The following is a 54750-nucleotide window of genomic DNA, read 5'->3' on the forward strand; positions in this document are numbered from 1 at the left end:
CGGGCTTCGACTGGATCGCCGCGGCGACGGACACGGGCCTGCTCGCCCTGGGCGTCGAGGCCCTGCACGGACAGGCGCGGACGGCCCGGCAGGATCAGCCGGACCAGGACGCCTTCAGCGCCGGGAACGCCTCCTCGTAACCCGCGAGCACGCGGGTGGCGGCATGGAAGGAGTCCACGAGGGGATGCCCTGCGAAGGCGCGCAGGGCGGCATCGCGGTCCCGGTCGACGGCGGCGCGGATCGTGTCCTGTTCGACGGCCTTCACCGCGGCCATGAGCCCCAGCTGGTGGGGTGCCAACGGCGCCGCCGGCAGGGGACGGGCGCCGCCGGCGTCCACCACGGACGGCACCTCGACGACGGCATCCGGGGGCAGCTCCCCGAAGGTCGCACCGTTGGGGACGTTGAGGATCAGCTCCGCGCGGCGTCCGGTGAGCAGCGCGCGCATGACCTGGAGGGCGACGCGCTCGTAGCCGCCGCCGGCGAGGTCCGCCTCGTCGCGCTCCTCCTCCGCCGTCCGGGCCTCGGCCAGGTAGCCGGACTCCCGCTCGCGCCGCGCGGCCTCCCAGACCGCGAGCGGATCCCCGGACGCCAGGAGTCGGGGGAAGAGGTCCGCCTGCTGGTCGCGGAGCGTCTCGCCGCGCGTCCTGTCGGCGGCGCGGATGGAGCGCAGGGCCTCACGATGGAAGTAGTAGTAGAACAGGTACTCGTTGGGCAGCGCGCCCAGGACCCGGAGCAGATCCGGGCCGAAGAGTCGTCCCTCCTCGAAGCCCGCCAGGCGCGAGGCGTCGGCGAGCAGCCCCGGGAGGCGGTCGGCGCCGCCGTCGTCGAGCCGGCGCAGCCAGCCCAGGTGGTTGAGGCCCACGTAGTCCACCCCGGCCAGGGACCCGCGCAGATCCACGCCGGCGGCGCGGGCCGCCCGGGTGACGAGGCCCGACGCCGAGTCGCAGATGCCGATCACGCGGTGGCCCAGGACCGCGGAGAGCGCCTCGGTGACCATGCCGGCCGGGTTGGTGAAGTTGATGAGCCAGGCGTCGGGGGCGAGGTGACGCATCAGCGTGGCCACGCGCATCATGTCGGGAATGGACCGGAGGGCGTACGAGATGCCGCCGGCTCCCACGGTCTCCTGGCCGAGCAGCCCGGAGGCCAGGGCCACGCGTTCGTCGAGGATCCGGCCCTCCGCCCCGCCGCTGCGCACGGCGGCGAACACGAGGTCGGCGCCGGGCAGTGCGTCCTCCAGCCGGTCTGCCACGCGGACCGACGGCGCAGGTGACGCGCCCGACGGCAGTGCGCCGAGCACCCGGGCGATGGCGTGGGCGCGGTCCGGCGAGCTGTCCACCGAGACTACGTGGGACACCAGTCCCGTGAACGGTGCCTGGGACAGTGCCCGGTACACGAGGGGCACGCGGAAACCCCCACCCCCCACGACGACGAGGGTGGCGCCGGCGCTCATCGGCCGCCGCGGAACAGGGCGCGGCGCAGGGCATACACCTGCGCTCCCGCGAGGGCCAGGCCGATGAGCACACAGACCAGGACCGGCACCGACGTGGTGTACGCGAGCACGAAGGCGAGCGAGAGGGCGAAGACCACGGCCGCCACGCCGATCAGGATGCGGGCACCCAGGGGCAGCAGCGGTGACGGCTCCCCCGGATACCGGTCGGTGCCCGTGTCCCTGCCGCTGTCCCTGTCCGGGGTCATGGTGTCCCTGCCATGCCTCCAGCCTACGGAAGAAGCACCGGATCCTCGCCCCTCGGGGTGATTCCACAAGACGAGCACTCCTGCGGGCCGCCGACCTCCCGCCGGACCAGTAAGGTGCCGTACATGGCCCAACAGCACCGCTTCGATCCCCTGGCAGCCACGCGGGGCCCGGACGGGCCCGAGTTCGACCTGCTCCTCACCGGGCAGGTCTTCTTCGACATCGTGTTCACGGGGCTGGAGCGGCTTCCGGCGCCGGGCACCGAGGTGTGGACCGACGGCATGGGCTCCGGCCCGGGAGGGATCGCGAACCAGGCGATCGCCGCGAGCCGCCTCGGTCTGCGCACCACGCTCGCCGCGGCGTTCGGCGACGACGGCTACGGGCAGTTCAACTGGGACGTGCTGCAGGACCAGGAACACGTGGACCTGTCCCGCTCGCGCGTCTTCGGGCAGTGGCACTCTCCGGTCACGGTCTCCCTCTCCGTGCACCAGGACCGGTCGATGGTGACGCACGGCCACGCCGCGCCGCTGCGCGCCACCGAGCTCATCGGAGCGCCGCCGCCGTCGTGCCGTGCCGCCGTCGTCAGCGTGGAGCAGGAGATCGAGCCATGGGCGGAGGCGGCAGCGGCCCGCGGCACGAAACTCTTCGGCGATGTGGGGTGGGACCCGGACGGTGCGTGGGCGCCCGAGACGCTCGCCTCACTCGATCATTTCTACTCGTTCATGCCGAACGCCGTCGAAGCCATGGCATACACCCGCATGGACGATCCGTGGGCTGCGCTGTACTCGCTGGCGGACCGGGTTCCGGTCGCGGTCGTCACCGTCGGCCAGCACGGCGCGATCGCCATCGACTCGCTCACGGGGGAGGAGGAGTGGGTGCCCGCCCTTCCCGTGTCCGCCCACGACCCCACGGGCGCCGGGGACTGCTTCAGCGCGGCCTTCGTCATGGCCGACCTGGCGGGCTTCCCGCTCGCCGAACGCCTGGGTTTCGCGAATCTCTGCGCCTCGCTGTCCGTCCAGCACGTCGGCGGTTCGCTGGCAGCTCCCGGGTGGGGTGACATCGCGGACTGGTGGCACCGGGTCAGCGCGGGACGCGACGCGGTGCAGAAGCAGTTGCGGCGCCGCTACGCCTTCCTGGAGGACCTCGTGTCCGACGTTCCGGGCCAGGCATCGCGCAGGGCGGCGGCGACGATCGCGCGGCATTCCGATGCCTCACCGTCGGTCCGTCCCTGCGAGGGTGGCCCGGACGCACCGGGCGTCCGGTGACCTGACCTCACACGCTGCCCGCCGTCGCCAGGACCGGCGCCGTCCGGGGCGGCGCCTCCTCCCCGGACCGCGTCGCGCGTGCTGCGAGCCAGATGGCCAGGGCGCCGAGGATTGCGCCGGCGGCGACGTCGACGACGTAGTGCCAGCCGAAATAGACGGTGGCGAGGGCGGTGAGCAGCATGTAGACCCAGAGCGCCGCCTTGATCACGCGCGGCAGGTTGAGCAGGTGCGCCATGACGGCGGCGGTGAAGACGACGGAGACGTGCAGGGAGGCGAAGGCAGCGATGCCGTGGACCGACTGGGTCGCGTGGGGGTCACCCAGGACCCGTACCCGGTTCCGGTAGAGGGACTCCTGCAGCGCGGTGACGGCGGTGTCCGGCAGGTCCGCGAAGTGCTTCGGTTCGACGTAGATCGGGCCCAGGGAGGGCAGGGCGTAGTAGCTGAGCGCTCCGAGGATCCAGTTGAAGGACAGCGCGGTGACGTACCAGGCGCCGTGCGAGAGCCGGCGTGACCAGACGAGCGCCGCAGCCACGGAGACGGGCACGAAGACGAGGTAGGACACGTAGACGGCGGACAGGACGTGCGCGCTCGCTCCCGTGCCGAGGACCTGCTGGAGCACGTCGCCGGGGTGGTCGCCGGCGGCGAGCCAGCGGTCGCTCGCCTGCAGGAGCGGATCCGTCACCCGGTCGCGGACGAACGGCAGGAAGCTCTTCATGTTGCGGTACGAGACGTACGCCAGGTAGAAGGTCAGTAGACCCGCCGAGGTCGCCACCAGCCGCGGTGCCGGCCAGCGCCTGCGGAGTTCGACGGCCGCCGCGCGCAGCACGTCCCCCCGGGCGCGCCGACTGCGCAGCATGGAGGTGATCACGTCGACGAGGATCAGCGCCGCCAGGAGCAGGGGCAGCCGGACGTAGCTGGGGCCGAGGAAGCCGTCGGGATCGCGCAGGGGCAGGCCGAAGACCACGGCCACGAGGGCGGTGAGCACGGCGAAGGCAGCCGCCACCGCGAAGGCTGTGCGGAAGAGTTTGTAAGGGGCATGCCCCGTCATCAAGGGCGCGGACTTCATCGAACAGTTCTAATTCATTAAGGTGCCCTTCATCCACCCGGCACCCCGTTCATCCGGTGTTTGCTTCTCAGGGCGGGCTCGTTCAGCCCCGTAACGCCGCCGCCTCGCCCAGCCAGCGGGCGTACAGCGCCCACGGGTCCTCGACCCCCGCGGCGAGGTCGCGGACGTGCTCCTCGAGGTCCTGCGACGCCGCGAACCACTCCGAGCGGCCGAGGCGTGAGGCGGCGAACTCCTGGTGGCGACGGTGCTCCACCAGCCGGTCCCCCTTCTCGAACGCCAGTACCTCGTCATGCCACAGGCGGGCGAGCCGCTGCCGCGGATTCGCCGTCGTGCCGATCTTGATGCGGCTCTCGAACCGGAGGTAGTACACGATGTCCACGCGCGGCGGCGGCAGGCCGTCGTCGAGGACGTCGCCGACCCGCCACTCGCAGGCGGCGCACACCCAGGCGGAGGGATACCGGACACCGAGGCGCGAGCCGCAGGCCCGGCACGCGCCGGGCAGGACGTCGGTCACGCCGTACTCGTCGGCGACCCACTCGCCGATCACCGCGGCGTGGGCCCGACAGACCGGAACGGGGGCGCCGCCCACGGCCCCGCCGCAGGCCCGCCCGTCCTCGCGGCGGAGCTCGCAGGTGCGGCCGTCCTGCTCCGGATCGAACATGTCTTCGATCCTTCCCCGCGGTGTGGCCGGGCGCAACCCCACGGCCCGTGCACCCACCGGACGGCGGACGGGCGGGCCGAACTGGCAGAATGGGCCGGGTGACTTTCCCCGAACGCGCCGCCGAGATCGACCTCGATGCGCTGCGGCACAACATCCGGCACCTCCGCGACGTGGCGCACCCGGCGCGTGTGATGGCCGTCGTGAAGGCCGACGCCTACGGCCATGGGGCGCTCCCGGTGGCACGTGCCGCGCTCGAGGCGGGAGCCGCGTGGCTCGGCGTGGCCCACGTCAGCGAGGGCGTCGCCCTGAGGAAGGCCGGCATCGAGGCGCCCATCCTCGCCTGGCTGCACACGTCGCGCACCGAGTTCACCGCGGGCGTGGAGCACGGACTGGACCTGGGGATCTCCGGGTGGGAGCTGGAGCACGTGGTCGCCGCCGCGCGCGAGCTGGAGCGCCCCGCCATCGTGCACCTGAAGATCGACACCGGGCTGGGCCGCAACGGCTGCCCGCCGGAGCAGTGGGAGGCCCTGCTCGGCCGCGCCGTCGCCCACCAGGAGGAGGGCCTCATCCGCGTCGTCGGGGTCTTCTCCCACCTGGCCGTCGCCGATGAGCCCGCCCGGCCGGAGACCGACCTGCAGGTGCAGGCGTTCCGCGACGCCGTCGCCGCCGCCGAGAAGGCCGGGATCGACGTCGAGGTGCGGCACCTCGCGAACACCCCCGCGACCCTCTCCCGGCCCGACTGCCACTTCGACCTGGTGCGGGTGGGCCTGGGGATCTACGGGCTCTCGCCCTTCGCCGACCAGGGATCCGAGGACCTGGGGCTGCGGCCCGTCATGACGTTCAGCACCACGGTCGCGAACTGCAAGGAGGTGCCCGCGGGCCAGGGCGTCTCCTACGGCTACGCGTACCGCACCCGGAAGCCCACCACGCTGGGTCTCATCCCCGTCGGCTATGCGGACGGGGTCCCCCGCATCGCCACCGGGGCGCCGGTCCAGGTGGGCGGGCGCGTGTACCCCGTGGTCGGGCGGATCGCGATGGACCAGTTCGTCATAGACCTCGGCGCCACCGGTCTGGTGGACACCCCGGCGAGCCCGCTGGGTGAGCGCGCCGTCCTGTTCGGCGGCCGGGACGCGCCGCCCGTCGAGGACTGGGCCGCCGCCGCGCAGACGATCAACTACGAAGTGGTCACCCGCATCAGCGACCGGGTGGAACGGGTCTACCTCGACGCACCCCGGGAGGGCGGCGATGGCACCGGCTCCTGAGTGGTCGGCGTCGTACGACGTCGGTTCGGCCGCCGCGCTCCAGGCGCTCGCCGCCGGCCTCGCACGGCACCTGCGGGCGGGGGACCTGCTGGTCCTCTCGGGAGAACTGGGCGCGGGCAAGACCACCTTCACCCAGGGGCTCGGGCGCGGCCTCGCCGTCGAGGACCGCATCATCTCGCCCACCTTCGTGCTCGTCCGCCAGCACCGCTCCCGCGACGGCCGCCCGGGCCTCGTCCACGTGGACGCCTACCGCCTCGAGAGCGCGTCGGCCGTCGACGACCTCGACCTCGAGGCCACCCTCGATGCCAACGTCACGGTCATCGAGTGGGGTGCCGGGCGCGTGGAGCACCTGGCCGACAGCTGGCTCCGGGTGGACATCACGCGGCCGCTGGGCGGCACCGGTCCGGGTGGGCCGCGCGGCCTCGTCACGGATTTCGACGACGACGGCGAGGACGAGGTGCGCACCGTCACGCTCTCCGGCGCCGGCCCACGCTGGCGCGGAGGGGTGCCGGCGCTGCCGCTCGACTAGGCTTGTCGGGTGCTTCTCCTCGCCCTCGACACCTCCGCCGCGGCCACCGTGGCGCTCCTGCACGACGACGCCGTCGTCGGCCGGTTCGCCAGTGCCGACACGCGCTCGCACGCGGAGGTCCTCGCACCCGCGGTGCACCGGATCCTGTCCGACGCCGGGGTGGCGGGGACCGAGCTCGACGCCGTCGTCGCCGGCGTCGGCCCGGGCCCGTTCACCGGCCTGCGCGCCGGTCTCGTCACCGCCCGGACGCTCGGCTTCGTGTGGGGCGTGCCCCTGTACGGCGTCATGAGCCTCGACGCCCTGGCCTTCGACGCCGCAGCGGGTGGCGCGGTGCCGGCCGGCAGCGCGTTCCTCGCGGGGACGGATGCGCGCCGCGGTGAGGTGTACTGGGCGGCGTACCGGGCGCCGTCGCAGCCCGGGGCTCTGCCCGAACTCCTCGACGGCCCGCACGTGGGCTCCGCGTCCGCGCTCCCCGGCGGACAGCCGCTCGTCGGCCGGGCCGCGAGCCTGTACCCGGACGACGTCGACGGCGTGCCGTCCTTCGCGGCGTCGGACCCGCACGCCGCGTCCCTCGCCCGCGTGGCCCGCCTGCGACTGCTCGCCGGCGCGCCCCTGCGGGACACCTCGCCGCTCTACCTGCGGGAATCGGACGCGCAGGTGCCCGGGCCGAGGAAGCGGGCGACGGCGTGAGCTTCCTCCTGCGGGACCTCGCCTTCGAGGACATCGAGACGATCGGCCGGCTCGAGAACGAACTGTTCCCCATCGACGCCTGGCCGCTCGAGATGTTCTACACGGAGTTCTTCCAGCCGGACACCCGGCGCTACCTCGTGGCCGAGGTGGACGGCGAGGCCGTCGGGTACGCAGGCCTCATGGTGATCGACACGACGGCGGACATCCAGACCATCGGCGTCCTCCCGCGCTTCGAGGGCCGGGGCATCGGACGGGCCCTGCTCACCGAGCTGCTCGAGGAGGCCCGCCGGCGCGGCGCCGACAACGTCATGCTGGAGGTCCGCGCCGACAACCCCCGCGCCCAGGCCCTGTACGTCCGGTTCGGGTTCCGGAAGATCCACACCCGGAGGAAGTACTACCGGGACGGGGTGGATGCCTGGGTGATGCGGCTCGTCCTGGCGGACGGCACCGCGGACCACCACACCACGGACGGGGGAGGAACACCGTGACCACCGACCGACCCCTGGTCCTCGGCATCGAATCCTCCTGCGACGAGACCGGCATCGGGATCGTCCGCGGGACCGAGCTGCTGACCAACACCGTGTCCTCCTCGATGGACGAGCACGTCCGCTTCGGCGGCGTCATCCCCGAGATCGCCTCGCGGGCGCACCTGGAGGCCTTCGTCCCGACCCTCCGGGCCGCGCTCGACGACGCCGGCGTCACGCTCGACGAGCTCGATGCGATCGCCGTCACCGCCGGTCCCGGGCTCTCCGGCGCCCTCATGGTCGGCGTCTCCGCGGCGAAGGCGCTCTCCGTCGCCACCGGCAAGCCGCTCTACGCGATCAACCACCTCGTGGCGCACGTCGGCGTCGGCATGGTGGGCGGTACGTTCCGCGACGGCCTGCCGCCGAACCTCGGCGCACTGCTCGTCTCCGGGGGGCACACCGAGATCCTCCGCGTGGTCAACATCGCGAACGACGTCGAACTGCTCGGATCCACGATCGACGACGCCGCGGGCGAGGCCTACGACAAGACGGCCCGGATCCTGGGCCTCGGCTATCCCGGCGGTCCGGCCATCGACCGGCTGGCACGGCAGGGCGATCCGAAGGCCATCCGCTTCCCGCGCGGCCTGTCGCAGCCCAAGTACATGGGCAGCGCGGAGGAGCCCGGCCCGCACCGCTACGACTGGTCCTTCAGCGGTCTCAAGACCGCCGTCGCCCGCTCGGTGGAGCAGTACGAGGCGGCAGGGCTGGAGGTGCCGGTGGCGGACATCGCGGCGTCCTTCCAGGAGGCCGTCGTGGACATCATCACGGCGAAGGCCGTCCTCGCCTGCCGCGAGCACGGGATCACCAACCTGCTGCTGGGTGGGGGAGTGGCCGCCAACCGGCGGCTCCGCGAGCTGACCGGCGAGAGGTGCGCTGCCGCCGGCATCACCCTGACGATTCCCGCGCCCTCGCTCTGCACGGACAACGGCGCCATGGTGGCCGCTCTCGGAGCGCAGATCGTGCTGGACGGGGGTAGCCCGAGCGGCATCGCGTTCGGGACCGATCCGTCCCTCCCCGTGACGAGCGTCATGCTCGCCGAGGCCTAGCCGTCCGACCGGACCCGTGATGGTGAGCATGCTTATTACTAGATAAACTAGCTTTACATCGTCCTAGCCGGCGGCTAGGTTAGGGGAAGGTCAAGAAAACGGCCTGCTCCTTTCTGACCTGAAGGTCAATGCCATGACACCCGTAGCCCGGACTTCTTCCACCACCGCTCGCCTCGATGACGATGCAGCTCCCGCACTCCCCACCGATCACGACACCGCCTATGACGCGTGGCCCGGAATGGCCACCGGCCGTCTCGGAGCGGCGCAACCTCCGGTCGAACCGCTGATCCTGCCCCACGATTTCACCGGTACCACCACGCGCCAGCTCCGCCGCCTGGTCAACCAGATGTACAAGGTGCTCGACGCCGATTTCCCGCCGTACGGCGCACAGGAGGACTACGACCGCCTCGCCGATGAGCTGGACCGGCGCGCCGCCGAGGCACGTGAGGGCTCGGGCGTGGCGGAGCGTCCCGGCGCCTTCCGCGACAACCCGATGAATCATCGCTTCGAGCTCTTCCAGGACGGGATGCTCGCGGGCTATCTCACCTATTCCCTGCGGGCGGGCACCCTGCGGCTGCACCGCACCGTGGTCGCCGCGGCCTTCGAGGGGGCCGGGCTGGAGGGCGTTCTCATCCAGAAGGTCCTGCTCGATGCGCACAAGCGTCGCCTGGCTGCCCTGCCGTACTGCGACCAGGTCCAGGCGTTCCTGGCGGACAACCCCCAGTACCGGAGCCTCATCGCGAGCTAGGTCAGGAGTACCGCGCGCGGCGTGGACGGTCGGTCATGATGCGGCTGCCGTGTCCCTCGCGCGTGCCGTACGTGGCGCTCAGGAGGGGAGATCCCCGATGGCGGCGTATTTCCGGCGCCAGTCGGGGCCGTCCTCGCCGCCGTACAGGGTCCAGTACTCCCGGCCCGAGGTGATCACGCCGTCGGACACCGTCCAGATCGACACGACGCGGAAGATCCCGACGTCCTCCTGCGGCACCTGCACCTCGGACACCACCGCCTCGCCGGCGTCGTAGACCTCGAGCACGTCGATGCTCCACCCGTTCGGTCGCTCCGAGTTCACGGCCACCACGTTGTCCCTGCCGCGGATGACCTCCCGTGTGACGGGCCAGAACACCGTCACGTCCCGGGCGAGGGTCTGCCCGACCGCGGTCCAGTCCCTGCTCCACACCGACGACCAGTACCGCCGGACGACCTCGGTAGATTCCATGGGCCGATGCTACCGGTGGATGCCCGTCCGCAGGTGCGCGCCGACGCTCTCGTCGAAGCTCCCGATCGTCCGCGCCAGGACCTCGGCCGGCGCGGTGTCCCAGATGTCCTGGTTGAAGATCTCCACTTCGACGTCGCCCGCATAGCCGGCTGTCTGGACCGCGCCGGTGATGGCTTCGAAGTCGATCACCCCGGCTCCGGGGTAGTGGCGCGAGAGGAGGACATCCGCGGCCAGCGGCGTCCTCCAGTCGCACACCTGGTAGCTCGCGATCCGCCCTTCCGCGCCGGCCCGGACGATCTGCGCCGGGAGGTCCGGATCCCACCACACGTGGAATGTGTCGATGACGACGCCGACGGCGGCGGGCGGGAAGGGGGAGGCGAGGTCCAGTGCCTGCTTCAGCGTCGAGATGACGGCGCGGTCGGAGGCGTACATCGGATGGAGGGGTTCGAGGGCGAGGGTCACCCCTGCGGCGAGGGCCTCGGGCGCCAGCTCGGCCAGGGCGTCCTCCACTCGGGCCCGGGCCCCCGCGAGATCGTTCGAACCCTGTGGAAGGCCGCCGGCCACCATCACGAGCACCGGGACGGAGCCTGCCGCACCGGCGGCCGCGAGGGTCGCGGCCTCCTCGATGGCCCTCCGGTTGTCGTCCATGGCCGCCCGGCGGGCAGCCCCTTCCGGGACGGTGAAGAAGCCCCCGCGGCAGAGGCTCGAGAACCGCAGCCCCGACAGTGCGAGCAGCCGGGCCGCCTCGGGCAGGGACTGGGCCTGCACCGAGTCGCGCCACAGGCCGATGCTCGTGATGCCGGCGGCGGCCGTGACCTCCAGCGCCTCGGGGAGGGAGGCGTACTTCAGGGTGGCCTGGTTGACGGACAGGCGGGCGTGCGGCGTCGTCATGCCGACACCCCGCTCACCCGCAGCATCGCATGCCAGCGCTCCCGGGCGAGCTCAGGCTGCTCCAGGGCGCCGCACGCGTTGGCGAGGCGCACGATCTCCGACAGGTGTGGCAGGCTGCGGGCGGCGTGCAGCCCGCCCACCATGCCGACGCCGGGCTGGTGGCCGTTGAGCCAACTGAGGAAGGCCACGCCCGCCTTGTAGTAGTACGTGGGGGACGCGAAGACCTGCCGGGACAGGGCCTCCGTGGGACCGAGGATCCGCGCATAGGCGTCGTGGGCGCCGGCGTCGAGGGCCTGGACCGCCGCCGAGGCGTGCGGCCCGAGGGCGGCGAACGCTCCGAGCAGGGCATCCGAGTGACCCGAGGAGTCCCCGCCGATGAGGGACACGTAGTTGAAGTCGTCCCCGGTGAACATGCGGACAGGGGCCGGAAGCTGTGCGCGTACGGCCCGTTCCGCATCCGCGTCGAGCAGGCTCATCTTCACTCCCGCCACCTTGTCCGGAGCGTTGGCGATGATCTTGAGCAGGGTCGACGACGCCGACCCGGTGTCCGAGGAGCCGAAGTAGCTCCCGAGTTCCGGATCGAAGGCGCTGCCGAGCCAGTGCAGGATCACCGGGGCGCCGGCCGCGGCCAGGACCTCTGCGTACGCTCGCTCGTAGTCCTCGGCGGATCCCGCCGCCCGCGCGAGATGGCGGCTGGCCATGAGGACCACCGAGGCACCTGCGTCCTCGGCGAAGTGGAGTTGCTCCTTGTAGGCGTCGACGACCGCGCCGAGGGGGATCACGGCGTCGTCGACATGGTCCGTGGTGACGCCGACCACCAGGCCGCCGCCCACCGTTCGTGCCTCCGCCGCGCTGCGGGAGATCAGCTCGCGGGTCGCGGCGGCGTCGAGCCCCATGTTCCGCTGGGCCGTATCCATGGCGTCCGCGACCCCGAGCCCCCACGACCACAGGTGGTGGCGGAAGGCGAGCGTCGCGTCCCAATCGAGGTCCGCCGGCGCGCCGGGCACGTTCTCGGCCGTGGTCCTCGGGACCACGTGCGCGGCGGCATAGACGGTCCTGCTCGTGAGGGGACCGGCCGGCCTGACGAACACCGGCGCAGGATCCAGTTCGACGGCGGAGGTGCGTCCGGCCGCATCGACGAGGGTGATCATGCCAGCGGAACCGCTGCCTGGCGAGGTGCGGCGGTGCTGCGGACGTCCTGCAGGTCGAGGCGGCGCCCCGAGCGCGAACTCTCGAGTCCCTGCTCGGCGAGGTACATGCCGCGGGCGCCGGCCAGGAAATCGTAGGGGTGGGGGGCGTCCTCCAGGACGTGCCGGAGGAAGTCCTCCCACTGCGTCTTGAATCCGTTCTCGAACACCTCGTTGGTGGGCACCTCGATCCAGTCGGCGTCGTAGTCGTGGGTGTCCTCGAGATCGGGGTTCCAGACGGGTTTGGGCGTGGCGTTGCGTGGCTGGATCTTGCAGCCGAACAGCCCGACGACGGCGGAGCCGTGGGTGCCGTCCACCTGGAACTGCACGAGTTCGTCCCGGTCGACGCGGACCGTCCAGCTCGAGTTGAGCTGCGCGACGATGCCGCCCTCCAGCTCGAAGACGGCGTACGCGGCGTCGTCGGCGCTCGCGCGGTAACGGTGGCCCTGCTCGTCGACGCGGTCGTCGATGTGGGTGACGGCCCGCGCGTACACGGATTCGACCCTGCCGAACAGGTTCTCCAGCACATAGCTCCAGTGCGGGAACATGTCGACGACGATCCCGCCGCCGTCCTCCGCCCGGTAGTTCCAGCTGGGACGCTGGGCGTCCTGCCAGCCGCCTTCGAAGACCCAGTACCCGAACTCCCCGCGCACCGAGAGGATCCGGCCGAAGAAGCCGGAGTCGATGAGGCGCTTCAGCTTCTGCATGCCCGGCAGGTACAGCTTGTCGTGGACGACGCCGTTCTTGATCCCGGCCGCCTCCGCCAGGTCGGCGAGTTCGAGGGCGTCGGCCGCCGTCTCGGCGGTGGGCTTCTCGGTGTAGACGGCCTTGCCGGCGGCGATGGCCTTGCGGATGGCCGCCGACCGAGCCTTCGTCACGAGGAAGTCGGCGTAGATCTCCCAGGTGGGGTCGGCCAGGACGCTGTCGAGGTCGGTCGAGAAGTGCTCGATGCCGTGCCGGGCGGCGAGCTCGGCGAGTTTCGCCTCGTTCCTGCCCACGAGCATCGGCTCGACCTGGACACGGGTTCCGTCGGAGAGGAGCACGCCCCCCTGGTCGCGGATCGCGAGGATCGAGCGGACCAGGTGCTGCCGATAGCCCATGCGCCCTGAGGCGCCGTTCATGATGATCCCGATTGTCCTCGTTGACATTCCTGCTCCTTCGTGCGGCGGCACCGCCATATGGGAAAACGCTTACCGCGAGTGTAGAGGAAGAAGGAGGGAGGGGCAATGAGGGGCCGCGTGGGTCAGGACGCCCACCCCGATGACGCCCGGGACCCTCGAGCTCGGCGTGCGGCATTCCGCTCGGGCGTTACGGAGGAAGCAGGAACACCCGCCGGACGGGTCAGCCCGGGGCGCCCGAGCGGCCAGGGATCGACCGCCGCGTGCACTGGTCCGGACGCACCCATGCACTACGGGCGATGGAGAATTCCACCCACTGCGCGAGGACCGCCGAGCTGGTCCATGCCATGGCGAATCCGCGGACGGTCTGCCGTGCGCCGTTCGGATACTCGAGGTCCACCCAGAGCGCAGGTGAGGGGGAGACGGACTCCGTGATGCCCTCGGTGGGCGGCTCCACCTGAAGTGGAGGGACGAACTGGTGCGTCGTGGGCGGGAGTCCGTGCCACCCGGCAGCCCTGGTCACGCATGCCTGCCCGGCGGGGTGGAGTGCGGTGCGGCCCGGTTCATCCCTCCACTCTACGAGGATGCTGCCCGAGCAGGCAGGGGGAGGGGCAGGGGCTCGACGCAGGGTCTGGTCAGGCCGGGTGCGTCGGACGCGGCGTCAGGGTCCGGCGTCGGCAGCGCGCGGCGTCCACCCAGGCCTCGCGTGCACGGGAGTGCTCGATCCACTGCGCACGGACGGTGGTGGCCGTCCACGCCATCGCGAATCCCTTCATGGTGCGCCGGGTCCCGTCGGGATAGTCCAGCTCCACCCACAGAGCGGGGGAGCGGGCCGGCTCGGTGATGTCACCGGTCGGCGCCTCGAGCTGGAGCGGGGCGACGTACCGGTCCGCGCTGGGTGGAATGCCATGCCATCCCGGTCTTTCCGCCATGCGACGAGGGTACGCCGCGGGTCCGACAGCATGGGCCGGGAACCGGCGACGGACACAATCCATCGGAGGTCCGGCGGTCCATTCCACGCCGTGCCGTGAATGGTTAGGATGATCGCGACAATGGCACCATCACCGCACCTGCGCGCAGGACCTGCGCGGCGTGGGACGCCGGCGTCACGCCGCCCGACCACGATATGAGGTATGCACCTGCCATGACGAAGGACCATCTGCTGAGGATCCGTGTCGCTGCCGCCGATAGGGAGGACGTCCAGTTCGAGCTCGACCGCGCCGAGCTGACCCTGAAGGAAGCGGTGTCCGATGCGATCAGCCACGGGGAGGACATCGCGACCGTGGCCGAGGTCGCGGAGCTTCCCGTGGACGACGTCGCGAGGCTTGCAGCACGCGACGCCGGCCCCGGGTCCGTCCTGCCCTCCTGAGGGACCTGCCGGTGCGGGGACCTGCGCAGGGCCACCGGCACGGAATCACCGGCACGGAATCACCGGCGGGGCGTGCTCCCCCGGATGATCGTCTCCGTCCTGATGGGCGCGGGCTCCCCGGGTGCGGGCGCTGCTCCGGCGTCGTGCACGGAACCTGTCGCGAGCTGGAGGGCGCGCCGGCCCACGTCCTCGAGGGGGATGCGGACCGTGGTCAGGGCGGGCGTGATGTCCCGCACGGTCGGGATGTCGTCGTAGCCTGCCACGCCGATCCCCTGGCCGGGCACGATCCCGGCCTCCCGGAGCGCCGATACGACGCCCACCGCCATGACGTCGTTGACGGCGAACACGAGGTCGACCGAAGCGCCCGACGCCAGGAGCTCCTGGGTGCCGCGGTAGCCGCCGTCGCGCGTGAAGTCGGCGTGGATGATGCGATCCGGCGGCAGGGGGATACCGCACTCCGCCAGCCCCGCCGCGAACCCTTCGAGACGCTCCTCGGCCGTCCTGATCTCGGGCGGCCCGGTGATGACCGCGACGTCCCGGTAGCCGAGTGAGGCGAGTGCGACGGCGAGGTCACGTGCCCCGCCCCGGTTGTCGAGGAGAACCGTGGCGAAGGGGGCCGCGTCCTGACTGATGAAGGCCACCTTCCCGCCGGTGTCCTCGAAGGAGGTGAGCTCGCCGCGCAACTGATCCTCGAACGCGGAGCCAGTGGTCCTGGAGCCCGCGAGGATCATGACGCGGGGGCGCTGTCCGCGCAGCGCCCGCACGGTGTCCAGCTCCCGCTGGGCATTGCGTCCGGTGACCGCGATCGTCACGACGAGTCCCTCCTCGCTCGCGGCATCGATGACTCCGGCCGCGATGCTGGAGAAGTAGGGGTCCGCGATGTCCGCCACGAGCAACGCCACCGTGGTGGTGCTTCCCTTGGCCACCGCCTGCGCGAAGAGGTTCGTGGTGTAGCCGAGTCGCTGGGCGGCCTCGACGACTCGCTGCCGGTAGGCCTCGTTGACCTTGCGGGTGCTTCCGTTCAACGATCGCGACGCCGTGGCGAGCGAGACGCCCGCTTCCCTGGCCACGTCATGCAGCGTCGCGGGACTCTTGCTGGCCGGTGCCGACATTGCTTCCACTCCTGAGGTACGGGCGGCCGCTGCGGCCACCGCCCAGCGCGTTCCACGGAAAGGGCCATTGTTGCACGGCCGGGGGTGACGCCGAGCCCTGCTGCGCCTGATCGGTAAGCGCTTTCTCTGCTAGGGTTTCCCGAACCGTGATCCCTGTCCACCCTGGAGGAACCGTGCCCCTGACGAATCCCGCGGACAACCCCTCCGCCGAGCGACGCGCTGCCCCTGCCGACGGCACCGCCCCCCTGCTCCGCGCAGCGATCCTCGGGACCGGGGGAGTGGCGGAGCTCCACGCCACGGCCCTGCGGGACCTGCCCGGGGTGGCGCTCGTCGCGGCTGCGGATCCGTCCGCCGTGCACCTCGCCGCCTTCGCGGAGGCCCACGGGGTCCCGTTCCGCTTCTCCTCGCTCGAGGAGATGCTCGCCGCCCAGCCGGTCGACGTCCTCCATATCTGCACCCCACCCGGCGGGCACGCCGGGCAGGCGACCGGGGCCTTCGTCGCGGGAGCGCACGTCGTCGTCGAGAAGCCCGCCGCCCTGAGCCTCGCCGAGCTCGACACGATGACCCGGGCGGCGGGCACCGCGGGACGCGGCCTCGCCGTCGTCTTCCAGCAACGCTCCGGCACCGCGGCCGCCCATGTGAAGGGACTGCTCGATTCGGGCGCTCTCGGCCGCCCGCTGTCAGCACTGTGCCAGACGCACTGGTACCGGACGGCCGAGTACTTCGCCGTGCCGTGGCGCGGCACGTGGGCCACCGAGGGCGGCGGCACCACGCTCAGCCACGGGAGCCACCAGGTCGATCTGCTCGCATACCTGCTCGGCGAATGGTCCGCGGTGCGCGCCACGCTGTGGCGGCAGCAGCACGACGTCGAGACCGAGGACCTCTCCCATGCGTCCCTGGTCTTCGCCTCGGGCGCGGTGGCCTCGGTGGTCTCGACGGTCCTCGCCCCACGGCAGTCGAGCCTGCTCCGCATCGACACGGAGCGGGCGACGATCGAGCTGGAGCACCTCTACGGCCACGGGCATGCCCACTGGAGGATCACGCCTGCGCCGGGCGTCGACGAGGAGACCTCGGCGTCGTGGAGCCTGCCGGATCGGGAGATCCCGAGCGGCCACGACGCCCTGTTCGGGGAGATCTATCCTTCGCTCATCGCGGGTCGGGGCATGCCCGGCGTCGTCGGCCATCCTGCCCGCGCGCTCGAGATCGTCACCGGCATGTACGTGTCGGCCCGGGAGGACCGCTGGGTCTCCCGGGAGGATCTCGCGGATCCGTCCCTGCGGGGATCCCTGACGGCGCCGGTCATCGACGGGCGCCCCGGGGCGTCCGCCGGAGCCCCCGCGGCATGAGCGCGGGGGACGCCCTCTCCACGCGCGAGGGTCGGGTGGCCGGCGTCCTGCGCGAGGGCCGCGACGAGCCGGCCATGCACGCGCCGCGGCCCTTCCTCCACCCGGTCCTGACCCCGGGCGGACAGCCCGTCAGCGACTACGCGCCGGCCGATCATCCGTGGCACTGGGGGCTCGGCATCGCGGTATCGGCCATCGACGTCCCCGGCCAGGAGGACCCTGTGAACCTGTGGGGAGGCCCGACATACAGCGGCGCGCGGGGCTACGTCCAGCTCCCGAACAACGGCTCGCAGCGCGTGCGCAGCCGCCGGCACGCGGGCCACGTGGTGGTGCAGCGGGTCGGCTGGTGCGCTGCGGACGGCAGCGAATTCCTCGAGGAGAAGCGGGCCTGGAGCGCGGACACCCTGCGGGCGGGCGACGTCGGATGGTCCCGGACCACCGTGCGGAGCACCTGGGCGAACGTCAGCGGCGGTCCGCTGGCCTTCGGCAGCCCGACGACGGCAGGCCGCCCGAACGCCGGGTACGGCGGGTTCTTCCTGCGCCTCGCACCGTCCTTCGACGGAAGCAGCATCATCGCACCCTCCGCCGGTGGCGCCGGTGCCGTCGGGGAGGGCGACGCCATGGGGACAGCGCACGCCTGGCTCGGACTGCAGTCCGCCGGTGCGTCCGTCCTCATGATCCCGTTGGCGGACAATCCGGGAGGCCCGTCTCCCTGGTTCGTCCGCAGCAGCGGGACCCCGATGCTGTGCGCGGCCCCCTTCTTCCATGAGGAGATGCACCTCGCCCGCGACGCCGTGCTCCGCTGGGAGTGGTCGCTGCTGGTCGCGGACGGCGCCGTGCAGGAAGGTGCGTTCCGGGCGGCGCTCGGCGCCGCGAGGGCCGCTGCTCCCGGGCATCCCGCCTGAGATCGCGCTGTCAGGACTCCGGCGAGAAGGTGCCGGCCGGAGCCGACCGGACGACTACAGGCCGAGGGACTCGAGCACCGGCAGCTCCGCGCGCGCCCGTGCCTTGGCCTCGGCCGCGGTCGGCGCGGCCACTGCGATGCCGGCGATGCGCTGCGCGTCGGCCAGCGTGATGCTGTTCAGCACCGCGCCCACCCCGGCGAGGGCCCGCGGAGTCATGGACAGCGTCGAGATGCCCAGTCCCACCAGGACGACGGCGAGCGCGGGATCCGCCGCGGCCTCACCGCAGACCCCCACCGGCTTCGCGCTCCCCTCGGCGGCCGAACCCTCCACGGTCAGCTTCACCATGCGCAGGACGGCGGGCTGCCAGGAGTTGTTGAGTGCGGCGAGGGAGCCGAGCTGCCGGTCCGCGGCCATCGTGTACTGCGTGAGGTCGTTGGTCCCGAGGCTCGCGAAGGACACCTCACCGAGGATGGACTCGGCCATGACGGCCGCCGAGGGGACCTCGACCATGACGCCCGGTGTCTGCAGCCCGGCATTGCTGCACAGCTTCGCGAAGTCCGCGGCCTCCTCCGCCGTCGAGATCATCGGTGCCATGACCCAGACGTCCGCGCTCGCCTGCGCGGCGGCGTCCGCGATGGCCCGGAGCTGCCGTTCCAGGACGCCCGGGGACGTGAGGTCGGTGCGGTAGCCGCGGACGCCGAGGGCGGGATTGGGTTCGGAGGTGTCTGTCAGGAAGGGCAGCGGCTTGTCCGCGCCGGCGTCCAGTGTGCGGACCACCACCTTCCTGCCGGGGAAGGCGTCGAAGACGCCCTTGTACGCCTCGATCTGCTCCTCCGCCGTCGGCTCGGTGTCGCGTCCGAGGAAGCAGAACTCCGTCCGGAGCAGGCCCACGCCCTGGGCCTTCGCCTCGGCGGCCTTGACGGCGTCGGCGGCCCCACCGACGTTGGCCAGCAGCGGTACCTCGTGCCCGTCCGCGGTCACGCCCACGCCATCGAACACGGCCAGCGCGGCCGCGGCGGCTGCGTAGGCCTCGGCCGCCGCTTCCTCCGCGGCGCCGGGCTCGAGGGTGAGCGTCCCGGCGGCGCCGTCGACGAAGGCGAGGGTGCCCTCGTCGATGTCGTCCACGCCGTGGGCGGCCACGACGGCGGGCAGTCCGAGGGCTCGCGCGATGATCGCGGTGTGGGACTGCGGGCCGCCGCCGGAGGTGACGAGGGCGAGGACCACCGCGGGGTCCAGGGTGGCGGTGTCCGCCGGAGCCAGGTCCTCGGCGACCAGGATGAAGGGCGAGTCCGACGACGGGATGCCCGGTGCGGGGAGCCCGCGCAGTTCCGCGACGATCCGCGAGCGGACATCGAGGACGTCCGCCGTGCGTTCGGCCATGTAGCCGCCGAGGTTGTGCAGCATCTCGGCCACGGAGGCGCCCGCCTCCCAGACCGCCCGGGCCGGCGAGGTGCCGTTGTTGATGAGCTTCGTCGCGGACTTCAGCAGCAGGGGGTCCGTCGCCATCAGCGAGGTGGCCTGCAGTACGGCCTTGGCGTCGCCCTTGGCGATGCCGGCCCTGCGCTTGAGCTCCTCCTGGACGGTCTTCGCCGCGGACCTGAGGGCGGCGACGGCCTGTTCGGGAGCGTCGGGGGTGTCGTGACGTTCACCGGCGGGGGGTTCGCCGACCGACGGCGGCATGTGCCGGACCGGGCCGATCACTCGTCCGGGGCTGACCCCGACACCTGCGAAATTCTCCATTGAACGTCCTCGTTTCCTTGCCGGTGGATCTCGGTCTAACACCATTGTGTCGCGCAAGGCAATTGTAGAGTGTGACCCAGTTCATATAACGGTGCTATAGGTGTTACGCTAGCAGGCATGAAAAAAGGAGGCGAACCGGCGCCGAAGGTCAGGCTTCTGCGGGCAGCCGCGGCACTGCTCGCGGAGTCCGGCGGAGAGCCGGTCTCCACCCGCCAGATCACCGAGGCCGCCCGGGTGACCGCTCCGACCCTGTACCACCACTTCGGTGACAAGGAGGGGCTCTTCGACGCCGTGGTCGCCGAGGGCTTCTCCGAGTACCTGGCGGCCGAGAGGAGCATCCCGACGTCGGGCCAGCCGATCGAGGACCTCCGCATGCACTGGGACAACCACGTGCGGTTCGGCCTCGACCACCCGCACCTCTACCTGGTGATGTTCGGCAACATCCGGCCCGAGCGTCGGCCCTCCATGGTCGCCAGCGCGGAGGCGTTCCTCGAGGAGGTCCTGGCGCGGGCGGCCGCGGCGGCCCGCCTGGTGGTCTCACCGCACGAAGCCGCGCGCAGCATGCTGGCCGCCAACATCGGCGTCACCCTCATGCTGATCTCGGAGCCCGCGGCGAAGCGCAACCTCGAACTCTCGGCGATGACGCGTGAGGCCGTCATCTCGGCGGTGGCCACGGATTCCGAGTCCGATCCCGTGACCGACACCGAGGGGACCCCGTCGGTGGTCGTCGCGGCGATCGCCCTCAATGCAGCACTGCAGTCCTCGCACCCCGATCAGCTCTCCAGTTCGGAACTGAAGCTCTTCCTCGAATGGCTCCAGAGAATATCCAGCCGATCGGGCGGTTGACGCCTCCCGATCGACGCCATCCCTCCGCAGTGTTGCGGGGCCTACGGTTAGGAATGAATGTGGCAACACAACTAGAAGCGAGGTCCGGCACGAGTGCCCGGGTCCGCGTACAGAAGTTCGGGACGTTCCTGTCCGGGATGATCATGCCCAACATCGGTGCCTTCATCGCGTGGGGCATCGTCACGGCACTGTTCATCGAGGCCGGCTGGCTTCCCGTTCCCCGGCTCGGCGGCTTCGGCGAGACCGACGGCGTCGCCAACGTCGGGCTCGTCGGGCCGATGATCACCTACCTGCTGCCCCTTCTGATCGCCTATACCGGCGGCCGGATGGTGTACGACGTCCGCGGCGGCGTGGTCGGCTCGATCGCGACGATGGGCGTGATCGTGGGAGCCGGCATCCCCATGTTCATCGGTGCCATGATCATGGGCCCGCTCGGCGCATGGACCATGAAGAGGATCGACGCGATCTGGGAAGGCCGGATCAAGCCCGGCTTCGAGATGCTCGTCAACAACTTCTCGGCAGGCATCTGGGGTGCCGTGCTGGCGCTCATCGGCTTCTACGGGGTCTCGCCGCTGGTCATCGCCTTCAGCACGGGGGCGGGCAACGTGGTCCAGTGGCTGGTCGACAACGGCCTGCTGCCGCTGACGAGCATCTTCATCGAACCGGCGAAGGTCCTCTTCCTCAACAACGCCATCAACCACGGCGTGCTGACCCCGCTCGGTGTCCAGCAGTCGCTGGAACAGGGGAAGTCCATCCTGTTCCTGCTCGAAGCGAACCCCGGCCCGGGGCTCGGCATCCTGCTGGCGTACTCGTTCTTCGGTCGCGGCATCGCCAAGGCCTCCGCTCCTGGCGCCGCCATCATCCAGTTCTTCGGGGGCATCCACGAGATCTACTTCCCCTACGTCCTGATGCGCCCGCTGCTGATCCTCGCCGCGATCGCCGGCGGCATGACCGGTATCGCGACGCTGAGCATCACGAGCGCCGGTCTGGTGGCCCCGGCGGCCCCCGGGTCGATCATCGCGGTCCTGGCGCAGACGGCCCGGGACAGCTACTTCGGCGTCACGCTGTCGGTCGTGCTGGCCACGGCGGTGTCCTTCCTCGTCGCTTCGGTCATCCTGAAGACCGGCAAGGGCCCGCAGGAGGACCTCGCAGCCGCCGCTGCCCGGATGGAGGAGCTCAAGGGCAAGAAGAGCTCCGTGGCCGGGAACTTCCGGTCGGACTCGGCCCCCGACGGCCCCATCCGCAGCATCGTGTTCGCCTGCGACGCGGGCATGGGGTCCTCGGCGATGGGCGCCTCGGTGCTCCGCAACAAGATCCGGGCTGCCGGGTTCCCGGACGTGAAGGTCACCAACCTCGCCATCTCCAGCCTGAAGGACGACTACGACGTCGTCATCACGCACCAGGATCTCGCCGACCGCGCGGAGCCCCTGACGCAGAGCGCGACGCACGTCGCCGTCGACAACTTCATGAACAGTCCGCGCTACGACGAGATCGTCGACCTCGTCCGGGCCGGTGCGGCGGCCGACGGCGGCGTCGACCCGAAGGACCCCGCTCCCGCCGCGGTCGCCTCCGCCGCGGTCGTATCCGACGACGACGCCATGACCGACGCCGACGTCCTGGCGGAGGAGAGCATCGTGCTGAACGGCACCGCCACCACGCAGGAGGACGCCATCGACGAGGCCGGACGGCTGCTGGTCGCCCGCGGGGCCGTCGATTCCACCTACGTCGAGGCCATGCACGAGCGCGAGCGGTCCGTCCCCACCTACATGGGGAACTTCCTCGCCATCCCGCACGGCACCAACGCGGCGAAGGACCTGATCAAGCGCTCGGCCGTGTCGATCGTGCGCTACCCCGAAGGCATCGACTGGAACGGCAAGCAGGTGAAGTTCGTGGTCGGCGTCGCAGGCGTCAACAACGAGCACCTGTCCATCCTGTCCGCGATCGCCCGCGTCTTCTCCGACAAGGCGCAGGTCGCCAGGCTCGACGAGGCCGCGTCGGTGGACGAGGTCATCGCCCTCTTCGGAAAGGTGAACGCCTCGTGAAGGCAGTGCATTTCGGTGCCGGCAACATCGGCCGCGGCTTCGTGGGGCTCCTGCTCCACGAGGCCGGGTACGAGGTGGTCTTCGCCGACGTCGCGGACGCCCTGATCGACCAGCTGGCCTCGACCCCCGGCTACGACGTCCACGAGGTCGGCGAGGACCCGGCAGTGAAGACGGTGGACAACTACCGTGCGCTGAACTCGCGCTCCCAGGAGGAGGACGTCATCGCGGAGATCGCGACGGCGGACATCGTCACCACGGCCGTAGGGCCGAACGTCCTGCGTTTCCTCGCCCCGGTCATCGCCCGGGCGATCGCCCGCCGCAGCGAGAGCCAGGCACCGCTGCAGGTCATGGCGTGCGAGAACGCCATCAATGCCACGGACATCCTGCGCGGCGAGATCGAGCAGGCCTACGACGGCGCGGCGCCGGACCTCGCGACGCGGGCGGTCTTCGCCAACACCGCCGTGGACCGCATCGTCCCGAACCAGGCCGCCGGGCAGGGCCTCGACGTCACGGTCGAGACGTTCTTCGAGTGGGTCATCGACCGCACCCCGTTCGGGGGCCATCCGCCGGAGATCCCCGGCGCCACGTACGTCGACGACCTCGAGCCGTACATCGAGCGGAAGCTGTTCACCGTCAACACGGGCCACGCGGCGGCGGCATACTTCGGGTCCGCGGCCGGGGTGGAGAAGATCGCGGACGCCATGGACGACGACGCCGTCGCAGCCAGGGTGAGGGCAGTGCTGGACGAGACGAAGCAGCTGCTGGTCGCGAAGCACGGGTTCGACCCCGCGGAGCAGGAGGCCTACGTGCAGAAGATCCTGCGGCGCTTCACGAACCAGCACCTGCCCGACACCGTGGGTCGTGTCGGCAGGGCGCCACTGCGGAAGCTGGGCCGCAGGGAACGCTTCGTGGGGCCGGCCGCCGAGCTGGCCGAGCGCGGCACGCATCCCGCGGCGCTGCTGGAGGCGATGCGGGCCGCGCTGTCGTTCTCGGCACCGGATGATCCCGAGGTCGCGGCGCTGGCCGAGATCCTGGCCACCCAGGACCCGGACACGGCGACGACGTCGGTCACGGGGCTCGAGGCGGAGCATCCCCTGTTCGGAGCGGTGCGCGACCTGATCGCCGACCACGCCGCGGTGGCGCGCGCGGGACAGTAGGACAACGACCGCAGGATCGGAAGGGAGCAGCCTCGGCTGCTCCCTTCGTCGTTCCCGCCGGCGGCACCTGGGGGTGGGCGGCTCAGGGGTGTACGAGGGCGTCCTGCTCCACGGCGAGCAGTTCGCGCACGAACGCCAGATGCTCGACGTCCTGGAAGGCGCCGCCCTGCTCGTGCCCGTTGTAGGGGTAGACCTTCATGCGCTTCGGTCCCGCGTAGTGGTTGTGGGCCGCGAAGACGCACGACGGCGGGCACACGTCGTCGAGCAGACCGACGGAGAACAGCGCCGGGACGGTGCCGCGTGCCGCGAAGTTGACGCCGTCGAAGTAGCTGAGGGTCCGGAAGACGTCGTCGACGTCGTTCCGGCGCGTGCCCAGGTATCTCACGATCTCGGCGTAGGGCGCGGTGTCGACGATCTCCGTGGCATGCCGCATGTGCGCGAGGAACGGGACGTCGACGATGGCCCCGACGGGCGGGGTGCCGTTCACCCGGTGCGCGAGGGCGGCAACAGCGAGGGTGATCCCGCCCCCCTGGCTGCCGCCCGAGACCACCACGCGGGCCGGGTCGACGGCGGGATGCGCCTGGGCGGCCTCCACGGCGTGGACGGCGTCGACGAACAGGCGCCGGTAGTAGTAGGTCTCCGGGCTGCCAATGCCGAGTGTCATGAAACCGCCGGCATGGGGGCCCGTGAAGGCGCCGTCGGCCGTGTCCCCGGGGCGGTGACCGGAGCCCTGGCCCCGGAGGTCCATGACGAAGTGTGCGAAACCGGCACTCGGCAGCGCGGTCCACTCGCCGAGCAGCCCGCGCCCGCCGCCGTAGCCGATATAGGTGACGACCGTCGGGAGCGGGCCGGCGAGGTGCCGTGGCCGCAGCAGCCAGGCCTTGATGGGCTCCCCGCCGTAACCGGCGAACGTGACGTCCTCGGTGACCAGCTGGGAGTAGCCCGCCCGGACCTCCTCGAACAGGGGAGGCGCCACATGCCTGCGCTGTTCCGACAGCGTCCGGTCCCAGAAGGCGTCGTAGTCGGCGGGTTCGTCGCGTTCGGGCAGATAGCTCCGCAGCTCGGACAGGGGGCGGTCGAAATGGGGCATGGGGTGCATCCTTTCACGGGCGGATGAGCGAGGATAGAGCGCGGACACGCCTGCCCGCCCTGCACTGTTGACCATTGATACGATTCAATCTACGCTGTGGGATAACGCTTTCCCAAGGGCGTCCCACGATGGCTGACAATGAAGTTTCCCAGGAGGACAACGATGTTCCGCACACTCTCCCGACGCACACTGACAGGCGTCGCAGCGCTCACCGCCTCCGGACTGGTCCTGGCCGGCTGCGGCGGTGGTGGGGGCGAGCCCGCAGCCCTCGACGCCGACGAGCAGATCACGCTCAACTACACGTTCTGGGGCAACGACGATCGTGCAGCCCGGTACGACGCGGCGATCGCGGCGTTCGAGGAGGAGTTCCCGAACATCACGATCAACGACACGTTCACCGACTACCCCTCCTACTGGGAGAAGCGGCAGACCGAAGCGGCGGGTGGTGGACTCCCCGACGTCATGCAGTTCGACTACACCTACCTCCGCCAGTACGGCGACAACGGACTCCTGCTGAACCTCGAGGACTACTTCGGGAACGGCATCACCACCGACGCCATCGACGAGGGCCTGCTGTCCACCGGCACGCTCGACGACGGCACGTTCGCCATCCCCACCGGCTACAGCGCCTGGTCCGTGTTCCAGAACCCGGCCCTGCTGGCCGAGGCCGGCATCGAGCCCTACGAGGGCGGCACGAGCTGGGACGAGTACGACGCCTACATGGCATCCGTGACGGAGGCGGGCGGCGGCACGGTGTACGGCGGAACCGACACCACCCAGCGCATCCAGGACCTGGAGCTCAAGCTGCGCCAGGAGGGCCGGCAGCTCTTCACCGACGAGGGCGAACTCGGCTTCACCCAGGAGGAGCTCGCCGAGCACTGGACGGAGGGTCAGGAGAACCGTGAGGACGTCACCGTGCCGCAGAGCAAGCTCGAGGAGATCAACCCGGTCTCCGGCTTCGGCGGCAACCTGACCACCAGCGAGATGAGCTGGAGCAACTTCCTCGGCGGGTACCTCGGTGACTCCGGGGCGGAGGAGATCACGATCGTCGCCCCGCCCACCAGCAACCCCGACGAGAAGGATCTCTACCGGAAGGTGGGCCTGATGCAGGCGGCATCCGCCTCGACCGAGCACCCCGAGGCCGCCGCCGCGTTCGTCGACTTCCTCATCAACAGCCCCGAGGTCGGCGAGATCTTCGGCGCGACGCTCGGTATCCCCGCCTCCGAGACGCAGCTCGAGGGCGCAAACCTCGAAGGGCCGGACAAGGCGGTCAAGGACTACCTCGACTCCATCGAGAACCGCATGGGCGACGCCCCGGCAGCGCCCGTCGCCGGATTCGGACCCCTCGAGCAGACCTTCTGGGACCTCGGCAAGTCGATCGGCCTCGGTACTGTGACGCCCGACGACGCCGCGAAGCAGTTCTTCGACGAAGCCTCCGTCACGCTCGGTAACTAGCACGACACCCGGTATCCAGCAGGACAAAGGAGTCAGATCGTGAGCACGGACTCGGCGCACGCGCCAGCTTCAGCCCGCACCGCCGAATCCGGTGCCCGTCCGGCGGACAGCCGCCGGACGGGCACGCCCCGGCCCCGTCGCCGAAACCGTGACTCCCTGGCCGGGTACGTCTTCCTCTCACCCTGGCTCCTGGGGTTCGTGGGACTCACGCTCGGCCCCATGCTGGCATCGCTCTACCTCGCCTTCACGGACTACAACCTCTTCACCGCCCCCGAGTGGACCGGACTCGAGAACCTCGGCCGCATGGCCGACGACGAGAAGTTCTGGGCCTCGGTCCGGATCACCCTCATCTACGTGCTGGTGGGGACGCCCATCAAGCTCGCGGCAGCGCTCGCCGTGGCCATGCTCCTGAACTACCGGGCGAAGGGCACCGGCTTCTTCCGCTCCGCCTTCTACGCTCCGAGCCTGACCGGCGCGAGCGTCAGCATCGCGATCGTCTGGCGGGCCATGTTCTCCACCGACGGCCCGGTAGACGGCGCCCTGAACCTGTTCGGCATCAATCTCGGCGGCTGGATCGGGAACCCCTCGCTGATCATGCCGATGATGATCCTGCTCGCCGTCTGGCAGTTCGGCGCCCCCATGGTCATCTTCCTCGCCGGGCTGAAGGGCGTCCCGGCCGAACTCTACGAGGCCGCCTCCGTGGACGGCGCGAGCCCCCTGCGCAAGTTCCTCAGCGTCACGGTGCCGATGCTCTCGCCCGTCATCTTCTTCAATCTGCTGCTCGAGATGATCAACGCCTTCCAGGTCTTCGCCTCGGCGTACATCATCGGATCGGGAACGGGCGGCCCCGGCGGCGCCACGAACTTCTACACCGTGTACCTCTACACGAGGGCGTTCGCCAACAACCAGATGGGCTACGCCTCGGCGATGGCCTGGGTGTTGCTGCTCGCCGTGGGTGTCCTCGCCCTCATCCTCTTCCGCACCTCCAGGAGCTGGGTCCACTACGCAGGAGACTCCAAGTGACCGCCATCGAATCGAACCCCGCCGTCCCCGTCCCGCGTGACCCGGACGGCGGCCCGCAGCCCCGGCCGCGCCGCCGGCCGATGCGCCGGCATCTCCCCACGGCGCTCTGGATCGTGGGGATCGTCGCCCTCACGGCGATCGTGCTGTACCCGCTCCTGTGGATGTTCTCCGCATCCCTGAAACCGAACTCCGAGTTCGGCAGCAACCAGGGCTTCCTCCCCGAGAACCCCACCTTCGACAACTTCGTCAAGGTGATGCAGGGTATCGCCGGCATTCCCACCTGGAAGTTCTTCCTCAACTCGACCCTGCTGGGCGTCGGCGCGGTGATCGGCACCGTCATCTCCTCGTCGATGGCCGCGTACGCCTTCTCGAGGATCTCCTTCCGTGGCAGCAAGATCCTCTTCGCGGCGATGATCGGCACCCTGCTCCTGCCGTTCCACGTGCTGATCATCCCGCAGTACGTGATCTTCAGGAACCTCGGGCTGATCGACACCTTCTGGCCGCTCCTCGCCGGCAAGTTCCTGGCCACGGAGGCGTTCTTCGTCTTCCTCATGGTGCAGTTCATCCGCAACCTGCCGCGGGAACTCGACGAGGCGGCGCGCATCGACGGCTGCGGGCACGGGCGGATCTTCTTCTCGATCACGCTGCCCCTGATCAAGCCCGCCCTCATCACGTCGTCGATCTTCGCGTTCATCTGGAGCTGGAACGACTTCCTCGGACCGCTGCTGTACCTGAACTCGCCGGACAAGTACCCGTTGCCGCTGGCGCTGCGCATCTTCAACGACCAGACGAGCACCTCGGACTACGGCGCGACCATCGCGATCTCCGTCCTCGCGCTGCTGCCCGTGATGCTGTTCTTCATCATCTTCCAGCGCTTCCTCGTCGACGGCGTCGCGACGCAGGGCCTGAAGGGATGAGCCCGCGCCGGCGCGACGCAGCCGATCGCCCGGGGCAGACCGCCGCCCGCGACGGCAGCACGCTGCGCTGGCCCGGCGGGACGGCGAAGTTCGCGCTGTTCGGAGAGGTCCTCTGGGTCGGCGTGCTGTGCTGCGTGGCGGGCCTCGGGATCATCACCATCCCGGCGTCCTTCGCCGCCGGCTCCGCCCACCTGCATCGCTTCCTGCGGGCCGAGGACTCGACGGTCCGGCAGTCCGCCGCGGACTTCACGGCGGCCCTCGGGAGGGGCTGGCTCGTCGGCGTCGGGGTGATCGCCGCTGCCTCACTCCTCCTGCTGGACATCGTGGTTGCCGGCTCGCGGTCCCTGCCGGGCTGGCAGATCGTCCTCGCCGCCGGGATCCTGCTGCTCCTGGGACTGCTGGCGGGACTGGCCGGCGTGACGGCTCGCTGGCAGGCCGACCGGTCGTGGCGGGCGGCAGGACACCTGTGGTTCAGGGAGGCACGAGAGGACCCCGCGGGCGTCCTCTGGCTCGTCGCCGCCGTCGTGCTGACCGCGATGGTGGCCTGGCAGCTGCCGCCGCTGATCATCCCGGGAGTCGGCTGCCTGGTGTTCGCCGCCCTCGCGACCTCGGTGCGCGAGCGCCGTCCCCACTCCTGATCCTCCGACCCTGCGACCCACCCGGGAGACCCCCTTGCACTACGGCGCCGACTACAACCCGGAACAGTGGCCCGACGAGGTGTGGCCCGAGGACGTGGCCCGCATGCGTGAGGCGGGCGTGACGATGGTGAGCCTCGGGATCTTCGCCTGGGCACGTATCCAGCTGTCCGAGCACGAGTTCGACTTCGACTGGCTGGACCGGGTGATCGGCCTCCTGCACGAGGGCGGGATCGCCGTGGACCTCGCGACGGCGACGGCGTCGCCCCCGCCGTGGGCGACGGTCGCCTACCCGGAGATGCTGGCCGCCGATGAACACGGCAGCCCCTACTGGCACGGCAGCCGGCAGCACTACGCGCCGTCGTCGCCCGCCTACCGGTCACTGGCCGCTGCACTCGTGCGGAGGATCGCCGAGCGCTATGCCGGGCACCCCGCCGTCGTCCTCTGGCATGTGAACAACGAGTACGGGTGCCACCTCGACGTGGACTACTCCGACGCCGCGCGGGACGCCTTCCGGACCTGGCTGACGAACCGCTACGGGTCGATCGACGCCGTGAACGCCGCGTGGGGCACGATGTTCTGGTCGCAGCGCTACGGGTCCTTCGCCGAGATCTTCCCGCCCCGGCACGCCCCCTACAGTCACAACCCCGGGCAGCTGCTCGACTACCGGCGGTTCACCTCGGACATGTTCCTCGAGTGCTACCGGATGGAGCGGGACATCATCCGGGCGGCGGGAGCCGTCCAGCCCATCACCACCAACTTCATGGGCGCCTTCAAACCCGCCGACTACGCGCGATGGGCCGCGGAACTCGACGTGCTCAGCGACGACCTCTACCCGGATCCCAACGATCCGGAGGGTTTCCGCGAGGGTGCGTTCCATGGTGACCTGATGCGCTCCCTCAAACCCGGGACCCCGTGGCTCCTCATGGAGCAGGCCACCAATGCCGTGAACTGGCGGCCCACCAACGCCCCGAAGGCGCCGGGCCAGCTCGCCGCGCAGAGCATGCAGGCCGTGGCCCGCGGTGCCGACGGCATCCTGTTCTTCCAGTGGCGGCAATCCCGGGCAGGAGCGGAGAAGTTCCACTCCGCCATGCTCCCGCACGCCGGCACGGAGACACGCACGTGGCGCGAGGTGATGTCCCTCGGTGGCGACCTCGGCCGGCTGCCGGACCTGCCGGCCGACGACGGCGCCGCGCGGGTCGCGCTCCTGTTCGACTGGGAGAACTGGTGGGCCATCGAGAACCCTGACCACCCCACCTCGCTCGACTACCTGTCCCTGGTGCGGGGCTGGTACGACGCCGTGCACCGCCTGCACGTGCAGGTGGACATCCTCCCGCCGACGGCCGACCTGGCGCACTACACGGCGGTCGTCGCCCCGCACCTGTACCTCCTCACCGAACCGGCCGCCGCGAACCTGGTCGACTTCGTCGAGCAGGGCGGGCACCTGCTCGTCACGGCGTTCAGTGATGTGGTCGACGAGTACGACCGTTTCCGCGCGGGCGGCTTCGGCACGCAGCTCAGGGACCTGCTGGGTGTGGTCATCGAGGACTTCGGGGCCCTGGCGGACACCGGATCGGCGGGTCCGGGTGAGCAGCGGGCGCCGGTCGCCGGCCCAGGGGTGGCGTTCGTCGGGTCGATCCTCGCCGAGGAGGCCCATGCCGTCGACGCCCGCGTCCTGGCGCGGTTCGAGGGTGGCCGCCAGGATGGGCGGCCGGCGCTGACGGTGCGGTCGCACGGTGCGGGATCGGCGTACTACCTGGCCACCGTGCCCGACGACGACGGTGCGCGGCAGGTCCTCGACCACCTGTTCACGGCGGCCGGGGTGGAGCCTGTGTATCCGGGCCTGCCGCCGTTGGTGGAGGCGATCCGCCGCGGGCCGTTGCTCACGCTCATCAACCACGGCCGCGAGCCCGTCCACATCGACGTGCAGGGGGAGGACGCGCTGGGCGGCGGCGAGGTCCGGGGAGTGGTCCTGCGGCCGTTCGGCTACGCCCTGGTGCTCATCTCCAGCCTGGAGGCCACGGAACCCTGTCCTCCAGCGGTACCAGGGTCACGGTGATTCACGGGGCCGAGCGCGAGCCCGCCGATGCCGGGCGCGCGCGATGAAGTGAGTGCCCAGGCCCAGCCCGACGAGTGCCAGGGGAATGGCTCCGGGTTCACTTTCCGTACGGATCTGGAAGACCATGAGTGCCACGCCGACCGTGATCAGCAGGATCGGTACCAGTCTCTTCATCTCCGGCCTCTCAGGGGGTATCGAGTCGTGAACGGTCGTCCGTGCTGTGGCTCGCGTGCGAGGACTGCGCGAGGTCCGGCTCGTCCACCTCGTCGACCCATTCCAGGAGGTCCCCCGGCTGGCAGTCGAGAACCCTGCACATTGCTTCCAGTGTGCTGAAACGGACCGCTTTGGCTCGCCCGTTCTTCAGGACGGCGACGTTCGCCGGTGTCAGACCGATGCGGTCGGCGAACTCTCCGACGCTCATCTTCCGTCGGGCGAGCTCCAGGTCTATCCGGACCACGATCGGCATCAGATCACCTCGTCGAGCTCGGTGCGCAGGGTGCGCGCTTCGACATCGCGTGCCACCGCCTGCTCCAGCAGGGCCTTCAGCACCAGGACGATCAGCGCAACGGATGCCAGCATGACCGCGACCCCGCCGATCAACAGAACGACTCCGGGCGCCACCGCCTCCCCGGGGGCGAGCGCGACGCCGAGCCCGAAGGTCAACAGGGACGCGGCCGCGAAGGCACCGATCACGAGATGCACCAGACGGAAGGCGCCGGTCGAGAACACGGTTCCCCGCCGGGCCATCGTCAGCAGCCCCCACACGCAGACCACCGCGACCTGGCCCGCCAGGATCGCCAGGACGGTCAGGATCACCATCGGTGTGCGGATCATCGCGAAGTCGGGATCCGCCGTACTGACGTCCCGGGTCAGCAAGGACAGCACCACCATCTGGATGAAGACCGAGCCTGCGAACATCATCGCCAGAACAAGGCGCAACGCGGCCACCGTCAGTTTTCCCATGTCTTCCCCTCCACTTGAATGTTGGTAGCAAACTATCGTTAATCGATAGAAAGAACAAGAACTCCGATCGGGTTGAGGGTGCCGACGCCCTGTATGTCCCGCCGTCGTGGCCTAGACTGTCGCGGTGAGCCGAGCGCAGGACGACGGACCGTTCTTCCATGGCACGAAAGCCGATCTCCGCACAGGGGATCTCCTCAGACCGGGCTTCCCCTCCAATTACCGTCCCGAGATCGTGATGAACCATGTCTACTTCACTGCCCTTCGTGACGGTGCCGGCCTCGCGGCGGAGCTCGCGACCGGTGCTGATGAGCCCCGCGTCTACGTCGTCGAGCCGACCGGGACGTTCGAGGACGATCCGAACGTGACCGACAGGAAGTTCCCGGGCAATCCCACCCGCTCGTACCGCAGTCGAGACCCGCTGCGGATCGTCGCCGAGGTCACCGACTGGACGCGGCAGACGCCCGAGGCCCTACAGGCCTGGACAGAACGCCTGGCAGTACTCCGCGCGGACACCCAGGGAAGCATCGTCAACTAGGAGTCATCCGAGGAGAATCCGCAGGTGATGATCCGGGGACGAATCTCTGTCTGTCTGGTCCGCCTGGTCTGCAGGTCCGAACCTATGCTTGGGTCAACGCTCATCCGTTCCGCCGAAGGAGAGATCGAATGTCCCGCATCATGTCGACCGGCTTGGCCAAGACCGGTCTCCTGCTCGGCTACAAGGTCGCGCGGGATACGGGCAGCAGGCCGGCAGGCGGTGCCATTCTGGCGGCCTGCGGCGTGGCCGCCTTCACGGTATGGAACAAGGACGCCGGCACGGCCCGGGCTGCCGCCCTGACGGGCCTGTACGTTGCGGCCTTCGGCGCGTCCCACCCCCTGGCGAAGAAGATCGGCGCGTGGCCGGCAGTATTCACCGTGACGGGGGCCATGGCGCTGGTCTCGATGATCGTTGGTGGGCGCCGCGCGAAGTCCTGGCACGACGGGTGACATCGTTCCGGACCTGGTCGCTGTCTCGGCAGGCCTCACCCGAGGGGCGGACACAGGGCTGGCTGCTGCGATGGCGCGGCGTGCGATTCCGATCGCGGGGATTCACCCCACGGCCCTCCCAAGGGCACTAAGCTACTCGATGCACTGATGGACGTCTGCGGAGGACGGTAATGAGACTGTTGCTGGCGACGGCGGGCTCACGGGGCGATGTCGAGCCCTTCGTGGCCCTGGCAGAGCGGGCGCTTGCGGCGGGGCACGAGGTGCGCCTGGTCGTCCCGGACAACTCGGGCGTCGAGATGGGTGACCTCGATGTGGTGAGCATGGGGGTCGACTACACGCGGATGATCGAGGAGCAGGGCGTCTCGGTCATGGCAGCGTTCCGTAACTACCGCTCCGTGGTGCGTCCGGTGATGCGAGGCGTCATCGTCGGTAGCGCGCGGGTGTTGCTCGAGTACGAACCTGATCTGATCGTGTACCACCCGAAGGTCCTGTCGGCTCCGCTGGTAGCGGATGCTCTGGGAGTGCCGCACGTCATGGTCGAGATCGTGCCGGCTCTCACGCCGACGAGGGCTTTTCCTGCCGCAGGCACCCTCACCCGTGGGTTGGGCCCGCTGAATCGATGGACGTATCAGGCGGTGGGCGTCGCGTCGACGATGTTTCGCTCCGAACTCGGCGAGGTGCGCAGGATGGTCGGCGGGCAGACACGCAAGTCCTCTGCCCCCGCTGCCACCCTCATGCCCATCAGCCCTGCCATACTCCAGCGCCCCCGTGACTGGCCGGCATCGGTGCATCTCACCGGGCCGTGGACTCGCGCACATCAAGGGGAGGCCCTCGCGCCCGCGGTCGACGAGTTCATCGCCGACGGCCCATTCCTCTATGCAGGGTTCGGCTCGATGGCCGCGGGGAACGCCGAAGCGCGTGGAGCGGCGATCGTCGATGCCGCGCGGGCTCGCGGCAGCCGCTGCCTCGTCGCTACCGGTCTCGGCGGCATCGACGTGCCTCCGGACCGCCTCGGCGACGACGTGCTCGTCGTGCGGACCGTGTCGCATACGGCTGTGCTTCCGCACGCGACTGCGGCTGTGTACCACGGCGGCATCGGTACCGTGCACGCCGTGATGACTGCCGCAACACCATCGGTGATCGTGCCCTTCATAGCCGATCAACCCTTCTGGGGATACCGCCTGAGTGAAGCGGGTCTGACACCGGCACCGATCCCGCAACGTGCGCTGACCGTCCCCGCCCTCCACGCCGCACTCGAGGAGGCGGAGTGGTGCCGTCCCCGCGTCACGGACGTCGCCGAAGCCATGTCCGCCGAGGACGGAACCCTGACGGCGTTGACCGTCCTCGCATCGATCCGCTGACCAGTGCCGGCTCGTGCACACGCCCCACCGCTCAGTTCATGCCTCCTGCTCCGTCTCAACTGGTATCAATAGGTGGGTGCATAGCTACTGGGAGGTTTCATGACGCGGGAACTCGTATGGACGGGATTCATGACGCTCGACGGCGTCGTCGATTCCCCCGGAGGGAGGGTCGAAGGTCACCGCAGCGGTGGCTGGGTCCTCAGCACGGAATTCGTCCCGGAAGCGTTCGCACTCAAGGGTGACGAGCTCAGCGAGACGACGGCGCTGATGTTCGGGCGTCGCAGCTACGAGGCGTTCGCGCCGATCTGGCCGGGATCAGAGGACCATGCCGGCTACAAGGATCTTCCCAAGTACGTCGTGTCGGGCACTCTCGGCCAGGACGCGATCGTCGGTGATTGGGGGCCGACCGAGATTCTGCGCACCCTCGACGACGTTGCCGCGGTGAAGCAAAGCGACGGAGGTGCCATCTTCATCCATGGCAGTGCGGAACTGGCGCGGGGTCTTGCCGATGCGGACCTCATCGATCGCTACAATCTTCTTGTCTTCCCGGTGCTCCTCGGCGCGGGCAAGCGTGTATTCAGTGCGGCGGACCGGGATCAGCAGAAGCTCCACCTCAGGGATTCCACCGCGTACTCCAACGGCGTCCTCAAAGCCGTTTACGACGTCATGCATTGAGCGGCTCTGACCGACACAAGACGCCCATACCTCCCGGGCGGCTACCTGGCCACTGCTTCATGGATATCTCATCCGAGGGCCGGGACCGTTGCTCGCCTCAGTCCGATGAGACCGACCAGCACGAAGGCCATCGGCGCACCCAGGCACAACAGGGTGGAGCCTATGTGCGCCGAGGTGAAGGACAAGAGGCGGTCTTCCTGCGTCCATAGGAATCCGCAGAGGAGTGACAGGACCAGTGCAGTCGTTCCGGGAAGGAAGCGCAGACGAGCCATCATGCTCCACGGTCCCATATCCCACGTATGTCTCTGCCCTGACAGCACTGACAGAGGTCCTGCCGGGGGATCCCGATGCAGGCATCAGGGCCGCGGGAGAGGCGCACCGGACGCCCGCAGGCTGGTGGTCTTGCCGGGGGCCGCACGGTCAGGCGCGTTCTACGGGGAGCCACAATTCGCAGGTGGCTGTGCTGAAATCAGCGCCGCGGTCGAGGACAGCCACGATCGAGGGGCCGGGGCGTAGCCGCCACGGGTTGGACGGGAACCACTCCGTGGCCGTGGCCGCCCACACCGACTGCAGAGCTGCTGGGTGGTCTCCCTCGGTGTGGAACACCGCCCAGGCTCCGGCGGGAACCTCGATCGTATCGAGGTCCTCGGGAACGACCGCCGAATCCGCGACGGCCACGCCATGGAGGTAGGTCAGCTCGCTGCCCTCGGTGTAGTCCGGGTCGACGTCGGCGCTGACCTGGAGCAGGCCCGCCGGCTCGGTGCTGCTCAGGTGCTTGAGCCTTGGGTGCTCCGCTGCCGGCAGTGACGCGATGTGCGCTTGGATGTGCGGGTTGGCGCCGTGGTGGATGAGCGGTACACGGGCGGCGTGGCCGACGAGGCGGAAGGCCGGTCGGATGGTGATACGAGTGTCCATGGGGATGTTTCCTTCTACGGTCAGGCGGAACCTGAGGTGTGGTTGTGTCCGAAGGGGGCCGCCGTGTCGTCGTACGTCCCCGGGGCCGACGCCGTGCACTGATCGGAACGCACGAGCGAAGGCGTCGGGGGAGCTGTAGCCGTACCTCACCGCGATACCGAGCAGGTCGCCGTGCGTGAGGACGTCTGCGGCGGCGAGCGTCATGCGGCGCCGCCGGATGTACTCGGACAACGGCATGCCGGCCAGCGATGAGAACATCCGCCGGAGGTGATATTCCGTCGTGGCAAGACCGGTCGCCAACCGGGCCACATCGATATCGTCCGTCAGATGACCCTCGACGAACTCGACGAGTCGGTTCAACTCTGCAATCACGGTTGCTCCCTTCACCATCCAGCCTGTCCGACATCCTCGATCGGCACCCTACTATCGCGGTCCGATCGCGTCGGTTCCAGATCGCACTGTCACGCCGACAGCGGTTCCGCACCGCCGGCCTGATGGTGCTGGGCTGGGCGGCTCTCCTCATCACCTCGCTGGTCTGTACCATCGGATCGCCCGTGGCCCGGCACGTCGTCCCTGGCACGATCGACGGCAGGCGCGGGTCCCCTCGACACTGACCTGCAGCATCGTGGCAGCCCTGCTCATCCTGAACTACAGGAGAACCCACGGATCCAGCGGGAAGAGTAAGGCCCTGAACCGGTTCGAGCTGCGCCGTGATGTCGTGGGTCTGGTACAGATCGTTCACGCGCCGATCAGGCAGCCGGCAGGCGCCGTGAGGACTTCCATCTGAGCGTGAATATCAGCCGCCATAAGTCCGAGAAGGAGGGATGGTCCGACGGTTCTGCATCAGTCCTTGATCCCGATGGTGAGAGCCGGGTGACCACGCCGTGTCGTGTCCGCCGCACTCGTAGGCCGACCCGACCCGCGCTGTTGTGGGGAGTCCGACGAGATCGGCTGTCCTCACGCGGCCACCGACGGTCCGTCGCTAGCCGCGCAACTGCTGCACCATGTCGAGGACGACGGCGCGGAGGTCGCCGTCGTTCTCCGCCGCCACCCTGCGTTGGCGCTGGTACCCGGCACCGCGCTGGAGGATGGCCTCGACGTCCGCGAGCTCGCTGCTGCATCCCAGCTTCGCGGCGATGGGTTCGAGACGGTTCAGCACGTCGACGAGATGTTCAGTGACGAGCCGCTCCGTGCCCGCCGCGTCGAGGATGATGATCGCATCGAGGCCGTAACGCGCTGCCCGCCACTTGTTCTCCTGGATGTGCCACGGCGGCATGGTGGGGATGCTGCCGCCGGCGTCGAGCGTCTCGGAGAACTCCTGCACGAGGCACTGGGTGAGGGCGGCGACCGCGCCGACGTCCTGCAGGGTCGAGAGGCCGTCACACACGCGCATCTCCACCGTCCCGAGGTTCCCGACCGGCCGGATGTCCCACCGGATCTCGCTGACGGAGTCGATCACCCCGGTGGTGAACATGTCCTCGACGTAGGACTCGTACGCGGTCCAGTCGTCGAAGTGGAACGGCAGGCCCGCGGTGGGCAGCTGCTGGAACATGAGGGACCGCTGGGAGGCGTATCCGGTGTCCTCGCCGCCCCAGAACGGCGAGGACGCCGACAGCGCCTGGAAGTGCGGGAAGTAGTTCGTCAGCCCGTCCACCACCGGCAGTGCCTTGTCGCGGGAATCGAGCCCGACATGCACGTGCACCCCGTAGATGACCATCTGGCGGCCCCACCACTGCGTGCGGTCGATCAGCTTCGCGTACCGCTCCCTGTCCGTGACCTGCTGGGCCTTCGGGGCGCTGAAAGGGTGCGAGCCGGCGCAGAAGAGTTCCACGCCCATGGGATCGGTGACCTCACGGACAGCGGCGAGGGAGCGGGACAGATCCGCCTTGGCCTCCCCGACCGAGGTGCAGATGCCCGTCACGAGCTCCACCGTGTTGAGGAGCAGCTCCTGCTTGATGTGCGGGTGTTCGTCGTCGTCCTGCAGTTCGGGGTGGTTCGCGCTGACCCCCCGCAGCACCTCACCGGCCACCGAGACGAGTTCCCCGTTGTAGCGGTCCACGAGCGCCAGCTCCCATTCGACGCCGAGTGTGGACTGGGCTGACTGCGCGAAGTCGATGTTCAAGGGCTTGCTCCTGGGCGGTGCTGAAAGGGACGTTGACAGGGTGCCTCGGTAACGCGCCGTCGCGGGGGAGACTCGTCCCAATATTAGTGCCTGGTACGCGGGCGGAACGGCGGTTCGGGGTCTGCGGACGGGGTGCTGCTGGGATGATGGTGAGGTGCCCATCCTGAACAAAGACATGACCCTCTGCATCTCCCTGGCCGCGCGGCCCAGCAACATCGGTACGCGCTTCCACAATTACCTCTACGAGGAGTTGGGGCTGAACTACATCTACAAGGCGTTCACCACCACCGACCTGCCGTCGGCCATCGCCGGCCTGCGCGGTCTCGGCATCCGCGGGTGCGCCGTCTCCATGCCGTTCAAGGAGGACGTGATCGCGCTCGTGGACCACCTCGACCCGTCCGCGCAGGCCATCGACTCCGTCAACACCATCGTGAACGACGACGGCGTCCTCACCGCCTACAACACGGACTACCTCGCGATCGAGCGGCTCCTGCGCGAGCACGCCGTGCCGGCCACGCATTCGGTCCTGGTACGGGGGTCCGGTGGCATGGCCAAGGCCGTCGTCGCCGCCTTGAGGGACTCCGGCTTCACGCAGGTCACCGTCGTCGCGCGCAACGAGCGCACCGGCAGGGCGCTCGCCGACCTGTACGGCTTCGCCTGGCAGCCGGAGGTGGGGGAGTCGACGGCGGACCTGCTCCTCAACGTGACCCCGCTGGGCATGACCGGCCCCGATGCCGACGCCCTCGCCTTCCCGCAGCCGGCGATCGACGCCGCGCAGGTGGTGTTCGACGTCGTCGCCTCTCCCTCGGAGACGCCGCTGATCCTCGCCGCCCGCGCGGCGGGCCGACCGGTCATCACGGGAGCGGAGGTCGTCGCGCTGCAGGCCGAGGAGCAGTTCGTGCTCTACACGGGAATCCGGCCGACGCCGGAGCAGGTGCGTGCAGCAGGGGAGTTCTCGCGCCGGCAGGCCTGAGGCTCCGCAGGAGGAACAGGGGGCTAGAGCCGGTACCACCGGATCCCGAGCGGCTCCAGGGTGATGCCCGCCCGCAGGAGCTCGGACTGGCCGCTCACGAGGTCCAGGGCGCTCTCCGGCAGGCCCGAGAGCGTCAGGGCGCTGATGTCCTGCGGGGTCTCTGCGAAGTTGGCGACCACGACGACGGTGGACTCCTCGCCGTCGAGCAGGCCTGGCCGCTGGTAGCCGAGGACGTGGGGGTTGTTCGTGTGGAACGGCACGAGGCGCCCGCCGGAGAGCTCCGGTGCCTGATGGCGTACGGTGATCAGCCGCTGGAGTCCGGCGTAGATCGCGGCGGCGTCCGTCGTCGGGTCCGTCCGTGCGGCGTAGCGGTCCGCGGGGTACGTGGGACGGCCCACCCAGCGGCTGTCCCCGGCCTTCGCAGGATCAGCCGCGTAGGAATAGTCGTTGAGCTGGCCCACCTCGTCGCCGAGGTACAGGAGCGGGATCCCGCCCGTGCTGAGGATGATGGAGTGGGCCAGCAGGATCCGCGCGACGGCGGCGTCGTCGTGCGCCTCCAGCCCGGCGAGCGACGCCGTGGTGCCCGAGATCCTGCAGTCCCCGGTGCGGGGATTGTCCTGGAAGGGCACGCCGCGCGCGAAGCTGTCCGGGAAGCGGTCGACGTAGAAGGCATTGAGGAACCGGCGGTGGTCGTGACCGTTGATGCCGAGCTCTGCGGCGTCCTCGTCGGAGAACGTCCAGCCGATGTCGTCATGACTGCGCACGTAGTTGACCCAGGCCGTGCCCTCCGGGATGTCGTGCCGGCGCCCGAGGGCCTGGGCGAGCAGGGAGACCTCCCGGGTGGCCAGCGAGTTCCAGATGAGCGCCATCTGCAGCGGGTTGTAGCTGAGCTGGCACTCGCCGCGGTCGATGTACTGCACCACCTCGTCCGGATGCACGATCGCCTCCGACTTGAACAGCAGGGAAGGGGCGGCGAGGCGGCACACCGCGTTGAAGGCCTGCAGCAGCAGGTGCGCCTCGGGCAGGCTCTCGCAGGAGGTGCCGAGCTGCTTCCAGATGAAGGCGACGGCGTCCATCCGGATGACGTCCACCCCCTGGTTGGCGAGGTGGAGCATCTCCCCGGCCATGGCCCGGAAGACCCGCGGGTTGCGGTAGTTGAGATCCCACTGGAAGGAATGGAACGTGGCCCACACCCACCGGCCGTCCTCGAGCGGGACGAAGGAGCCCGGGTGATCGTCGGGGAAGATCTCCCGGACGGTCCGCTCATAGGCGTCCGGCATCTGCCGGTCGGGGTAGATCAGGTAGAAGTCCGCGTAGTCGGGATCCCCGGCGACGGCCCGGCGTGCCCACTCGTGCTCGTTCGAGGTGTGATTGAAGATGAAGTCGACCACGAGGGCTATCCCGTCCTCGCGCAGCTCCCGCGCGAGGTCCGCGAGGTCGTCCATGGTGCCGAGGGACGGGTCCACCTCGCGGTAGCTCGAGACCGCGTACCCGCCGTCGGAGTTCTCCTCGGGAGCACGGAACAGGGGCATGAGGTGCAGGTAGGTGAGGCCGAGCTCGCGGAAGTAGGGGATCCGCGCACGGAGGCCGGCGAGGTCCCCGGCGTAGAGGTCCACGTAGCAGACACCGCCGAGCATCCGGTGGGACTGGAACCAGAGCGGGGCCATGGCACGGGAGGCGTCGAGGGCCTTGAGATCCTCCGGCCGGTCCTGCCAGGAGGCCGCGGCGTCGAGCGCCACCTGCAGCAGTTCGCCGTCCGCCTCGGGACCGTAGATGCGGTGGAACAGCGCCTGCAGGCGCGGGAACTCCGTGTCGAAGCGGGCCTGGAAGGACTGCCAGTCGGCGTCGGACGTCGTCGGGCGGCGGGCCGAGGGGAGCTCTGCCCGGATGCGGTCGTGGGGCAGGGTGTGCGGGGAACTCATCCCGCCAGCCTAGGGCAGCCGGTCCCGGCGCCGGCGGCGGGACGGTCTCCTCCCGGTGCCCGGGTGGGGCCACTCCTCCTCTTTCGGGGGCCCGTAGGATGTGGGCCATGACAGCTGATGAAGAGAAGGATCCGCCCGTTCCCGCATACCTCGAGGGCATTTCGCTGAAGCGGGTCCACGACGGTCGGGTCGTGGAGGAGAAGGACACCGAGGAGACCGGGGACGCCGACGACACCGGGTCCGGGCCGACCAGCGGCCAGGACGGATAGCCGGCATCCTCCGCGGGATTCTCCACCGCATCGGCGGCGCCCCGGACGCGCGAAGCGCCGCGCCCCTTCCGGGACGCGGCGCTTCGTGATCACTGTGGCGGGAACCGCCGGCGACTACTCGGAGACCGGGATGGACTGCGACTTGAGGGAGTCGATCGTCTTCTGCTGCCCGTTCTCCAGGGCGTCCATCAGGGTGCCGGAGCCGCCGATGGCAGCGCCGAATCCGTCCGAGACGTCCGTGTAGGTCTGCGTCATCGTGGGGCCCCAGGTGAAGTCGGGGTTCACGTTGGCGGAGGCCTCGGAGAAGACCTCGTAGATCTTCTGTCCGCCGTAGTACTCGACGCCGCCGGCGAAGGACTCGAGGTCCGCCGCGGACTTCGCCGCCGGGTACAGGCCGCCGAGCTCGTTGGCGAGGGCCAGTGCTTCGGGGTCCGTGTTCAGCCAGAGCGCGAACTTCGCGGCCTCGGCCGGGTGCTCGGAGCCCTTCAGCACGGCCGTCGAGGAGCCGCCCCAGTTACCGGCGGCCTCGCCGCCGTCCTCCCACTGCGGCATCGGGGCGACGGCCCACTTGCCGGCCGTGTCGGGAGCGCCGGTCGAGAGCGTCGTCGCGCCCCAGACCGCGGACACCCAAGTCCACTGCTGGCCCTCGTTGAAGGACGCGTTCCACTCGTCCGAGAAGGACGGCAGGGTGGAGACGAGGTCCTTGGACAGCAGGTCCTGCCAGTAGGTGGCGACCTCCTCGGACTCGGGGCTGGTCAGGTTGACGTCCCAGCTCTCGCCGTCGTTCGCGAACCACTGGCCGCCGTTCTGCCAGACCATGCCGGCGAACCAGTTCACGTCCGACTTCGGGAAGTTGGTGATGTAGGAGCCTTCGGCCTTGATCTGCTCGGCCGCTGCGGCGTACTCCTCCCAGGTGGTGGGCACCTCGATGCCGGCCTGCTCGAAGAGGTCCGCGCGGTAGTACATGGCCATGGGGCCGCTGTCCTGCGGGATCGCGTAGACGGCGTCCTCCTCGCCGAAGGTGACCTGGCCCCAAGTCCAGTCGACGAACTGGTCCTCGGCGTCGGCGACGCCTTCGCAGCCTGCGAGGTTCTCCAGGCCGTCCTGCACGCGGAAGTTCGGCAGGGCGTCGTACTCGATCTGGCCGAGGTCCGGAGCGTTGCCGGCCTGGATCTGGTTGAAGAAGTTCTGGTACGTGCCCGAGTTGCCGTTGGGTCCGGTCTGCACGTCGACCTGGATGTCGGGGTTGTCCGCGTTCCACAGGTCGACGACCTTGTCCATACCGGGAACCCAGGTGGTGAAGGTCAGTTCGACGGGCCCGTCGGAGACCTCGCAGGGGGCTGCTTCGCCACCTGCTTCAGAGCTGTCTCCGCCGGCTGAACAGCCGGAGAGAGCCAGCGCAGAGATCATGGCAAAGGCCGCGGTGACTTTTCCGTAATGCGCGCGCATTGTCTTTCCTATCGGTTGATTGAGCAGTGCGGCGTGGAGGCGGACGCCCCCGCACCTGTGGTGCTGGTCGGGAAGATCAGGGGAGTCACTTGACGCTGCCGGCGCCGAGACCGCTGCTCCAGAACCGCTGGAGGGCGAGGAAGGCGATGATGAGCGGGACGATGGAGACGAGCGCTCCGACGATCACGAGGGACCGCAGCTCCGGGATCTGGCTGATCTGGCTGTTCCAGGCGTACAGCCCCAGGGTCACGGGGAAGAGCACCTGGTCACGCAGCATGATGAGCGGCAGGAAGAAGTTGTTCCAGATCGCGACGAACTGGAACAGGAAGATGGTCACCAGGGCCGGCGCCATCAGGCGCGTGGACAGGCTGAAGAACGTCCGCACCTCCCCGGAGCCGTCGAGGCGCGCGGCCTCGAGCAGTTCGTTGGGGACACTCGCCGCCGCGTAGATCCGGGCCAGGTACACACCGAACGGGCTCACGAGGCTCGGCAGGAAGACGGCCCACATGGTGTTGGTGAGCTCCACCCGGCTGAAGATCAGGAACAGGGGGAGGGCCAGCGCGGTGGCGGGGACGAGGACGCCGCTGAGCACGACGTTGAAGATCGCCTCGCGTCCCCGGAACTCGTACTTCGCGAGGGCGTAGCCGCACATGGCCGCGATGACTGTCCCGATGAGGGCACCCACGCCGGCGTAGAGGGCGGAGTTCAGCAGCCACCGGCCGAAGAGACCGTCCCCGTAGGTGAAGAGCCGGCCGAGGTTCTCGAAGAACGTGGCGAAGGAGTTCGCGGTGAACCACAGCGGCGCCGTGGAGGTGATCTCCCCGCCGGTCTTGGTCGAGGTGGTGAGCAGCCACCAGATGGGGGTCAGGAAGTACAGGGTGAAGACACCCATGACGAGCATCGCCGCGCTGCGGGACATGATGCTCTGGCGTGGCCCGCGTCCGCGGTTCTCGGCGCTCTGCGCCGTCGTGCTCCCGCCGCGCGGGCGCTTGGGGGCGGTGGCTGGGGCTGCCATCACTGGGATACCTTCCGCTGGGTGGCCTTCAGGAAGACGAAGGAGAGGATGAACGTGGCGAGCGCCAGGACCACCGAGAACGCGGCGGCCAGGTTGTAGTTGGGGATGGACGCCGTGGTGTAGACCGCGAGGTTCGGGGTGTAGGTGCTGCTGATCGCGGAGCTGAAGCTGCGCAGGGTCTGCGGTTCGGCCAGCAGCTGGAGCGTGCCGATGATGGAGAAGACCGCGGTGAGGATGATCGCGGGGACCACCAGGGGGATCTTGATGCGCCAGGCGATCTGGATGTTGCTGGCGCCGTCGAGCCGCGCCGCCTCGTAGATCTCGTGGGGGATCGCGAGCAGGGACGCGTAGATGATCAGCATGTTGTAGCCCACGTAGACCCACGTCACGATGTTCGCGATGGCCCACAGGACGAGTTCGGCGCCCAGGAAGTCGACGTTCGAGGTCACGGCGCCGAACGGGGAGAGCGACGGCGAGTACAGGAACCCCCACATGATGGCGGCGATCACGCCGGGGACGGCGTAGGGGGCGAAGAACGCCAGGCGGAAGAACTTCTTGCCCCTGAGCAGCGGGGAGTCGAGCAGCAGCGCGAACAGCAGGGCGAGGCCGAGCATGACGGGCACCTGCACGGCGCCGAACAGCAGGACCCGGCCCACGGACTGCCAGAAGGCGGTGTTCTGGAAGACCTGCTGGTACTGCACGAGGCCGCCGAAGACCTGCTGGGGTGCGCCGAAGGTGCCCTCCCGCTCGACGGTGAGCAGCGACTGGATGATCGCGTAGACGATCGGGACGGCGTAGAAGGCGACGAAGAGCAGCGCGAACGGGCCGATGAACATGGCCACGGCGCGCCGCTGGGCTCCCGACGAGCGGCTCTTCCGCGCGGCCGGGCGTACCTTCGGGGACTCGGCCGGAGTGTTAGTGACGGTCATTTCCTGCATCCTTTCGGCCCGGGGCGGAGCCGTCGGTGGGGATAACTGGGGTGGTACGGACAACGCGCACGGCGCCCGCGGGAACGACGACGGCGTCGGCCACGGCCTCAGCGGTCAGCAGTTCCAGGCCGCTGACCCGGTGCTTGCGGTCCTCGGTGCCGTGGTTGATGAGGAAGAGGTACTCGTGTCCGTTGCCGCGGCGGGTGACCGTCTCGAGACCGGACTGCACCTCGGGAACGGGGATGCCGGCGGCGACGGCGGCACGCAGCAGCAGGTCCCGGAGGACACCGCCGTCGAGCACCGTGCCGACGTACCAGGCCGCGCCCGCGCCGAAGCGGTTGCGGGTGACGGCGGGGCCGCCGGCGTGGTGGCCGGTCGCGTAGCTCAGCACGGCCTCGGCCGTGGTGAGGCGGACCGCCTCGGACCAGAGGGACGCGGGGGAGCCGTTGTCGAGGGTGAGCGGGTGCGCCGGGTCGAGCGGGAAGAACTCCTCGGACCGGAGGCCGAGCAGCTCCCGGAACGCTCCGGGGTAGCCGCCGGGGCGCACCCGCTCGTTCTCGTCGACGATGCCGCTGAAGAAGGTGACGACGGCGGATCCGCCGTCGGCCACGAAGTCGCTGATGATCGCGGCGTGCTCGTCGCGGATCAGGTAGAGGTTGGGGACCACCACGAGGCGGTAGGCGGAGAGGTCAGCGCCGGGTGCCACGACGTCGACGGTGATGCCGGCGTCCCACAGGGCCTTGTAGGCGGCGTGCACCTGCTCGATGTAGCGGACGTCCCCGGACGGGTGCGATTCCTGGTCGTGGGCCCACCAGGCCTCCCAGCTGAAGACGAGCGCGACGTCCGCGTGCACGGTGGTGCCCGCGAGTTCGCGCAGCTTGACCAGCGACGAGCCGAGTTCGACGACGTCGCGCCAGATCTGCGAGTCCGTCCCGGCGTGCGGCACCATCGCGGAGTGGAACTTCTCGCTGCCCTGCAGCGACGCGCGCCACTGGAAGAAGCACAGGCCGTCCGCGCCGCGGGCGAGGTGGGTCAGCGAGGTGCGGATCATCTCTCCCGGACCCTTGGCGATGTTGCGGGGCTGCCAGTTCACGGCACCGGTGGAGTGTTCCATGAGCAGCCACGGCCGGCCCTGCGCGAGCCCGCGGGTGGCGTCCGCGGTGAAGGCGAGTTCGGCCCGCGGTGCGTCGAGGCGGTGATCCACGTAGTGGTCGTTGGCGATGACGTCCATCGAGGGCGCCCAGGTCCAGTAGTCCTGGTTGCGGATATGGGCCGCGACCATGAAGTTCGTGGTGACGGGAGCCGCGCTGTTGGCCCGCAGGACGGCTTCCTCGGCCGAGTAGTGGGCGAGGAGTTCGTCCGAGCTGAAGCGGTTGAAGTCGAGCGTCTGCGTCGGGTTGGTCGCCGAGAGCGTGAGCCTCGGGGGCAGGATCTGCTCCCAGGCCGAGTACCGCTGGCTCCAGAACGCGGTCCCCCACGCCGCGTTGAGGGCGTCGAGGCTCTGGTAGCGCGTGCGGAGCCACCCGCGGAAGGCCTCCGCCGAGACGTCGCAGTAGCACAGCGAGTTGTGGCAGCCGAGCTCGTTCGAGACATGCCACAGCCGGAGCGCCGGGTGGCTGCCGTAGCGGGCGGCGACCTGCTGGACGAGCGCGAGGGCGTGCTCGCGGTAGACGGGGGAACTGGGGCAGAACGCCTGGCGGCCGCCCGGCCAGCGGGCCGTGCCGTCGGCAGCGCGGGGGAGGATTTCCGGGTGGGCGGTGGTGAGCCAGGCGGGGGTCGAGGACGTCCCGGTGCCCAGGTTCACCCCGATGCCGTGTTCGGCGAGGAGGTCCATGACGGCGTCGAGGTTCCCGAAGCGGAAGACGCCCGGCTCCGGCTCCAGTTCCGCCCAGCCGAAGATGTTGACGGCCACGAGATTGACGCCGGCTTCCTTCATCAGGCGGACGTCCTCCACCCAGACGGAGGGGTCCCACTGCTCCGGGTTGTAATCACATCCATAGACGAGCTGCCCGTTGCCGGACAGTCCTGCGACGGTGGTGGTGTGTGCCAAGCCTGCTCCTCGGTGCTGCGGTGCCGATTCTCGGGCAGGGGCCGCAGGAGAGGCCGCGGGCGCGTTCTGTGAACGCTCCCAGAAATGGCTACCAAGCTCTCCGTTGAGAATCTGTGAACGTTCCCAGAGTAATCACGGTCACATTGGCTGTCAACGCCGGAGGTGGTGCCGCGGATCAGCAGGGCGCCGTCGTCCCCGTCCTTCCGCCCGGGAGGGGGCAGCGTGTCGCGGCGCGACACGCTGCCCGAGGGGGCGAGGACCGGGGACGACGGCGCCGGCGACGCTGCGCAGCGAGGCGCCGGAGGCCTAGGTGAGCTGCTGGTCGCCGTACTTGGCCTGGACGGCCTCCCAGTCGCCGGACTGCGCGATGGGGTCCATCCACATCACTTCCCATGCGTGGCCGTCGGGGTCGGAGAAGGAGCGCGAGCGCATGAAGCCGAGCTCCTGGGACTTGTTCTCGGCGGCTCCGGCGGCGACGGCCCGCTCGACGAGGGTGTCGACCTCCTCCGGCGCGTCGACGCTGATCGCGTTGATGACTGCGGAGGTGGCGTGGGCGTCCGCGACAGGCTTGTCCGTGAACTGCGTCCAGTGCTGGTGGGTGAGGATCATCAGGAAGATGGTGTCGCTGATGGCCACTGAGCCGGCGTCCTCGTTGGAGAAGTTCGGGTCCAGCGTCCAGCCGAAGCTCGTGTAGAACTCCTTGGACCTCGCGAGGTCGCTGACGGGGAGGTTGATGAAGACGTTCGTGGCCATGGCCGTTCTCCTGTTTCGTGGGCGGTGGTGATCCGGTGCGTGCTCCGGGGCTCCTGTGAGCCCCTGTACCTCTTGGACGCGAACTTCTCCGGGAAATCATCGGTGTCCGACGCATTCCTGTCCACCCCTTGCGAAGCAGGCTGAACAGGTCGACAGTGAGGTGGAAAACTACGGGGAGGCCGTCCATGAGTACTTCGTCAGAGCACGTGTCCGAAGCATCCGCCACCCGCGAGGAACCCGAGCTCAAGCGGGTCCTCGGGCCGAAGCTGCTCCTCCTGTTCATCGTGGGTGACATCCTCGGAGCCGGGGTCTACGCGGTCACCGGGACCATGGCGGGGACGGTCGGCGGGCTCGTGTGGCTCCCGTTCCTCCTCGCCTTCGTCGTCGCGACGATGACGGCGTTCTCCTACCTCGAACTCGTGACGCAGTACCCCCAGGCGGCGGGGGCCGCCCTGTACGCCCACAAGGCGTTCGGCATCCACTTCGTCACCTTCCTGGTGGCGTTCGCCGTCGTCTGCTCCGGCATCACCAGCGCCGCGACCTCCGCCAACGTGCTGGCCCAGAACCTCTTCGGCGGCTTCGTGGTCAACGGCTGGACGGACACGCCGGGGCAGGGGGCGCTCACCGCCGTCGCCCTCGGGTTCATGGTCCTGCTCGCCCTGATCAACCTCCGCGGGGTCGGCGAGAGCGTCAAGTTCAACGTCGTCCTGACGCTCATCGAGGTCGCCGCGCTGTGCATCGTCATCGGCGTGGGCTTCCTCGCCATGGCGCAGGGCACCGGCAACGTGGGCCAGGTCTTCGTCTTCACCGACTACCAGGACAAGGGCCTGTTCCTGGCGGTCACCGCCGCCACCTCGATCGCCTTCTTCGCGATGGTGGGCTTCGAGGACTCCGTCAACATGGTCGAGGAGACGCAGAACCCGGAGCGCATCTTCCCCAGGACCATGCTGACAGGCCTCGGGATCGCGGTGCTCTTCTACATGCTGGTGGCCGTGTCGGTGGTCACGGTGCTCAGTCCGACCGAGCTGGAGGGCATCCGGGAGGCGGAGGGTGCCGCGCTGCTCGAGGTGGTGCACAAGGGATCGCCCGATTTCCCCATCGACCAGATCTTCCCCTTCCTCGCCGTCTTCGCCGTCGCGAACACCGCCCTGATCAACATGCTGATGGCCAGCCGCCTGATCTACGGGATGGCGCGGCAGGGCGTCCTGCCCCGACCGCTCGGCAAGGTGCTCCCCGTGCGCTGCACGCCGTGGGCCGGCATCGTGTTTTCGACGGTCCTGGCACTCGGCCTGATCCTCTACGTGACCAGCGACCCGGACGGCAACATCGTCGCGAACCTCTCCGGGACCACCGCGTTCCTGCTCCTGTGCGTCTTCACCGTGGTGAACATCGCGTGCCTGGTGCTGCGCCGCAAGCGGGACGTCAACCGGAAGGTGTTCTTCACCTCCCCGGGCCCGCTTCCCGCCGTGGCTGCCGTCCTGTGCCTCTTCCTCGCCGGCCCCTGGGTGGGGCGCGACATCATCCAGTACCAGATCGCCGGGGGCCTCATGGTGATCGGCGTCGTGCTCTGGTTCGTGACCTGGCTGATCAACCGGAGGACCAACACCCCCACGGGGGATCCGGCGGCGATCGACGGGTGACCGGCCCGGAGCCGCGCTAGCATCGGCTGCATGGAGATCCTCCGCTACGCAGCGTTCACCGACCGGCCCGACGGCGGGAACCCCGCCGGTGTGGTGCTCGACGCCGACGGCCTGACGTCCGGGGAGATGCAGGCCATCGCCGCGGAGCTCGGCTACGCGGAGAGCGCCTTCATCTCCGACCGCCTGCCCGGCCGTGCCACGGTCCGCTACTTCGCCCCCGAGGCGGAGATCCCCTTCTGCGGCCACGCGACGATCGCCACGGGCGTCGCGCTCGCCGAACGCGAGGGACCGGGGACGCTGGCCCTCTCGACGCCGGTGGGAGTGCTCGGGCTCACCACGGACCGCGTGGCCGGTCGCCTCGTCGCGTCCCTCGAGACGGTCGAACCGTGGGTCGACGGGATCGACGCCGGCTGCCGCGCCGACCTGCTGCGCCACCTCCGGCTCGCCGAGGAGGACCTGTCGACCGACCTGCCCGTCCTGCTGTCCTTCGCCGGCAACATCCACCCGATCGTGCCCGTCCGCGACGCGGGCGTGCTGCGCGCGCTCGACTACGACTACGACGGCCTCAGGACGCTCATGGCCGCCCAGGGCTGGGGGGCGACGGTCGCCGTCGTGCACCGGATCGGCCCGCACGTCTTCGAGGCCCGCAACCCCTTCCCGCCGGGCGGCGTCCGGGAGGACCCCGCCACCGGTTCCGCGGCGGCATCCCTCGGCGCCTATCTGCGGGCGCGCGGCGAGGTCCTCCCGCCGGCCACCCTGACGGTGCATCAGGGTTCCGACGTCGGGCGCCCGTCCCTGATCACGGTCGGCATCCCGGTGGCCGGGGGGCTGACGGTCTCCGGCGGCGCGGTGCGGATCACCGCGTAGGCGGCGAGGTCGCGCCGTTCACCGCCGATCTCCAGGTAGCTGCGGAGGATCCCCTCGTAGCTGAAGCCGGCCCGGCGGGCGACGCCGACGGACGCCGCGTTCCACGGCTCGATGTGCAGTTCCAGGCGGTGGAGGCCCGGCAGGGTCCACGCGAACGAGGTCAGCGCCCGCAGGGCGTCCGTCGCGGTCCCGCGACCGCGAGCGGCGGGGGCGACGGCGTATCCGGCCTGGCCTCGCCCCAGGGGGTAGTCGCGCAGCCACAGGCCGATGACGCCCAGCGCCTCGTCGGAGCGGGCGTCGGCGATCGCGAAGGAGAAGCCCGTACCTTCCGGGTGCCGCTGGCGCTGGCGGGCGATGTAGGCGAGGGCTTCCTGCTCACCGGCCAGCGGAGGGAGCGTGCCGATCAGGGGCACGTAGGGATCGGTCGCCAGGTCCCGGACCATGCCCGAGTCCCTGTCCTCGACCCGTCGGAGGACCACGTCGCCGACGGCCGGCGCGACGTCCGGCCAGTCGGGCAGCAGCGCACCCACGGGCCCGCTCACGGCCGGTAGCCGAACGCCGCGAGGCGGAGGTCGTCGTGCGGCTGGAAGCCCAGCGCACGGTAGAACGGGTGCGAGCGCGCCGCGTCCTCCGTCCCGCCGGCGTCGGTGCTCAGGGCCACGAACATGCAGTGGCGGTAGCGCCCCTGGATCTCCTCCATCAGGGCGCGTGCCACCCCGCGGCGCCGGGACGCCGGGTGCACGAGGACGTCCTGGATGTAACAGATCGATTCCCCGTCGGAGACGGTGCGCGCCAGGCCGATCAGTCCGCCGTCGTCGTCCCACGCCGTGACGACCAGGTGGGACCCCGCCAGGCTCCGCGCGAGCTTGTCGGGATCACGCGTGTAGGCCGTCCACCCCACGGCGTCGTAGAGCGTGAGCACCCGGTCCAGGGGAGGGGCGTCATCAGCGGTGATCCTCACCGATCCACCGTACCCCTGCACCCCGTCCTCGCCACCGTGCACGCAGGGCACCGTGGAACAGGAACCGGTCGGCGCTCCCTCCTCGCCCCGGGCAGGGCGTCACAGCTCCGCGGACCGGCGTCGCGTGCCCGCGATCGGGGCGATCAGGGCGTGCGTGACGGCGACGAGGTCCGCGGGGGCCAGTTCGATGTCCAGGCCCCGCTGGCCACCGGACACGAAGACGGTCGCGTGGTCGAGCGCCGAGCGGTCGACGACGACGGGGGATGCCTGCCGCTGCCCGATGGGGGAGATTCCGCCGAGAACATAGCCCGTCCGCCGCCGGGCGGCGTCCGGATCGGCCATCGCCGCCTTCCGCCGGCCGAGCGACGAGGCCAGGGCCTTGAGGTCCAGTGAACCGCTGACGGGGACGACGGCGGCGACCAGCGTCCCGTCGACGCTCGCCATCAGGGTCTTGAAGACCCGCTCCGGCTCGACGCCGAGCGCTGCGGCGGCCTCGAGCCCGTAGGAGGAGACGCCCTCCCCGTGGGTGTACGGATGCGTCGTGAAGGGGACGGCCGCGGCCGTCAGCGCGGCGAGGGCGGGCGTGCCGCGTGGTCCCGTGATCTTCCTGCCCACATCACTCCCGCCTGTCGTGGCGCGTGCGTGCTAGGACGCCGTCCCGGCGTCCAGCGCCGTCGCCGGTTCGTGTGCCGAGGGGACGCCCCAGCTGCCCGTGAACTCGCACTCGACGATGAAGTCGGTCATGAGGACGCCGGTCAGGACGAGCCCTTCGACGTAGTCCACGCCGTCGTGGGTGACGGGTTCCACGCCCTGCTGCTCGAGGGCGTCGACAAGGTCCTCCGTGGCCGAGGGGTCCTGGCCGGTCCGGGAGCACCAGTACATGTAGAGGCCCTCGAGTTCGTCGAGGGAGACCAGCGCGCCGTCGGTGGTGACGGTGGTGGCGGCCCGGAGGAATCGGTCGAGGTGCGCCGTGGGTGTGTGGCGCGGGGATTCGTCCGCGGGAGGGTCCGGAAGAAGGGCTTCCTGGTCGGTCATTGCTGCACGCCCCGATCGGGGAGGGTGCTCCGCTGCAGGGTGCCCGGCGTGGTGGCCCGGGCGACGGGAGGGAGAACCGGAGAAACAGCCGCCCTCTTCTGGACAACTTCCCCCACAGTACTAGGTCGGTACTCCTTCCTGCGGAAACAGCCCGTGAACGCTCGGCTACAGTACACGTATGCCCCCGATCCGCACCCGTGCTCGCCGGGCGACCATCAATGACGTCGCGACCGCGGCAGGGCTCTCCCGGGGGACCGTGTCCCGGGTCGTCAACGGCGAACGCTACGTGTCCGACGAGGCGCGCATCGCCGTCGAGGAGGCGATCGCGCGGGTGGGCTACGTCCGGAACTCCGCGGCCAGGAACCTCGTCACCCAGGAGTCGCGGGCGATCGCCCTGATCATCCACGAGCCGCACTCGCTCCTGTTCGAGGACCCCAACATCGGGTCCATCCTCCTCGGGGCGAACGCCGTGCTCTCGCGGGCGGACTACCAGCTCGTCTCCCTCATCATCGACTCCGACCGGGACAGCCGCAGGGTCGCGGACTACCTGAGGGGCGGCCTCGTGGACGGCGCGGTCATCGTCTCCGCGCGGGCCTCCGACCCGATCGCCTCGGCGGTGCGCGACATCGGCGTGCCGGCCGCCTTCGTCGGCCATCCGCCCGGCACTCCGGACCTGCCGTACGTCGCGATCGACAACGTCGCCGCGGCCGGCGCGATCACGCGGCGCCTCATGGCGACCGGGCGCCGGAGGATCGGCATGATCGCGAGCGCCCTGGACCGGGACTCCGGGTACGACCGCTTCACGGGTTTCCGGGACGCGATGGGGGACCGCTTCGACGCGTCCCTGGTGGTCGAATACCCGCTCTACACCTACGCGGCGGGGCTCGAGGGGATGCAGGAGCTGCTGCGCCGCTGCCCGGAGATCGACGGCGTCTTCGCAGCCTCGGACGCCGTCGCTGCGGGTGCCATGACCGCGCTTCAGGAATCGGGGCGGAAGGTGCCCGACGACGTCGGGATCGTCGGCTTCGACGACAGCAGCTGGGCCGTGAGGACCAGGCCCCAGCTGTCCACCGTCCGGCAGCCCGCCGACCTGCTGGGCAGCACGGCGGCGGAACTGGTGCTGGCCCAGATCCGGGGCCTGCCGAGCCCCGTCCAGGTGCTCGACACGACCGTCGTCTGGCGCGATTCGGCCTGACCCCGCAGGGGAGGGGCACGACGAGGAGGACGCTCATGTGGATCGGGTTCATCGAGTTCGACGTCCTGCTCGGCGACGTGCACTCGCTGAAGGGCAAGCGGTCGGTGGTGCGCCCGCTCGTCGCGGACCTCCGCCGGAAGTTCGAGCTGTCCGTCGCGGAGGTCGGCCTCCAGGACCTGCACCGCCGCACCGTCGTCGGGGTCGGCCTGGTCGGCGCCGACCGGCAGCACGTGGTGGACGTCCTGGACCGCGTGGAGCGGTACGTCGCGGCGAGGCCGGAGGTTGACCTCCTCAGTGCCCGGCGACGGCTCCTCACCAGCGAGGACTAGGGTGCGGGCCCTCCGGCGGTCCTCAGCAGCCCGTCAGGAGGCCGCGAGCCGGCGGAGCGGTCCGTCCTCGAAGGCGTCGAGCAGGGCCCGGATGTCCTTGTAGACCTCCACCGCGCCGGCCTCCCGCAGCTCCGCCTCGCTCGTGCCGCCCGAGGCCAGGCCGACCGTCGGGATCCCCAGTTCGGCCGCCGCCTTGACGTCCCAGATCGAGTCGCCGACGAACACGGTGTTCGCCGCGTCGAGCCCGCCGGCCTCGAGCGCGGCCTGCAGGATGTCCGGGGACGGCTTGCTGTTCTCGGCGTCGGACGAGCTGGTGGCCGCACTGATGGAATCGTCGGCGTCGATGATGCCGCGGGAGACGCCCACCTCCTGCTGCGAGGAGGAGGAGGCGAGGACCACGGTCAACCCGTGGTCGGCGCAGCGGCGCAGGAGGTCGCCGGCGCCCTCGAAGGCACGCAGGCCCGGCCAGTAGCTCGAGAAGAGGGCGCTGTGCGTGGAGTCCAGCTCGGCGTCCTGGTCCGTGTCGCGGTCGTCGCCGAGCAGGTGCGCCACGAGCTTGTCACCGCCCATCCCGATGGCGCGGTGGATCTCGGCCAGGGGCACGTCGTGGCCGAACCGCCGGAAGGCCTGCCACCAGGCCATGGTGTGCTGGTAGTTGGAGTCGACGAGGGTGCCGTCGACGTCGAACAGCACCCCGTGCCGTGGGTCCGCTGCTGTGCTGGTGCCGTCTGCCATGTGCTGCCTTCCGCTGGAGTGGATGTGCTCCCGATCGAGTCTAGGAACGGGCGGACCCCGGCGTCGTCGCGGATTCCGGCTTGCGGGAGGTCGACAAGTGTGGCCCGTTCTCAGGCGGTCGGCACGGGCTCGACGACGATGGCCACGCGCTCGTCCCCGAGGCGCGTCAGGACGAGGGTGGCCCTCTTCCGGCCCTTGCCGGATCCGGTCAGCAGTTGCTTGCGGACCTCCTCGGGGGTGACCGAGGTGCCGCGCTTCTTGATGTCGAGCACCCCGATCCCCTCGGCCCGGACCCACGCCTTCAGCGCCCTGACGTTGTAGGGCCGGACCTCGAGCACCCGGTACGCGCGGGCGAAGGGGGTGTCCGTGAACGTCGGCGCGCAGATGTAGGCGATCATCGGATCCAGCAGGTGCCCGCCGAGCTGTGCGGCGAGATCCGCCACGAGCTCGGCGCGGATGACGGCGCCGTCGGGCTCGTAGAGATAGCCGGCGGGTTCGCCGACGGCGGGTGTGGGCCCGTCGCCGAAGTCCCGCTCCGTCACCATCTCCGCGGCGCCCTGCGCCCCGAGGACGAGGGCGGCCCGCCGGACGCCCGCGCGGCGGAGCGCGTTGAACCAGAGGGCCACCTCCGTGACGTCGCCGTCCACGGAGACCCACTGCGCCTCGCAGCTCGCCGGGATGGAGGCGTGCGGCATGCCCGGGCCCATCTTCACGCCCACCGGCATGCCGCGGTCCGCGAGCTCCTGCACGAAGGACAGCGGGGGCGA

Annotated in this window: 58 protein-coding genes (2 of these 58 only partly in view); 29 read left to right on the top strand and 29 right to left on the bottom strand. The window is 70.1% G+C overall.

The window, feature by feature from the left end; all coding sequences use genetic code 11:
* Positions 1 to 140: the final stretch of an HpcH/HpaI aldolase family protein gene (locus tag AC4D2E_RS02150; RefSeq protein WP_490951522.1), read on the top strand. 661 nt of this gene lie to the left of the window's left edge; the window shows 140 of its 801 coding nt (coding positions 662-801); the start codon falls outside the window, past its left edge; the stop codon is at positions 138 to 140.
* Here AC4D2E_RS02150 and AC4D2E_RS02155 read toward each other — a convergent pair.
* Together AC4D2E_RS02155 and AC4D2E_RS02160 are read right to left on the bottom strand one after the other, a co-directional pair.
* Positions 95 to 1450, bottom strand: a complete 1356-nt coding sequence (locus AC4D2E_RS02155; RefSeq protein WP_490951523.1) for a family 4 glycosyl hydrolase — start codon at positions 1448 to 1450, stop codon at positions 95 to 97. The two genes, AC4D2E_RS02150 and AC4D2E_RS02155, sit on opposite strands and share 46 nt — an antisense overlap.
* Positions 1447 to 1695, bottom strand: coding sequence for a hypothetical protein (locus AC4D2E_RS02160; RefSeq protein ID WP_490951524.1), 249 nt, complete (start codon positions 1693 to 1695; stop codon positions 1447 to 1449). Before AC4D2E_RS02160 ends, AC4D2E_RS02155 begins: the two co-directional genes overlap by 4 nt.
* A gap of 123 nt (positions 1696 to 1818) precedes the next feature.
* Between AC4D2E_RS02160 and AC4D2E_RS02165 the strand changes: the two genes are divergently transcribed.
* The gene (locus tag AC4D2E_RS02165; RefSeq protein WP_104166281.1) at positions 1819 to 2958 is read left to right on the top strand and encodes a carbohydrate kinase family protein; all 1140 of its coding nucleotides are present in this window, start codon (positions 1819 to 1821) and stop codon (positions 2956 to 2958) included.
* A 7-nt stretch (positions 2959 to 2965) separates the two neighbouring features.
* On the opposite strand, the gene AC4D2E_RS02170 is transcribed toward AC4D2E_RS02165, so the two are convergent.
* Entirely contained in the window at positions 2966 to 4024 is a 1059-nt protein-coding gene (locus tag AC4D2E_RS02170) for a phosphatase PAP2 family protein (RefSeq protein ID WP_490951525.1), read from the bottom strand.
* An 82-nt stretch (positions 4025 to 4106) separates the two neighbouring features.
* The gene (locus tag AC4D2E_RS02175) at positions 4107 to 4685 is read right to left on the bottom strand and encodes a GIY-YIG nuclease family protein (protein ID WP_490951526.1); all 579 of its coding nucleotides are present in this window, start codon (positions 4683 to 4685) and stop codon (positions 4107 to 4109) included.
* A gap of 89 nt (positions 4686 to 4774) precedes the next feature.
* Between AC4D2E_RS02175 and alr the strand changes: the two genes are divergently transcribed.
* From alr to AC4D2E_RS02205, 6 genes are all read left to right on the top strand, one after another.
* On the top strand, positions 4775 to 5947 hold the full coding sequence (gene alr, locus AC4D2E_RS02180) for an alanine racemase (protein ID WP_490951527.1): 1173 nt from the start codon (positions 4775 to 4777) through the stop codon (positions 5945 to 5947).
* Positions 5931 to 6476: a tRNA (adenosine(37)-N6)-threonylcarbamoyltransferase complex ATPase subunit type 1 TsaE gene (gene tsaE, locus AC4D2E_RS02185; RefSeq protein ID WP_104166275.1), complete on the top strand. Its 546-nt coding sequence runs from the start codon at positions 5931 to 5933 to the stop codon at positions 6474 to 6476. Before alr ends, tsaE begins: the two co-directional genes overlap by 17 nt.
* A 9-nt stretch (positions 6477 to 6485) precedes the next feature.
* Positions 6486 to 7166 carry a tRNA (adenosine(37)-N6)-threonylcarbamoyltransferase complex dimerization subunit type 1 TsaB gene (gene tsaB, locus AC4D2E_RS02190; RefSeq protein WP_490951528.1) on the top strand — a complete coding sequence of 227 codons (681 nt, stop codon included), beginning with the start codon at positions 6486 to 6488 and terminating at the stop codon, positions 7164 to 7166.
* On the top strand, positions 7163 to 7654 hold the full coding sequence (gene rimI, locus AC4D2E_RS02195; protein WP_490909882.1) for a ribosomal protein S18-alanine N-acetyltransferase: 492 nt from the start codon (positions 7163 to 7165) through the stop codon (positions 7652 to 7654). The genes tsaB and rimI overlap by 4 nt, the downstream gene beginning before the upstream one ends.
* Complete coding sequence (tsaD, locus tag AC4D2E_RS02200; protein ID WP_490951529.1) at positions 7651 to 8736, top strand: tRNA (adenosine(37)-N6)-threonylcarbamoyltransferase complex transferase subunit TsaD; 1086 nt, start codon at positions 7651 to 7653, stop codon at positions 8734 to 8736. Before rimI ends, tsaD begins: the two co-directional genes overlap by 4 nt.
* Positions 8737 to 8869: 133 nt before the next feature.
* Entirely contained in the window at positions 8870 to 9484 is a 615-nt protein-coding gene (locus AC4D2E_RS02205) for a GNAT family N-acetyltransferase (protein ID WP_104166267.1), read from the top strand.
* Between the two features lie 78 nt (positions 9485 to 9562).
* Here the strand turns inward: AC4D2E_RS02205 and AC4D2E_RS02210 are convergent, their stop codons facing one another.
* The 6 genes from AC4D2E_RS02210 to AC4D2E_RS02235 all read right to left on the bottom strand — a co-directional run bounded on the left by AC4D2E_RS02210 (position 9563) and on the right by AC4D2E_RS02235 (position 14080).
* Entirely contained in the window at positions 9563 to 9952 is a 390-nt protein-coding gene (locus AC4D2E_RS02210) for a nuclear transport factor 2 family protein (RefSeq protein ID WP_104166265.1), read from the bottom strand.
* A gap of 9 nt (positions 9953 to 9961) precedes the next feature.
* Entirely contained in the window at positions 9962 to 10843 is an 882-nt protein-coding gene (locus AC4D2E_RS02215; RefSeq protein ID WP_490951530.1) for a sugar phosphate isomerase/epimerase family protein, read from the bottom strand.
* Positions 10840 to 11994: a DUF993 family protein gene (locus AC4D2E_RS02220; protein ID WP_490951531.1), complete on the bottom strand. Its 1155-nt coding sequence runs from the start codon at positions 11992 to 11994 to the stop codon at positions 10840 to 10842. The genes AC4D2E_RS02215 and AC4D2E_RS02220 overlap by 4 nt, the downstream gene beginning before the upstream one ends.
* Complete coding sequence (locus AC4D2E_RS02225) at positions 11991 to 13178, bottom strand: Gfo/Idh/MocA family protein (RefSeq protein WP_104166260.1); 1188 nt, start codon at positions 13176 to 13178, stop codon at positions 11991 to 11993. The genes AC4D2E_RS02220 and AC4D2E_RS02225 overlap by 4 nt, the downstream gene beginning before the upstream one ends.
* A 193-nt stretch (positions 13179 to 13371) precedes the next feature.
* Positions 13372 to 13671, bottom strand: coding sequence for a hypothetical protein (locus tag AC4D2E_RS02230; protein ID WP_490951532.1), 300 nt, complete (start codon positions 13669 to 13671; stop codon positions 13372 to 13374).
* A 112-nt stretch (positions 13672 to 13783) separates the two neighbouring features.
* Complete coding sequence (locus AC4D2E_RS02235) at positions 13784 to 14080, bottom strand: hypothetical protein (RefSeq protein ID WP_490951533.1); 297 nt, start codon at positions 14078 to 14080, stop codon at positions 13784 to 13786.
* Positions 14081 to 14292: 212 nt separating this feature from the next.
* Here AC4D2E_RS02235 and AC4D2E_RS02240 point away from each other — a divergent pair, with 212 nt between their 5' ends.
* Positions 14293 to 14517 (top strand): hypothetical protein, encoded by a 225-nt coding sequence (locus AC4D2E_RS02240; protein ID WP_104166254.1) that lies wholly within the window; start codon positions 14293 to 14295, stop codon positions 14515 to 14517.
* 59 nt (positions 14518 to 14576) lie between these two features.
* Here AC4D2E_RS02240 and AC4D2E_RS02245 read toward each other — a convergent pair whose 3' ends face one another.
* Complete coding sequence (locus tag AC4D2E_RS02245; protein WP_490951534.1) at positions 14577 to 15629, bottom strand: LacI family DNA-binding transcriptional regulator; 1053 nt, start codon at positions 15627 to 15629, stop codon at positions 14577 to 14579.
* Positions 15630 to 15802: 173 nt separating this feature from the next.
* Here AC4D2E_RS02245 and AC4D2E_RS02250 point away from each other — a divergent pair, with 173 nt between their 5' ends.
* Positions 15803 to 16975: a Gfo/Idh/MocA family protein gene (locus AC4D2E_RS02250; protein ID WP_490951535.1), complete on the top strand. Its 1173-nt coding sequence runs from the start codon at positions 15803 to 15805 to the stop codon at positions 16973 to 16975.
* Entirely contained in the window at positions 16972 to 17877 is a 906-nt protein-coding gene (locus AC4D2E_RS02255) for a DUF6807 family protein (protein WP_490951536.1), read from the top strand. The genes AC4D2E_RS02250 and AC4D2E_RS02255 overlap by 4 nt, the downstream gene beginning before the upstream one ends.
* A 54-nt stretch (positions 17878 to 17931) precedes the next feature.
* Here AC4D2E_RS02255 and ptsP read toward each other — a convergent pair whose 3' ends face one another.
* Positions 17932 to 19617: a phosphoenolpyruvate--protein phosphotransferase gene (gene ptsP, locus AC4D2E_RS02260; RefSeq protein ID WP_104166249.1), complete on the bottom strand. Its 1686-nt coding sequence runs from the start codon at positions 19615 to 19617 to the stop codon at positions 17932 to 17934.
* 117 nt (positions 19618 to 19734) lie between these two features.
* On the opposite strand from ptsP, the gene AC4D2E_RS02265 reads away from it, so the two are divergent.
* Genes AC4D2E_RS02265 through AC4D2E_RS02275 form a run of 3 tightly spaced genes read left to right on the top strand, consistent with a single transcriptional unit; the run spans position 19735 to position 23662 of the window.
* The gene (locus AC4D2E_RS02265) at positions 19735 to 20463 is read left to right on the top strand and encodes a TetR/AcrR family transcriptional regulator (RefSeq protein ID WP_104166247.1); all 729 of its coding nucleotides are present in this window, start codon (positions 19735 to 19737) and stop codon (positions 20461 to 20463) included.
* A gap of 53 nt (positions 20464 to 20516) precedes the next feature.
* The gene (locus AC4D2E_RS02270) at positions 20517 to 22505 is read left to right on the top strand and encodes a PTS mannitol transporter subunit IICBA (protein ID WP_181033564.1); all 1989 of its coding nucleotides are present in this window, start codon (positions 20517 to 20519) and stop codon (positions 22503 to 22505) included.
* Entirely contained in the window at positions 22502 to 23662 is a 1161-nt protein-coding gene (locus tag AC4D2E_RS02275) for a mannitol-1-phosphate 5-dehydrogenase (protein ID WP_490951537.1), read from the top strand. The genes AC4D2E_RS02270 and AC4D2E_RS02275 overlap by 4 nt, the downstream gene beginning before the upstream one ends.
* Before the next feature lie 82 nt (positions 23663 to 23744).
* Here the strand turns inward: AC4D2E_RS02275 and AC4D2E_RS02280 are convergent, their stop codons facing one another.
* Positions 23745 to 24752, bottom strand: a complete 1008-nt coding sequence (locus tag AC4D2E_RS02280) for an acetylxylan esterase (RefSeq protein ID WP_490909874.1) — start codon at positions 24750 to 24752, stop codon at positions 23745 to 23747.
* A gap of 162 nt (positions 24753 to 24914) precedes the next feature.
* Between AC4D2E_RS02280 and AC4D2E_RS02285 the strand changes: the two genes are divergently transcribed.
* From AC4D2E_RS02285 to AC4D2E_RS02305, 5 genes are read left to right on the top strand one after another with little or no spacing between them, the layout of a single operon-like run.
* Positions 24915 to 26207: an ABC transporter substrate-binding protein gene (locus AC4D2E_RS02285; protein WP_490909873.1), complete on the top strand. Its 1293-nt coding sequence runs from the start codon at positions 24915 to 24917 to the stop codon at positions 26205 to 26207.
* A 39-nt stretch (positions 26208 to 26246) separates the two neighbouring features.
* Positions 26247 to 27230, top strand: coding sequence for a carbohydrate ABC transporter permease (locus tag AC4D2E_RS02290; protein ID WP_490951538.1), 984 nt, complete (start codon positions 26247 to 26249; stop codon positions 27228 to 27230).
* A gap of 5 nt (positions 27231 to 27235) precedes the next feature.
* Entirely contained in the window at positions 27236 to 28147 is a 912-nt protein-coding gene (locus AC4D2E_RS02295; RefSeq protein WP_490910528.1) for a carbohydrate ABC transporter permease, read from the top strand.
* Entirely contained in the window at positions 28144 to 28785 is a 642-nt protein-coding gene (locus tag AC4D2E_RS02300; RefSeq protein ID WP_490951539.1) for a hypothetical protein, read from the top strand. The genes AC4D2E_RS02295 and AC4D2E_RS02300 overlap by 4 nt, the downstream gene beginning before the upstream one ends.
* A 34-nt stretch (positions 28786 to 28819) precedes the next feature.
* The gene (locus AC4D2E_RS02305; protein ID WP_490951540.1) at positions 28820 to 30841 is read left to right on the top strand and encodes a beta-galactosidase; all 2022 of its coding nucleotides are present in this window, start codon (positions 28820 to 28822) and stop codon (positions 30839 to 30841) included.
* Between the two features lie 184 nt (positions 30842 to 31025).
* Here AC4D2E_RS02305 and AC4D2E_RS02310 read toward each other — a convergent pair whose 3' ends face one another.
* Together AC4D2E_RS02310 and AC4D2E_RS02315 are read right to left on the bottom strand one after the other, a co-directional pair.
* Positions 31026 to 31307 (bottom strand): helix-turn-helix domain-containing protein, encoded by a 282-nt coding sequence (locus AC4D2E_RS02310; protein ID WP_219815687.1) that lies wholly within the window; start codon positions 31305 to 31307, stop codon positions 31026 to 31028.
* Positions 31307 to 31789: a DUF2975 domain-containing protein gene (locus AC4D2E_RS02315; RefSeq protein ID WP_306738452.1), complete on the bottom strand. Its 483-nt coding sequence runs from the start codon at positions 31787 to 31789 to the stop codon at positions 31307 to 31309. Before AC4D2E_RS02315 ends, AC4D2E_RS02310 begins: the two co-directional genes overlap by 1 nt.
* A 139-nt stretch (positions 31790 to 31928) precedes the next feature.
* Between AC4D2E_RS02315 and arr the strand changes: the two genes are divergently transcribed.
* The 4 genes from arr to AC4D2E_RS02335 all read left to right on the top strand — a co-directional run bounded on the left by arr (position 31929) and on the right by AC4D2E_RS02335 (position 34824).
* Positions 31929 to 32339, top strand: a complete 411-nt coding sequence (arr, locus tag AC4D2E_RS02320) for an NAD(+)--rifampin ADP-ribosyltransferase (RefSeq protein ID WP_104166229.1) — start codon at positions 31929 to 31931, stop codon at positions 32337 to 32339.
* Positions 32340 to 32467: 128 nt separating this feature from the next.
* Positions 32468 to 32788, top strand: coding sequence for a hypothetical protein (locus tag AC4D2E_RS02325; RefSeq protein WP_490909869.1), 321 nt, complete (start codon positions 32468 to 32470; stop codon positions 32786 to 32788).
* A gap of 170 nt (positions 32789 to 32958) precedes the next feature.
* Complete coding sequence (locus tag AC4D2E_RS02330) at positions 32959 to 34149, top strand: glycosyltransferase (protein ID WP_490951541.1); 1191 nt, start codon at positions 32959 to 32961, stop codon at positions 34147 to 34149.
* A 99-nt stretch (positions 34150 to 34248) separates the two neighbouring features.
* Positions 34249 to 34824, top strand: coding sequence for a dihydrofolate reductase family protein (locus tag AC4D2E_RS02335; RefSeq protein ID WP_104166220.1), 576 nt, complete (start codon positions 34249 to 34251; stop codon positions 34822 to 34824).
* Between the two features lie 420 nt (positions 34825 to 35244).
* Here the strand turns inward: AC4D2E_RS02335 and AC4D2E_RS02340 are convergent, their stop codons facing one another.
* Positions 35245 to 36111, bottom strand: coding sequence for an AraC family transcriptional regulator (locus AC4D2E_RS02340; protein WP_490951542.1), 867 nt, complete (start codon positions 36109 to 36111; stop codon positions 35245 to 35247).
* A gap of 610 nt (positions 36112 to 36721) precedes the next feature.
* Entirely contained in the window at positions 36722 to 37861 is a 1140-nt protein-coding gene (locus tag AC4D2E_RS02345) for a glutamate--cysteine ligase (protein ID WP_104166214.1), read from the bottom strand.
* 154 nt (positions 37862 to 38015) lie between these two features.
* Between AC4D2E_RS02345 and AC4D2E_RS02350 the strand changes: the two genes are divergently transcribed.
* On the top strand, positions 38016 to 38834 hold the full coding sequence (locus tag AC4D2E_RS02350) for a shikimate 5-dehydrogenase (RefSeq protein WP_490951543.1): 819 nt from the start codon (positions 38016 to 38018) through the stop codon (positions 38832 to 38834).
* A gap of 23 nt (positions 38835 to 38857) precedes the next feature.
* Here AC4D2E_RS02350 and AC4D2E_RS02355 read toward each other — a convergent pair whose 3' ends face one another.
* Entirely contained in the window at positions 38858 to 40756 is a 1899-nt protein-coding gene (locus AC4D2E_RS02355) for an amylosucrase (RefSeq protein WP_490951544.1), read from the bottom strand.
* Between the two features lie 107 nt (positions 40757 to 40863).
* On the opposite strand from AC4D2E_RS02355, the gene AC4D2E_RS02360 reads away from it, so the two are divergent.
* Entirely contained in the window at positions 40864 to 41025 is a 162-nt protein-coding gene (locus AC4D2E_RS02360; RefSeq protein ID WP_490951545.1) for a hypothetical protein, read from the top strand.
* Positions 41026 to 41139: 114 nt separating this feature from the next.
* Here the strand turns inward: AC4D2E_RS02360 and AC4D2E_RS02365 are convergent, their stop codons facing one another.
* The 5 genes from AC4D2E_RS02365 to AC4D2E_RS02385 all read right to left on the bottom strand — a co-directional run bounded on the left by AC4D2E_RS02365 (position 41140) and on the right by AC4D2E_RS02385 (position 47221).
* Entirely contained in the window at positions 41140 to 42474 is a 1335-nt protein-coding gene (locus AC4D2E_RS02365; protein WP_490951546.1) for an ABC transporter substrate-binding protein, read from the bottom strand.
* An 85-nt stretch (positions 42475 to 42559) separates the two neighbouring features.
* Positions 42560 to 43393 carry a carbohydrate ABC transporter permease gene (locus tag AC4D2E_RS02370; protein WP_104166796.1) on the bottom strand — a complete coding sequence of 278 codons (834 nt, stop codon included), beginning with the start codon at positions 43391 to 43393 and terminating at the stop codon, positions 42560 to 42562.
* Positions 43394 to 43488: 95 nt separating this feature from the next.
* Positions 43489 to 44427, bottom strand: a complete 939-nt coding sequence (locus tag AC4D2E_RS02375) for a carbohydrate ABC transporter permease (protein ID WP_490951547.1) — start codon at positions 44425 to 44427, stop codon at positions 43489 to 43491.
* Complete coding sequence (locus tag AC4D2E_RS02380) at positions 44405 to 46468, bottom strand: beta-galactosidase (protein WP_490951548.1); 2064 nt, start codon at positions 46466 to 46468, stop codon at positions 44405 to 44407. Before AC4D2E_RS02380 ends, AC4D2E_RS02375 begins: the two co-directional genes overlap by 23 nt.
* A 306-nt stretch (positions 46469 to 46774) precedes the next feature.
* Positions 46775 to 47221, bottom strand: coding sequence for a VOC family protein (locus AC4D2E_RS02385; protein WP_104166203.1), 447 nt, complete (start codon positions 47219 to 47221; stop codon positions 46775 to 46777).
* A gap of 185 nt (positions 47222 to 47406) precedes the next feature.
* Between AC4D2E_RS02385 and AC4D2E_RS02390 the strand changes: the two genes are divergently transcribed.
* Together AC4D2E_RS02390 and AC4D2E_RS02395 are read left to right on the top strand one after the other, a co-directional pair.
* Entirely contained in the window at positions 47407 to 48861 is a 1455-nt protein-coding gene (locus AC4D2E_RS02390) for an APC family permease (RefSeq protein WP_104166201.1), read from the top strand.
* 30 nt (positions 48862 to 48891) lie between these two features.
* Complete coding sequence (locus tag AC4D2E_RS02395; protein WP_490951549.1) at positions 48892 to 49728, top strand: PhzF family phenazine biosynthesis protein; 837 nt, start codon at positions 48892 to 48894, stop codon at positions 49726 to 49728.
* Here the strand turns inward: AC4D2E_RS02395 and AC4D2E_RS02400 are convergent.
* The 4 genes from AC4D2E_RS02400 to AC4D2E_RS02415 all read right to left on the bottom strand — a co-directional run bounded on the left by AC4D2E_RS02400 (position 49629) and on the right by AC4D2E_RS02415 (position 51724).
* Positions 49629 to 50270, bottom strand: coding sequence for a GNAT family N-acetyltransferase (locus AC4D2E_RS02400; protein WP_258069758.1), 642 nt, complete (start codon positions 50268 to 50270; stop codon positions 49629 to 49631). The two genes, AC4D2E_RS02395 and AC4D2E_RS02400, sit on opposite strands and share 100 nt — an antisense overlap.
* Positions 50267 to 50689 (bottom strand): GNAT family N-acetyltransferase, encoded by a 423-nt coding sequence (locus AC4D2E_RS02405; protein WP_490951550.1) that lies wholly within the window; start codon positions 50687 to 50689, stop codon positions 50267 to 50269. Before AC4D2E_RS02405 ends, AC4D2E_RS02400 begins: the two co-directional genes overlap by 4 nt.
* A gap of 99 nt (positions 50690 to 50788) precedes the next feature.
* Entirely contained in the window at positions 50789 to 51304 is a 516-nt protein-coding gene (gene ybaK / locus AC4D2E_RS02410; RefSeq protein WP_490951551.1) for a Cys-tRNA(Pro) deacylase, read from the bottom strand.
* Positions 51305 to 51334: 30 nt separating this feature from the next.
* Positions 51335 to 51724 carry a hypothetical protein gene (locus AC4D2E_RS02415; protein WP_490951552.1) on the bottom strand — a complete coding sequence of 130 codons (390 nt, stop codon included), beginning with the start codon at positions 51722 to 51724 and terminating at the stop codon, positions 51335 to 51337.
* A gap of 178 nt (positions 51725 to 51902) precedes the next feature.
* On the opposite strand from AC4D2E_RS02415, the gene AC4D2E_RS02420 reads away from it, so the two are divergent.
* The gene (locus AC4D2E_RS02420) at positions 51903 to 52919 is read left to right on the top strand and encodes a LacI family DNA-binding transcriptional regulator (RefSeq protein ID WP_104166194.1); all 1017 of its coding nucleotides are present in this window, start codon (positions 51903 to 51905) and stop codon (positions 52917 to 52919) included.
* Positions 52920 to 52954: 35 nt separating this feature from the next.
* The gene (locus AC4D2E_RS02425) at positions 52955 to 53248 is read left to right on the top strand and encodes a DUF503 domain-containing protein (protein WP_490951553.1); all 294 of its coding nucleotides are present in this window, start codon (positions 52955 to 52957) and stop codon (positions 53246 to 53248) included.
* 33 nt (positions 53249 to 53281) lie between these two features.
* On the opposite strand, the gene AC4D2E_RS02430 is transcribed toward AC4D2E_RS02425, so the two are convergent.
* Both AC4D2E_RS02430 and AC4D2E_RS02435 read right to left on the bottom strand, forming a co-directional pair.
* On the bottom strand, positions 53282 to 53983 hold the full coding sequence (locus tag AC4D2E_RS02430; protein WP_104166189.1) for an HAD family hydrolase: 702 nt from the start codon (positions 53981 to 53983) through the stop codon (positions 53282 to 53284).
* Between the two features lie 110 nt (positions 53984 to 54093).
* On the bottom strand, positions 54094 to 54750 hold the 3' portion of the coding sequence (locus AC4D2E_RS02435) for a class I SAM-dependent methyltransferase (protein WP_104166187.1). It continues 558 nt past the right edge of the window; 657 of the gene's 1215 nt are visible here — the last part of the coding sequence; the start codon falls outside the window, past its right edge — the gene reads right to left on this strand; it ends in the stop codon at positions 54094 to 54096.

This window comes from Arthrobacter sp. TJ-265 (genome assembly GCF_058269135.1).

Coding starts and splice junctions, on each gene's coding strand:
- AC4D2E_RS02155 (WP_490951523.1), bottom strand. CDS start 1,450: ATGAGCGCCGGCGCCACCCTCGTCGTCGTGGGGGGTGGGGGTTTCCGC.
- AC4D2E_RS02160 (WP_490951524.1), bottom strand. CDS start 1,695: ATGACCCCGGACAGGGACAGCGGCAGGGACACGGGCACCGACCGGTAT.
- AC4D2E_RS02165 (WP_104166281.1), top strand. CDS start 1,819: ATGGCCCAACAGCACCGCTTCGATCCCCTGGCAGCCACGCGGGGCCCG.
- AC4D2E_RS02170 (WP_490951525.1), bottom strand. CDS start 4,024: ATGAAGTCCGCGCCCTTGATGACGGGGCATGCCCCTTACAAACTCTTC.
- AC4D2E_RS02175 (WP_490951526.1), bottom strand. CDS start 4,685: ATGTTCGATCCGGAGCAGGACGGCCGCACCTGCGAGCTCCGCCGCGAG.
- alr (WP_490951527.1), top strand. CDS start 4,775: ATGGGCCGGGTGACTTTCCCCGAACGCGCCGCCGAGATCGACCTCGAT.
- tsaE (WP_104166275.1), top strand. CDS start 5,931: ATGGCACCGGCTCCTGAGTGGTCGGCGTCGTACGACGTCGGTTCGGCC.
- AC4D2E_RS02205 (WP_104166267.1), top strand. CDS start 8,870: ATGACACCCGTAGCCCGGACTTCTTCCACCACCGCTCGCCTCGATGAC.
- AC4D2E_RS02210 (WP_104166265.1), bottom strand. CDS start 9,952: ATGGAATCTACCGAGGTCGTCCGGCGGTACTGGTCGTCGGTGTGGAGC.
- AC4D2E_RS02215 (WP_490951530.1), bottom strand. CDS start 10,843: ATGACGACGCCGCACGCCCGCCTGTCCGTCAACCAGGCCACCCTGAAG.
- AC4D2E_RS02220 (WP_490951531.1), bottom strand. CDS start 11,994: ATGATCACCCTCGTCGATGCGGCCGGACGCACCTCCGCCGTCGAACTG.
- AC4D2E_RS02225 (WP_104166260.1), bottom strand. CDS start 13,178: ATGTCAACGAGGACAATCGGGATCATCATGAACGGCGCCTCAGGGCGC.
- AC4D2E_RS02235 (WP_490951533.1), bottom strand. CDS start 14,080: ATGGCGGAAAGACCGGGATGGCATGGCATTCCACCCAGCGCGGACCGG.
- AC4D2E_RS02240 (WP_104166254.1), top strand. CDS start 14,293: ATGACGAAGGACCATCTGCTGAGGATCCGTGTCGCTGCCGCCGATAGG.
- AC4D2E_RS02245 (WP_490951534.1), bottom strand. CDS start 15,629: ATGTCGGCACCGGCCAGCAAGAGTCCCGCGACGCTGCATGACGTGGCC.
- AC4D2E_RS02255 (WP_490951536.1), top strand. CDS start 16,972: ATGAGCGCGGGGGACGCCCTCTCCACGCGCGAGGGTCGGGTGGCCGGC.
- ptsP (WP_104166249.1), bottom strand. CDS start 19,617: ATGGAGAATTTCGCAGGTGTCGGGGTCAGCCCCGGACGAGTGATCGGC.
- AC4D2E_RS02265 (WP_104166247.1), top strand. CDS start 19,735: ATGAAAAAAGGAGGCGAACCGGCGCCGAAGGTCAGGCTTCTGCGGGCA.
- AC4D2E_RS02270 (WP_181033564.1), top strand. CDS start 20,517: ATGAATGTGGCAACACAACTAGAAGCGAGGTCCGGCACGAGTGCCCGG.
- AC4D2E_RS02280 (WP_490909874.1), bottom strand. CDS start 24,752: ATGCCCCATTTCGACCGCCCCCTGTCCGAGCTGCGGAGCTATCTGCCC.
- AC4D2E_RS02285 (WP_490909873.1), top strand. CDS start 24,915: ATGTTCCGCACACTCTCCCGACGCACACTGACAGGCGTCGCAGCGCTC.
- AC4D2E_RS02300 (WP_490951539.1), top strand. CDS start 28,144: ATGAGCCCGCGCCGGCGCGACGCAGCCGATCGCCCGGGGCAGACCGCC.
- AC4D2E_RS02310 (WP_219815687.1), bottom strand. CDS start 31,307: ATGCCGATCGTGGTCCGGATAGACCTGGAGCTCGCCCGACGGAAGATG.
- AC4D2E_RS02325 (WP_490909869.1), top strand. CDS start 32,468: ATGTCCCGCATCATGTCGACCGGCTTGGCCAAGACCGGTCTCCTGCTC.
- AC4D2E_RS02330 (WP_490951541.1), top strand. CDS start 32,959: ATGAGACTGTTGCTGGCGACGGCGGGCTCACGGGGCGATGTCGAGCCC.
- AC4D2E_RS02335 (WP_104166220.1), top strand. CDS start 34,249: ATGACGCGGGAACTCGTATGGACGGGATTCATGACGCTCGACGGCGTC.
- AC4D2E_RS02355 (WP_490951544.1), bottom strand. CDS start 40,756: ATGAGTTCCCCGCACACCCTGCCCCACGACCGCATCCGGGCAGAGCTC.
- AC4D2E_RS02360 (WP_490951545.1), top strand. CDS start 40,864: ATGACAGCTGATGAAGAGAAGGATCCGCCCGTTCCCGCATACCTCGAG.
- AC4D2E_RS02365 (WP_490951546.1), bottom strand. CDS start 42,474: ATGCGCGCGCATTACGGAAAAGTCACCGCGGCCTTTGCCATGATCTCT.
- AC4D2E_RS02370 (WP_104166796.1), bottom strand. CDS start 43,393: ATGTCCCGCAGCGCGGCGATGCTCGTCATGGGTGTCTTCACCCTGTAC.
- AC4D2E_RS02375 (WP_490951547.1), bottom strand. CDS start 44,427: ATGCAGGAAATGACCGTCACTAACACTCCGGCCGAGTCCCCGAAGGTA.
- AC4D2E_RS02385 (WP_104166203.1), bottom strand. CDS start 47,221: ATGGCCACGAACGTCTTCATCAACCTCCCCGTCAGCGACCTCGCGAGG.
- AC4D2E_RS02390 (WP_104166201.1), top strand. CDS start 47,407: ATGAGTACTTCGTCAGAGCACGTGTCCGAAGCATCCGCCACCCGCGAG.
- AC4D2E_RS02395 (WP_490951549.1), top strand. CDS start 48,892: ATGGAGATCCTCCGCTACGCAGCGTTCACCGACCGGCCCGACGGCGGG.
- AC4D2E_RS02415 (WP_490951552.1), bottom strand. CDS start 51,724: ATGACCGACCAGGAAGCCCTTCTTCCGGACCCTCCCGCGGACGAATCC.
- AC4D2E_RS02420 (WP_104166194.1), top strand. CDS start 51,903: ATGCCCCCGATCCGCACCCGTGCTCGCCGGGCGACCATCAATGACGTC.
- AC4D2E_RS02425 (WP_490951553.1), top strand. CDS start 52,955: ATGTGGATCGGGTTCATCGAGTTCGACGTCCTGCTCGGCGACGTGCAC.
- AC4D2E_RS02430 (WP_104166189.1), bottom strand. CDS start 53,983: ATGGCAGACGGCACCAGCACAGCAGCGGACCCACGGCACGGGGTGCTG.